This is a genomic window from Anaerobiospirillum sp. NML120511 (assembly GCF_023050955.1).
Lineage (GTDB): Bacteria > Pseudomonadota > Gammaproteobacteria > Enterobacterales > Succinivibrionaceae > Anaerobiospirillum.
Window position 1 is genome coordinate 1 of sequence record NZ_JALKIK010000031.1, and the last position, 57,671, is coordinate 57,671.

General features: G+C 52.5%; 16 protein-coding genes (1 of these 16 running past the window's edge). 8 read left to right on the forward strand and 8 right to left on the reverse strand.

Annotated elements, in window-relative coordinates; translation table 11 throughout:
- Positions 1-432: 432 nt before the first annotated feature.
- From MXE39_RS12985 to MXE39_RS09020, 3 genes are all read right to left on the reverse strand, one after another.
- Complete coding sequence (locus tag MXE39_RS12985; RefSeq protein ID WP_281503419.1) at positions 433-933, reverse strand: DapH/DapD/GlmU-related protein; 501 nt, start codon at positions 931-933, stop codon at positions 433-435.
- A gap of 475 nt (positions 934-1,408) precedes the next feature.
- Positions 1,409-2,209 (reverse strand): aldo/keto reductase, encoded by an 801-nt coding sequence (locus MXE39_RS09015; RefSeq protein WP_246978084.1) that lies wholly within the window; start codon positions 2,207-2,209, stop codon positions 1,409-1,411.
- Positions 2,210-3,488: 1,279 nt separating this feature from the next.
- Positions 3,489-4,325, reverse strand: a complete 837-nt coding sequence (locus MXE39_RS09020) for a DNA adenine methylase (protein ID WP_246978083.1) — start codon at positions 4,323-4,325, stop codon at positions 3,489-3,491.
- Between the two features lie 3,909 nt (positions 4,326-8,234).
- On the opposite strand from MXE39_RS09020, the gene ilvA reads away from it, so the two are divergent.
- A complete protein-coding gene (gene ilvA, locus MXE39_RS09025) occupies positions 8,235-9,767 on the forward strand; it encodes a threonine ammonia-lyase, biosynthetic (protein ID WP_246978082.1) in 1,533 nt (510 codons plus the stop codon).
- A 1,115-nt stretch (positions 9,768-10,882) separates the two neighbouring features.
- Positions 10,883-11,728: a DUF2262 domain-containing protein gene (locus tag MXE39_RS09030; RefSeq protein ID WP_246978081.1), complete on the forward strand. Its 846-nt coding sequence runs from the start codon at positions 10,883-10,885 to the stop codon at positions 11,726-11,728.
- 1,559 nt (positions 11,729-13,287) lie between these two features.
- On the opposite strand, the gene MXE39_RS09035 is transcribed toward MXE39_RS09030, so the two are convergent.
- On the reverse strand, positions 13,288-14,112 hold the full coding sequence (locus MXE39_RS09035; RefSeq protein WP_247074002.1) for a hypothetical protein: 825 nt from the start codon (positions 14,110-14,112) through the stop codon (positions 13,288-13,290).
- Positions 14,113-15,890: 1,778 nt separating this feature from the next.
- Between MXE39_RS09035 and MXE39_RS09040 the strand changes: the two genes are divergently transcribed.
- Positions 15,891-17,336, forward strand: a complete 1,446-nt coding sequence (locus tag MXE39_RS09040; RefSeq protein WP_246978079.1) for a hypothetical protein — start codon at positions 15,891-15,893, stop codon at positions 17,334-17,336.
- Positions 17,337-17,913: 577 nt separating this feature from the next.
- Here MXE39_RS09040 and MXE39_RS09045 read toward each other — a convergent pair.
- From MXE39_RS09045 to MXE39_RS09055, 3 genes are all read right to left on the reverse strand, one after another.
- The gene (locus MXE39_RS09045) at positions 17,914-21,120 is read right to left on the reverse strand and encodes a hypothetical protein (protein WP_246978078.1); all 3,207 of its coding nucleotides are present in this window, start codon (positions 21,118-21,120) and stop codon (positions 17,914-17,916) included.
- A gap of 832 nt (positions 21,121-21,952) precedes the next feature.
- Positions 21,953-26,662: a hypothetical protein gene (locus MXE39_RS09050; protein ID WP_246978077.1), complete on the reverse strand. Its 4,710-nt coding sequence runs from the start codon at positions 26,660-26,662 to the stop codon at positions 21,953-21,955.
- A gap of 83 nt (positions 26,663-26,745) precedes the next feature.
- Complete coding sequence (locus tag MXE39_RS09055; RefSeq protein WP_247074004.1) at positions 26,746-28,437, reverse strand: P-loop NTPase fold protein; 1,692 nt, start codon at positions 28,435-28,437, stop codon at positions 26,746-26,748.
- 1,755 nt (positions 28,438-30,192) lie between these two features.
- Here MXE39_RS09055 and MXE39_RS09060 point away from each other — a divergent pair.
- Complete coding sequence (locus MXE39_RS09060) at positions 30,193-36,102, forward strand: autotransporter domain-containing protein (RefSeq protein ID WP_246978075.1); 5,910 nt, start codon at positions 30,193-30,195, stop codon at positions 36,100-36,102.
- Positions 36,103-36,113: 11 nt separating this feature from the next.
- Here MXE39_RS09060 and MXE39_RS09065 read toward each other — a convergent pair whose 3' ends face one another.
- On the reverse strand, positions 36,114-36,512 hold the full coding sequence (locus MXE39_RS09065) for a hypothetical protein (RefSeq protein ID WP_246978074.1): 399 nt from the start codon (positions 36,510-36,512) through the stop codon (positions 36,114-36,116).
- Positions 36,513-38,534: 2,022 nt separating this feature from the next.
- Between MXE39_RS09065 and MXE39_RS09070 the strand changes: the two genes are divergently transcribed.
- The 4 genes from MXE39_RS09070 to MXE39_RS09085 form a co-directional block, all read left to right on the forward strand.
- On the forward strand, positions 38,535-39,248 hold the full coding sequence (locus tag MXE39_RS09070; protein WP_246978073.1) for a hypothetical protein: 714 nt from the start codon (positions 38,535-38,537) through the stop codon (positions 39,246-39,248).
- 669 nt (positions 39,249-39,917) lie between these two features.
- Positions 39,918-44,222 carry a hypothetical protein gene (locus tag MXE39_RS09075; RefSeq protein WP_246978072.1) on the forward strand — a complete coding sequence of 1,435 codons (4,305 nt, stop codon included), beginning with the start codon at positions 39,918-39,920 and terminating at the stop codon, positions 44,220-44,222.
- 4,398 nt (positions 44,223-48,620) lie between these two features.
- Positions 48,621-54,515 carry an autotransporter outer membrane beta-barrel domain-containing protein gene (locus tag MXE39_RS09080; RefSeq protein ID WP_246978071.1) on the forward strand — a complete coding sequence of 1,965 codons (5,895 nt, stop codon included), beginning with the start codon at positions 48,621-48,623 and terminating at the stop codon, positions 54,513-54,515.
- Between the two features lie 2,839 nt (positions 54,516-57,354).
- Positions 57,355-57,671 carry the 5' end (the start) of an autotransporter outer membrane beta-barrel domain-containing protein gene (locus MXE39_RS09085; protein ID WP_246978070.1) on the forward strand. The gene runs 5,695 nt beyond the window's last position, so only the first 317 of its 6,012 coding nucleotides appear in the window; its start codon is at positions 57,355-57,357; its stop codon lies off the right edge, out of view.

Consider the following 57,671-nt stretch of genomic DNA (forward strand, 5'->3'; position numbering starts at 1 on the left):
TTAATATGGTATATGACTTTTAAAGTCATGTACCAGAATGACAGAGCGCAGCTGATTGCAGGTGGAAATGTCCGGGTCAGTAAGTTGCAGGGCTGAACATGACGGTCAGTGTTAGTGGCACAGGAAAAGCCATGGTAGGACAGGTCATAAGCAGCATAAATTGACTTCTTACATGTGTCTGTCATTAACAACATCATCATGATGAAATGTGCGTGTGCTGCAAAACAAAGGTTTTATAGAGTATCTTTATTTGCTGCTGCTGTTGTTGCCTGATTTGCTGCATTAGCATTCATGAGGTGAGCTATGAAAACATGTCCGCCCCAGTCGCAGTAGGTGTGCGCTCTCTGGCAGCATGACTCAAAGACGATCAGCAGTCGACTTCAGGGGGATACCGCCTGGGGTCGTGAGAGTGTTGAGAGTGATGCTGCTGTCTTATTCTTCAGGTGGAATTTGCTTGATGATACGTGCCGGAACGCCACCAACTATGGTCATTGCCGGGACGTCTTTGGTGACTACAGCTCCTGCGGCCACGATTGCGCCATCTCCTATGGTTACACCTGAGGTTATGGTTGCATTAGCTCCAATCCATACGTTTTTGCCAATCACAACAGGGGCTGGAATGAGCTCCTGACGATGAGAAGGTCGCTGATCGTGGTCAAGTGTGGCGATTACTACTTTATGACCAATTAAGGTGCCCTCGCCAATGGTAATTCCGCCCTGATCCTGAAAATGGCAGCCACCGTTGATAAAGACGTTACGTTCAACAGTGATGTTCTGGCCATAGTCGGTGTAAAAAGGAGGGAAGAGACAAAAGCCTTCTCCCACCTCGCGGCCTGTCAATTCTGAAAACAGACGGACAACCTCCTCTGGCTCATGCCATGTAGCATTGAGCTCAGCGGTAAGCTTAAGTGCACGCTGAGCTGACTGGCGCATGTAGATATGCAGCGGTAATCCAAGCTCGGCTGCCCTTTTTCCAGTTCTTCAAATCCCATATTCTTTCCTCACTGATTATTGCTGTAATTTTGAACTCAAAAAGATGCGTATGCGGTTGGCCGTGTTCAGCTGCCATTTGTGACAGAGCCATTGCCTCACAGGAAACGGCCATATGCATGCCCTTATGCTGATGTCCTTACAAAAGTTCAGACGGTGACAGGCATACGACAATTCCTACAGGTAGGAGTATACGTAAATGCCCACAGAAAAGGGCATACGTATATGCCGACAGGTATGGGCATACGCAAGTGCTGACAGGCATGGGTATACGTATATGCCACAGGTACGAGCATGCGGAAATGCCGACAGGTATTGGCTTATGCTAATGCCCACGGGTATGGGCAAACGTATGTGCCCATATTAGGGACGAGCTTGTCGCGGCTGCATGTGGGCTTGTCAGATTCAGTGGAGCTTATCAGTACCAGCCGAACAGCGACCTGCCTTCATCAAGCGATTTTATAGTCTCGATATCATCAGGGCTGAGCTTCAGCTCAAGACTGAGCATGTTCTTGATCATATGTTCAGGATTGAGCGTTCTGGGGATGACGGCTATACCCTGAGAAATCAGAAAAGCGAGTACTATCTGAGCCGGAGTGCTGTCATAACGCTGAGCAATTTGCTTTAGCAAAGGCTCATCAAAGACTTTCCTTTCTCCGCTGGTAAAAGGACTCCATGACTGGAACACGGTTCCATGGCGGGCAAGCAGCTGCTTATAGCCCAGCTGCGCGTGGTAGATATGCGATTCCATCTGGTTTACGGCTGGAATTATGCCGCAGTTTTCAATGAATGAAAGATAAGCATCCTCTCTGAAGTTGGAGATGCCTATGCTTTTTACCATGCCATTGTTCAGTGCTTCCCTGAGCGCCTTATACATCTGATCAGAGTTACTGTAATTCTCATGAATGAGCATGAGGTCAATGTAATCACACTGCAGGTTGCGCAGCGAGAGCTCTATGCCTCGACAGGCCTTGTCATAGCTGTTGGATCGGTTGTCGAGCTTGCTGGTAATAAAAAACTCGCTGCGGCTAAGACCACTTTGCTGCACTGCCTCTCCGACAATATCTTCATTTTCATACATGTGGGCCGTGTCAATCAGTCGATAGCCAGCTTCAATGGCATAGTGCAGAGCTCTCAGTCCGGCTTTGCCCCTGACCTCCCAGGTGCCATAGCCAAGAACGGGCATCTCAATGCCGTTATTCAGAGTCAGATACTTCATAGAGCTCTCCGTGCCGGTAAATTCTGTTTAGTATCATAAGCTTTCCTGGTACTGCAGTTAAGTTTTGAACCAATACTGTTAAAGTTGACATCACAAACTCACTGCCCATGGGGCAGAACGGCATAACCATGGTGCAAGCCTTGTCAGGCATTGTGGCTCTATCAGAATTCCAGCAGCTACCGGTTTTACTGAAATGACCGACAGTGCCTGATATAGGCCCCCGCAGTCACTAATGGTGAAGCGCTGCAGCCGGCCACACACCACATCTGTCACAAGGTTGCCGTGCATCCCTGGCAGCACATGACTTACAGACTCTCCAGCCCCCTCATGGAGTACAGCTGGAGCTGACCAAAATGACATACACACTGAATCGGCATTACAGACAGCATGGCAGTATGGCCGTATGGAGTTCCTGCATATCATATGAGGGGCCCTGCAGCTTAAAGCATCAAGCCATCAGCTGTCCTGCACGCAGCTGCAGTACAGCAGCACCTTTTCTTATGAGATGGCAGAGCCAGCGGTCTGGCTGCAGCATGCAGCCTGCGAGCTGAGAGGCTCAGGACGTATCTGAGTTGAGTTGATTTACTCTGGGGTACCTTGGTATAGCTCTCCGGGGCAGGTCTTTATCCAGGCAAATATCGTGAACCAGTAAACTGAGATGAAGTAATTAGCCTGTTTAATCTACAATATATTTTACAAAGCAATCTGTATCAGTATTGCTTTGATGACATATGCATAGTACATATGGTTTTACAGAGCAGGTTAAGCGAATTTCCAAATATACGGCGGCGTTGAACTTCATCATCATCATCATCATCGAACCACTCGTATTGGCAAATTCGTCTACATTGCATGGCCGCTTTTCATACCAGTGTAATGGCTGACATTATTATCTCTACACAAAATACTTTATAAAGAAAAATGAACATTAAACCATGAAGTATTTACGCACAGATTGATTGCTGAGTAATCCGTCTGCATGGCAGTGTGTCTGGCTTTAGCCATGGGGTAACAGCGAGGGTAAGATTTGGACGGGGTGACTGCAAAATCAGTTTTAGAATCTACAGAGAGTGATGAGGTCTGTAAGATGGACAGTAAGCTGCAGCAGTGCTGTCGCAGTTGCTGACTTTGCAGGCAGATATGGCTCTGCCTGAGGTGGGATGCTGGACAGGTATGGCTGGCATGGCCGGACCTGCTGTTCAGCTATGGCATGGGGTGTCCTGTCCTGCTGGACAGATAAAGCATGGCCATGGCCAGGCATTATGTGGTGTGGGCAGTATTATTTGTAGTTGCGGACAACGACCTCCTGTACCACGTTGCGCTTATCGCTGTTGGCGCTGATATTTCGTCTTACGTTGACCAGAGTGATGTTGTAGTCATTATAGAGATCAAGGATAAATTCGGTGGCGGAGTTGGAGAGCATGAACTTTACGCCACGGCTGGTGAGATGGTCGCAGCACTCCTTGAGCTTAACCTGATGCTCACGATTGAATCCGTCCTTGGCGTAGCTGGTGAAGCTTGAGGTTACAGTGAGCGGATCGTATGGAGGATCCAGGTAAACAAAAGCACCTTCAGGGGCTCTTGTCATGGTGTCCTCAAAGCTTTCATTGCAGATAGTGATGTCACGGCTGTTGAAGAACTCACTGGCAGCACGCAGGGTTTGTTCATTTACAAAGTTTGGGTTCTTGTATTTGCCGTAGGGAGTGTTGTACTGATTGCGCTTGTTCACACGGTACAGGCCATTGAAGCAGGTACGGTTGAGGTACAGGGTACGGGCAGCCAGCTGCAGAGGGCTAAGCCTTGAAAAGGCCTCTGCATCACGGTCAAGATTGCGTATGTTGTAATAGAACTCTTCCGTGTTCTCGTAGGATTTCAGCTCAGCAATAAGACTTTCAACATCATCCCTGATTATTTTGTAGGTATTGATGAGCTCTGAGTTGATGTCATTGACAATGGCCGTCTGCGGAGCAATGGCAAAGAGCACTGCGGCGCCACCCATGAAAGGCTCGACATAAGTAGTCCACTGAGCAGGAATTAGAGGCATGAGCTCCGGTAACAGCGTGCGTTTACCTCCAGCCCACTTTACAACTGGGGCAGCTTCATTCTGGATTGGCATGACATCTCCTGCAGATAATAAAAACACCAGCTTTCAGTAGGGCATCTATTATACGGAAAATGTCACCAATTTGTGCCTAAGGTCGATAATTACGCCCATTGTCAGGCAAAGAGCCATGCCTGACCTCATCTTGTGAACTCATTAACATCCCTGGATACGGACTTCACCAGTACCGATCCTGGGCCATCATGCTGATGCTCTCCTTGCACCTTACGCACTGACAGCAAGGTTTAATCTGAGCGGCATTGAGCAGCATTGATCGGCAGTGCTGTCAGCTTGGGATGTTGTGCATTTTCCCAGAGCAGATCTGCACTTCCTGCCTGACACTACCCTGCTCTGCCATGCCCTGTCTGAACGGTGCCCAGAGCTCTTTTGTCTCAGACTGTAAGCTGGCCTGGCAGTCAGGGGGTATTTATCCTTTCAAGTCACGAATCTCGATGCTCAAATCTCAGAACTTACTGCCATAGATGACTGCCAGAGAGGACTGCCCTGAGCTGATTGCACAGAACTGAGTGCCACCAGCTGCGGCAGCAGCCGCCCTCCAGATATCAATTACCCGAGCTTGTTTACCTGACCTTCATTTTGCTGGTGAGCAGTCATCAGGCATTGTTCGCATCAGGCTAATGGCTGGTCAGAGCCCTGTGTTCAAAGCACAGCCTTTAGAGCAGGGCGCAGCCTCCCCAGGCAGCTGTGAGCTTATGGGCTCAGCTGAGCAGTCCACATTAAGGCATACTCATATGCCCCTTTCCGATGAAATCATGGCCTGCGCTGAGTGCAGGTCAAGAAGTTCTACAAGGCTTTCCATCAAACCTGCAGTGGTATGGGCGTACATGACCATTGCATCAAACTGCACAGACAACTTTAGCTGCTGCAGAATCAGCGGAAGCTGCAGCTGCCACGTCTGCTGCCACTGCTACAGCCGCAGCTGCCACTGCGACTGATGCTGTCGCTGTGGCTGCCGCTTCATGCATAGGGTTCGGGACAGGAGCTTATTGCCAAACGTACAGGCCGTAGCCCATGGCCCTGTCATAAGAAAGGGGCATGAGCCATCTCAGATACGAATATCTGCCTGAGATGCGTCCATGATATTGCGGTTGGGCAGGTGGACGCATAGCTGGTCAGATCATCGTCAGCGTCAGGATCTGCCTGTCATGGGTGGGAGTTCGTTCCATAATTGGGCAAAAATATTTTCCTGAGGTCCTGAATCTGGCCTGCTGATGCCTGTTGGAGCATTGATCTGTGGCATTCGTGGAAACTGGTACTTTTGGGCGTGATGTGTGAGTCTTTGGCTTATTTAAGCCAAAAGGCAATAATCTGTGGACAGGCCATCGGCGGGATGGCTGTATCGGGACTCAGGGAGTTGCACTACAATGGTGCCTGGCTGGCGGGCTGATACTGTCATGGGGCAAAGGTCAGACAGATAAAGGGCTCATGATACGATTCCATAAAGTTTTAATTTTGTGTGACTGAATAAATCGGGCTGCCATGAGTATTTGCTCAGGCGGCTTTGCTTTTTCAGGTGGTTCACAAAAGCTGACCATAATGTGGTCACACCACCTGCAGTCACTGGGCGTGTCAGTCTGACAGCTGCAGGCAGTACCGCAGGTGCTGCCCGGCTGTCCGACCGTAGTTTGCCAGGCCACCCATCACGAACACCACTGATGAGGAAACTTTGTCTGACTATAGTCTTCAGTATGCCGCGCCCCACAAAATCTCTTTTACTTCCCAAAGCCTGTCTGGACAGACCTCTGTCCTGTTAAGGCCCTCTCAAACAACATAAGGGATAACAGTCAAAGACTAAAAGCCATGCCCACAGCCCTGACATATGACAGTGCCAGTGCGGCATAGCCATAACAGCATAAGCCCGTGCCGGCGCAGCATAGCCTGAGACAGCATAAGCTGTGGCTGCAATGCATGCCGCAAGCTGAACGCAGCTCCTGTAAATGAAATGACGAGCCTGCTGACATGTCGCCCTGCCGAACTGACTGTGCTGACCATGCTCCCAGCATGGTCGGCAGTCTCAGGGCGGAGATCAGTCACATGCAGGCAAGGCTTGAGCCATTGCGCTGCCTGCAGCTGCCTGTTGGCAGTTGTAGCAGCGTCAGTAAGACCATTACTTGTCTATGAGTGCATGCTGAGCTTGCTGAGGCTTCTGCACACATGGGCCTCATGGTTGATGTGTCCCAGTTCCGTGCCAGGCTCAGCGGCCAGCTGTTTTGCAGCATGTGCAGGCGCCAGTAAGATGCCAGCCTGCGTGCCTGCCGGGCCGTAAGGCTCACAGGGCCAATGGACACAGTCCTGACCTGGCGAACTTTACAGTAAGCGAGCCGGGGCCGCAGTTATGACATTGCGTCAGCACTGCAAACAGCATCAGCTTGTTGCTTGCGGCTCACAGATTTTTGGCTGTGACTCATGATCAGTTGGACTTCAGATTTCATCATGAACTTGCCCGGTTCCTGCTGTCTGCCGGTCTTTATCAGTTTGTCAGGCGAGTGAAAGGAACTGTCGAGGCTGATAGGTTTTGCCTGAAGCTTGAAACTTGAAGATGGCAAAGCACCAGGCCTTGAGCTCAATGCCCCAGCGCTGATGCAGCTGTTAAGACAGCTGTAATAACAGCTCCTGTCCTTTGCTTGCTATGCGGCCTACTGGTCGGACATCCTGCACAGGCAGGCATTTTCAGCAGCATTGTCGTTTGCTGGCTGCTGATAAAAGCAGCATATGCTCAGCTAAACCGTGTGCTGAATATGCTTTGCAAAAGTAAGGTATAAGCATCTGCCTTATTGCTGCACAGCCCCATGGTCAACTGTTCAGAGCTTCAGATTTTGCTTTTGCAGCAGCGACTGAACTCAGTGAGCTTGCATTGCATGGGACTGACGTCATGCGTTGCATTTAACTTCAGCATGGTGAGTGCTCCAGCCTGATATAAGATGGGGATGCACTGCGCAGGGAACAGCTGCGTCGTTATGCTGTAATACTGTACTGCAGATGATGCTTTACAAATCATATTGCATAGCAGCATTTGATTCTGAGCCAATATGAGCCAGAAGCAGTCTTACCAGCTTGCTCAAAGGCGAAAACAAAGGCAAAGGCATAATCCAAACTGCAGTGCAGCACAGTGCAGTGCAGCGCAGTGTTGTCATGCTGGCTGGCTAAGGCATAAAGTCTTAAGTCACAAGCTTAAGGCCTGCATTCAGGCAACTGAAGCTGTCTTATGCATTCCTGGCAGCCATGAGCAGCCAGCAACAGTCTGACGTGGTCTGTTGCCTTTAAGCGGAAGTCTTTCGCTGTCAGGGCAGCAACAGCTGTCAGGCACACTGTCCTGCCATAACAACTGGCTCTGCGGTCAGCTTTTGGCAACGGACTAAAAGCGGTATGACTGCAGATGCTGAGCCTGCTCTTTACGGGCAATAGCTGGCCTTTGAAGGGCATACCAGTGATGTGAGCTGCTGCAGATTGTTTTACTGTTGGGCTGAACAGGCCATTACGGCGAATTGCACTGGCTTAGTGACAGTGCAGCATCCGACTGTGATGCAGACTCAGAGCATTGCTAAAGCCAATGCGATGGTTCTGAGGCTGGTATACGACTGACTCAGGTTACGGATCAGGCCCTGGTGCTGGTGCTGATACCATGGCTGTGAGTGCTCAGTAAGCCGCCTGCATGCTGGCAGGATGGCGGGGTGTCAGGTCCAGATGCGGATGCGGCGGCAAGTGCGGAAGCTGAGGCAGGCGCGGACGCTGTTGCGGAGGTGACTGCAGTCGCAGCTGCAGTGCGCCTGCAGGTGCAGGAATGGGGCTGCCGGTTTGATGGTGGGAAGAAAAGAGAGATTTTGTGGGGCAGGCGCTGCGGCGGCAGGCCAGGTTTGAGGGGTGAGGCGACTGCGTAATCTTTTAATTATTCAGGAGTGAAAAATGAGCCAAGACAATGCATTAAGCGGACAGGAATATTTACGTAAGATCCTGTTGGCCCGCATTTATCCAACAGCTCGTTTAACCCCGCTGCACAAGCTGGAGAAGCTCAGTGACAAGCTGGGAGTGGGCAAGGTCTTATTAAAGAGAGAGGATTACCAGACCATTCACTCCTTTAAGATTAGAGGCGCCTACAATAAGATTCGTCAGCTCTCTCAGGATCAGCTCGACTGCGGTATCGTGGCTGCATCTGCAGGTAACCATGCTCAGGGCTGTGCTCTGTCAGCCAAGAACCTGGGGTGTCGTGCCGTGATCGTCATGCCAACTACCACCCCTGATCTCAAGGTGGATGCCGTACGCCGCTACGGTGCTGAGGTTGTGCTCAAGGGTGAGTCTTTTTCCGAGTCCTATGAGCATGCCAAGGAGCTGGCCCGTGCTCAGGGTCTGACTCTGATCCCTCCATATGATGATCCTGATGTAATTGCCGGTCAGGGCACTATTGCTCATGAAATCATGGGCCAGTGCAACAATATCGATACCATCTTCGTTCAGATTGGTGGTGGTGGCCTTGCTGCCGGTATTGCCGTTTACATCAAGAACCTTATCCCAAATGTCAAAGTAATAGGTGTTGAGGCTGAGGGCTCTGCCTGTATGAAGGCCGCCATCGAAAACGGCTCTCCTTGCAATATCGGCTTTGTCTCCCACTTTGCTGATGGTGTGGCTGTAAGCCAGGCCGGTGATGAGACTTTCCGTCTGTGCAATGAGTACCTGGACGAAATCATCACCTGCTCCAATGATGAAATCTGTGCCGCAATGAAGGATATCTTTGATGATACCCGAGCCATTGCTGAGCCAAGCGGTGCTCTTTCTCTTGCCGGTCTTAAGAAGTATGCCCGTACTCATGGCCTCAATGAGGGCAATCACATTGCCATCATGTCCGGTGCCAACGTCAAGTTCCATACCCTGCGTATGGTGGCCGAGCGCTGTGATGTAGGTGAAATGACCGAGGGTATCTTCTCGGTAGAAATCCCTGAGGTTAAGGGCTCATTCCTGACCTTCTGTAACACTATTGGCAATCGTCATGTGACCGAGTTCAGCTATCGTGTGCACCGTCAGGACCGAGCCCGTATCTTCGCCTCCATTGAGCTTACCAATGGCGAAAAGGAGCTTACTGAAATCTCAGCCTCTCTGTCATCAGGGGGCTACAAGGTAACAGATCTGACCCGTGATGCCCTTGCCAAGGATCATATCCGTTACATGATTGGTGGTCACCTTGCGGCTGACGAAAAGGAGCGTCTGTTCCTCTTTGAGTTCCCTGAGACCAAGGGTGCCCTGAACGACTTCCTTACCAAACTGGCCGGTACTTTCTCCATTTCCCTGTTCCACTTCCGTATTTCCGGTCTGGAGTACTGCTCAGTACTGTGCGGCTTTGATGTAACGAAGGGTGATGAAGAGCTCGAGCAGTTCCTTGCCAACATCAGATACCCATACCTTGAGGTAACTGACAACACCGCCTACAACCAGTTCCTCTGCTAACCCGGAGCTGACAAAGGGTAGACCCTCCAGCCGCCACGGCGGCACGGGCCGCAGCTCTGCCGGACGGCAAGGGCTGCACCCCTTAACAATGAGGCCATGGCCGCTGATGCTGCCATGGCCTCATTGCATTGAAAGCGGCGGTGATATCTGCAGAGGGCTTTAAGCTCGGCCCCCGAATGGCACTTTTCTCAAGGTACGCCCGGTCTTTACAATGCGGGCCGACTACCCCATGACTGACAGCCTTGCAAACCATGCACACCATGCCCGGCATTCCAAGCATGGCCAGTCTGTAACCTGCGCAGCAGGCTCCAAAAGAACAGCGAGGCAGCATGCCCTAAGGACACAATACGGCCCAACCATGGCAGGTCAAAAGCCCATTTCTCCATCGACAGGCCAACCATGCACTCTAAAGCCCGGCAGCTGCACAAGAGCAAGCCATTCAAACGGTCATTATGAGCGACAGGTGACAGCCTCATACCTTTATGGTTTTCCTTTAGACCTCAAGTCAGGCCAGCGTGCATGCAGGAGCAATTAACAGTACGCCAATCTGTTCATCCATGACTCTAACCAACCATCCATCCACTCACTCTGTCATTCATGCAGTCGAGGCCAAGTGCGTTTAACCATGCCGGTATGACCTGCCAATCGATTCAAAAACCAGTCAGTCCAGCTGTCCATTCATCCTTTCCTCCCTCCAATTTATTCGCTTTTCAGTCATGACCACTCGACTCAACCGGCCAGCTCGTAAGTCAGTGCGGTTGTCTGGATTCCTGCAATGACCAGGTGCCCAGTGGCAGGAGCTGCTCTATGGCGTGGCAGGCGAAGCCTTGACAGTCGAGTATGACGAGGTCCGTAGTTTTAAGTACAGTCTGAGCTTGTCAGGGGCACGGTCGAGTGCATGCCTGTGGTCGCAGCTATGCCGTGGTTTCCCTGGCCTGAATGCCCTTTCCGGCAGCACGGTGGGGTGTCCTTGCTGCGGGTCTGGCTTTTCTATGCAAGGCCAGAACTTTAAGCTACAATGCCTTTGAGCGCCTTTGCCAGCACCTGGTGGCATGATCAGGCGTGCCGTAAGTGGTGATGCCTGTGGCATGGTCCTAATCAACGGAGGAGATCAGATGTTCGAGAAGTTTTACAAGATTTATGATGAAGAGACCTTCGAGGCCGTAGTTTTGATCCAGAAAACTCTTGGCATGGGTCATTGCGGTGATTACGGCGACATGAATGGTTACATGCTCGGTCTGGTCAAAGAGGACGGCACTGTTATTACCGGCAAGTTAAGACTGAGCTGGCCTATTCCTGTAGATGCCAGTTCCGGCCCTGAGGGCTTCAGCCGCTTTAAAGACGTTACCTGCTATCGTCTCAGACTGTCTGCCATGACAGTTGATCCTGAGGCTGACGAGCATCGCAAAGAGTATCAGTCCAACTGCTTCTGCTTAAGAGAGGTGCTGGGTGAGGCAGAATTGCCTGAGCAGCTGCGAGCCATCAGAGACGACTATCTTGAGGATGTGGTAATCGACGATGACGTCCTTGGCAAGCTCACTCTTGATAAGGATATGGAGAGTTTTGCCGGTGAGTACACTTTTGGTGATGACGAGTTCCTGTTCTATCTGGACAGTGATGAGGGCAATGTCAAAAGCTGCACAGAATCCCTTGCTCATGGCCACGCATTTGTCAGCAGGCTCCAAGAGCTTGATAAGCGCATGCGTGAGTATGCATGTCAGGAGCTTTACGATGATGCCGTATCATGGCAGGAAGATGCTGATGAGGATGAACAGCAGTATCCTGACGGCCTGAAGAAAGAGGACTTTATCAAGGTCATCAGCCTGTCTGAAGTGTCCTTTGCTCTTGATGGTGCTGTCACTGTTTATTACAACGACGGCGATCTCTTCTATGGCCATGTCATTGTGGTTGAGTACAATATCGCAACCGATACCTTCGAAAGCGCCTACATTGCCGGCTGATGCCCCGGCTGCTCAATGGAGCACAGCCCCATCGAGCAGCTGACAGCCAATCCCCACAAGCCCCACCACGCAAACCGCCATCCCTCAGCCTCCACTAAGTAGCCATTAGCTATGTAAAGCTGCCTGAGGCTCTGAGGCCTGCACCAGCAAGGCCAACAGTACAAACGTGAGCACCTGTACCAGCACCAGACAGGCCTGGCCATTTCACGGAACCGGCCTGAGCTCGGGCTAATGAGACTGCATGGCCTGAAGTTTCTTCTGCTGCCAAGTTTTGCTCTAAGCTGCATGAGCTGCCTGCCTGAAAGTGCCCAGCCCAGGGTGACCCAGTGGTGCCCTGATAAAGTGACAGCCTGTACTTGAAGTTAACCAGGCTGCAGTATGGTACAGAACTGAGCTGTGCCGTGCAGCGCAGTTCATGACCTTTGAAGTTCCTATGTGCGTATTCTCATTTAGCTGTGCGCCTCAGCGTGCACTGCACCTTCAAGGCCTATCCCTTACCGGCAGGCCGTTATGAGTGGTGCCTTAAACTGGCTGGGAGTTTATTGACTGTGCAGCTGCCCTGTGCTTCAGCTGCAGCCTTATGCTGCTGGAGTTGCAGCAATGGAACAGGTCAGTAATGCAGAAGTGCTGGATACCACTTACATAAGCTTTATAAATTAATTTAGAATGATTTTGTGCTGTGATTGCGAGCTGTTTAGTGTGCCGGTCAAGCTTTGAGCTCACGCGTGCAAGCGAAATATGCATCCATGCTGTGCGATGCAATATCGGGCTGGTCTATCTCATGTATGAGTTAATGGTGCATGAGTGTGTGAAAATCTGACCGGGCCGCTGCAAAGCAGAGCATAGCAATGCATGGCAACGAACTCGTGCAGCAATGCCATGGTAATGCAATGCTCGTCAAAGCATGTCAAGCAGGGCAAAGGCACTTGCCTTAGGTAAGCTGTCATCAGGTAATTCAGGCTTGTAAAATAAAAGGCAGCGTAATTAATTATTTTGTAAAGCAACAGTGTGGTAACACGGGATAATGTAATACCTTTTATTTTGTAAAGCATAATCTGTACATACGTGTTATACAAAATGTTATGTAAGAAACATATGGAAAGTCTTAAGCTGGCACCTTTTTGCACTTTTTTGATCTTGCTCATTCTTTGAAATAAAGGCCCTCTGCCAAAAGCAGCGGGCCTTTATTCTGTCAGTATCAAAAATAAGTGCTGTGTGCTGAAATCATGACAGTCACGCTCTGATAATTTAGCAATGAAGGTCCTGTCAGGCTGATTGTGCATCTGGCTGCATGACTGTGATTGTAAAGGTCTCAAGTAACGCAGCCTCAGCAGCGTTCTGTCAGAGGAATGGCCTGATTGCTGCGATTGTGACCATGTGGCGTATTATTTTGTGTTTTGTAAATTGTTATTAGAAGGGGAAAGGTCAGGTTTGAGTGGATGTGGCTTGGCTGGCCCGGAGCGGACCAGCATGGGCCCGGCTGAGTGGGGATTGACATCCTTGCCGGATGTCTGTGGTTGTGCCGGGCTGGTGGGGGAGACTTTGCTGTTTGGTCAGGATCAGCGGGTGCAGCGGCGCCAGGAGGAGGAAATGCGCCAGCTGCGGCCCTGCAGATCCTGCAGCACAATGGCAGCTGAGCTCAGGGAGCGGCGGTGCTTGAGCGGCAGGATAACATTGTCACGGTAGCTGTGGCTGAAGCCGTTGAAGACTACGTACAGGTTGTTGTAGTTGCGGTCAGGGCTGATACCCAGAGTCTCATAAAGACGCATGCCGTCAATAATGTCTACCTTGACCGGACGGTCAATTGACCAGGTGCCATCAGGCTGCTCAAAAGACAGACAGGCATTGATACTGCCGTTTAATGCCGGGTTGTTCGGACGATAGTAAGGACGTGGCGGACGTGGTGGTCGTGGCCTGTCATAGTCTGGACGGTAGTCCGGGCGTCCGTAATCTGGTCGGTAGTCAGGCCTTCCGTAGTCAGGATCTGACGGGTATGACGGCGAGCCATGAGGCGGACGGGGATGCTGCGGATGGTACGATGGTGGCGGATAAGGGCTGTGACCGTATGATGGAGGCGGATATGGGCGATCGCCATATGATGGCTGGTACGGGCGGTTGCCGGCTCCTGGGCGGTTGTACTCAGGGCAGCCCGGATGTGGGCGGTGGTGACCACGGCCATCATTTTCAGGGCAGCTTACTCCCTCCTGACCATAGTAGCGGTCACGGCCATACTCAAAGGACGAGCTGCCTCTGTTATCAGGTCTCTGGTAGCCATCTCCATACATGTTTGGCCAGTTGTTATTGCTCTCACCCTGACCCTGATCGTACATGTACTGCTCGTAATTGTAGCCATCATACTGAGGATACTTGTGGCTGTAATCCATTTCAGCAGCTGCCGGACCGGCAATCATACAGCCCAACACAGCAGCAGCCGCACCGGCTCCAGAGACCACAGAGCCGATTCGACTCAAAGCCCCAGCCAGCACTGACCTGTCCCCAGATCTGCCCCCGGCTCCCTGCTCGGCTTTTGGAGGTGTTGCCATACATGCGGCATCAGTACAGCAACGTTCAGGGCTGAGCATAACTGCGCTGCCGGCCACTTCCTGGCCAGCTCCCCGGGAGCATGGGCTGCTTTGAGCAATGCAGTGCTCAGTGCCCTGCATTGCTCGCTGTCCGGCAGCTGCGGCTGCAGCAGGTTCATCGTGCGTACATAGTACTGCTGTGCTGCAGGTTGAGCTGTCGTCCCATGAGGTGAAGCCAGGCATGCAACAGGCAGGCTCACTGCTGGCAGGTTTAGAGCTGGATGGGGCCGGATGTTCTCTATGAGGCTGTGAAAATGTCAGGGCCATACCGTATCCTCCTTGAAGCATAATGGCAGGCAGGCTGTTAACTGAATCTATGATAAGGCCAAAATCTTAGCTCTTATACAGGAGGCCATAAGCTCCCTCAATCCCAGGTCACCCGCTGCCCACGTTTATGGCCAACAGCCGCTTCCAATAGCGCGATATCTGTCCCTGTCCCTGGTTAAAGGTACTGCATGCATGCCATTCTGCATGCATCCATGTCTGCACTCATGTCATCCTGACTGCATCCATGTCTGCACTCATATCATCCTGACTGCATTAATGACTGCCTGTCCATATATCAGTCTGCCACGCAGGCAGTAATGTTGTCTGTCAGGCGAGCGGAATTCCTGTCAGGGGACCTGACTTTATTTTTATCAGGTGGTGATTGGGTTGACCTGCAGTGTGGCCTGAGGTGGATGCGGCTGTCATGATCTCTCAAAGGGTGATTTGAGCATCTGCGTCAGGTCAGTACAGCTCAGCCCAATGGCCGCAAGTCAGGGGATGTAAGCTGCAGTGCAGAACTGCATGCAATCCGAAGCGTACGACGTCCTGACAGCCAGAATCATATTAAATGGTGGGTCTTTGGGAGCTGAGGAGTTGTTTGTCTGGGAGACCGAGCGTTGCTGCTCAGCTCAGGGCTCATATGCCTGTTTGATACTTCCTGTGAGCCTGCTGCCATGGCGGCTGCAGCTAATAGTCCACCGTACTTTGAGTGGGACGGTCAGCCTGCAGTTGCAATGAGCTGCCTGTTACTCTGGTCTGCGCCTGTGGCGAGTCAGTGCTGGGGCGAGCTGCTGACAGTGCAGGCAGGGCGCGCAGGGCCTGCCGTATCAGCTTTGGTAGTTTTGCACTACAATATGCCTGCATTTGGGCACCGTGGTGCCTTTGCGGCAGGCAGGCCGGCAGGCAGGCCGAACGGCTTGCTTTTGCATTTTGCCAATGAGCTGTTTATCATGTTTCGCGCACACTGATATCAGGCCGTACCTGTGTCCATGTGTATGGGCTTTTGCCCGATGGCAGGCTGAACCTGGGGACGGCACATGCCGGGGACTTATGCCATGGCAGTTGCCTTTTAACAGGCCCCATTGTGTGGCCATGGGGTCGACTGGCACATGGGGCCCTGTTCTGACTGGCTTATGGCATGCTTCGGCTGCTGCCAGTACTGGCTGTCAGGCTTCAATCTGGCCGGGCCGAGTGCAGGCCGTGCCTGGGCACCTTAAGGTGCCCGGCACGGCAGGCGTGACGGCGCAGCCCCTGGGGCTGTGGCGGCATGGGGCCGTTAAGTAACTTTGTATGGTTTTTTGCAGAGGAAATTTATGTCAAACATTTCATTATTCAGGGCAGAGGATTGGAACTGCTCATTAAGTGGCGTTGAGCTCAGCAGCACCGGTCATCAGCTCAGCTGGTGTGAATATGTTGCCTCTGCCCTGCAGGGTATGATGGACAATGAGGAGCTCATCAAAAAGTGTGTTCCTTATCTTATTGCCCGCTGCACCAGCCTCATGCCGGCCATTACCATTACCCCGCTGACTGCCATCATTGAAAATGGCGCTGCTGACGCTGCAGCAGCCTGCAAGGCTGCAGCCGGTTCCATGGTAGCTGATGCTGCCCGTGATCTTGAGGCTTTTATCTTCCCTCGTGGCGATGAGATGCTCAAAAAGGCTGCCGCTGATGCCGGTGTCAGCACCGATGATCTCTATCTGGCCCTGCAGGCTCTGGCCCCACTGGGCGCTCTGCTTTATGGTGATGATTCCCTGGTGGTGCTGCCATCACGTGCTGCCGGTCAGTTTGAGCTGGTCTTTACCTCTGACAATCCGCTCAAGTGCATTGAGTTGCAGAAGGTTGTGAACATGGCTGCCAAAATCAAGTTCTGCCGTGTTCAGCTCAGCCGCAAGGCAGACCAGTCGGCTCAGATTAACTGCCATGGTCAGATCTTCAATGCTGACATGATTCGTATCTTTGCCAGTGCGATTAATGAAGAGCGCAGCAAAATCACCATGCTTTTTGAAGGAGCAAGCCCTGATATCAGCAATGATGAGATGATTACTGCCGGTGTAACCATGCTGCGTGCAGTATTTGGTGACATTCATGGCCGTATTATTCTGCAGTGCTCTGAAATCCATGTTTACCGTGAGATAACTGAAGAGATTCAGGCCATGGTTGATGAAGCCAGCCGCCGCAACGTGGAGCTCAACGGCCAGGAACTGCGTCCGGTCAATCTGCGTGAGTTCTACAAAAACTGCATGAAGTCATCCATGCGCAAGCTCAGCAAGGAAAATGACCTCATGTACATTGCCTCTGAGATTGAGACCCGCAATAACTGGACTGGCCCTGAGGGAAGTACTGCTCTGCGTGATGACATTTTTGAGTACAGCACCCAGCGCTCTTTCTCCCCAGGCTCCCGCGAAGGTGAGCTTACTTCAAAATACCTCAGGGGTATTGTCGCCAGCGGAGCCCTGCCTGTCTCCATTGCTGTAAGCATCAGGAATGACAAGGATAATGTCGTTACCCTCAAGCGCAGTGAAAACACTCAGATTATCCGTGATCTTGAGCGTGCCCTGCGCCGTGCCCAGTGCGACGAATGGCTCTATATCACCGGCAATGCCAGTGGCCACAGCCATGCCTATGTTGATGTCATTGTCTTTGACGAGCAGCGTCTGCACAATGCCTTAAAGGACTGGCGTGCCAGCACCCGTCTGAACGTAGACTCTATTGAGCTCATCAGCCCATGTGCCGGTGCCGCACCATTTGACCTGGTCTGATACCACGCCACAGGCTGACCCGACCATATCAGAGCAGGCTTGACCCGAAGATACCATACCGGGCCAGTCTTGCTCCGAGCAGAGCTGCTATACCAGGCCAGAGCGGCTCAGCCAGCGCAGCCGACCCTTTGCTGAGCGCAAATGGTCGGCTGGCTGCAGAGCACTGCAACCGGGCCTGGGGCAATGGATTTGGGCCATGGAGCCTGCAGGATGGAGCATGGTCCACGCCGTGGCGCAGCCCATGGCTCTGGCCTGAATACAGGCTGACAGGTCATTCTGACCCCAGGCATGAACAGCACTGTCCATTAAAGCGCAGGGCCGCCCCGGATTTCCGGAGCGGCCCTGCGGCTTTATGGGTTTTCAATTTTGACCTGGGCCCGTCCGGTGCTTATGACCTGAAGCTGGTCGCAAGCCTTCATGCGGCAGACCTTAGCTGCATGAGAGGACGGAGCTGATGAGCGTGGCAGGTCCAGGCCGGGGCAGGTTCAGGGCCCTCAGGCCTGACGGCGGCGCTGGCGGCCAGGGGGCCGCAAGGACGAACCTGGTCGCCAGGTGAGCCGCCTTGCTGACCGTCAGGTCAGCTTTGGCTGTTGCGGCTGGAGCGCTCGGGGATGTATACCGGGATCTTTGAGAGCAGGGTGGTGGTCAGGTCTGCAAGGTCCATAGGGCGGCTGCGCCAGTTCATCAGGGCCTCATCGTTGGCCGGGAAGTCAAAGCGGCGGTGATGGGAGTTGTAGAAGTAACGTGGCAGGCCCGGCTCACTTATCATGCGGGAGATAAAGCCATAGAGATTGACTCTGTGGGTATGCAGGGCAATGTTGACGTACAGATCCTGATTGCGGGCCAGGTGCTCGTTGATCTGGCGTACTGAGGCTCCCAGCGGGTCGCTGACAAAGGAGCACAGCTCCTCAAACTGCTCGCGGTCCGGAGTACGGTGTCTGAATACTGGAAGCAGCTGGCCTGCCAGCTGCGGGTCAATACCACACAGTACCTCAGGGGCAGTGGCGGCACGGGCATGATCAGCCATTACAGCTGGCATGGTGGCGATGCTTTCCATATTGCCCACAGCATCAAGGCAGGCCAGCTGCATGGTCTTAAGGCCGGAAATCAGATCGGCTGCCTCTGGAAATGCAGACTGGTACTGCTCTATATCCTGGCTCAGGCATTCGTCCATCCACTGGTGAGCGCTGGAGCGCTTGTGCGGTTCAAGGCGGCCAGGCATATGGTCACGGGCCAGCGCTATCAAGGCTGTAAGAGGTCTTACAGCCTCAGAGCATAAGGCATCAGTATCTGCAATCAGGCTCTCATCAGGGTGAGGGATGATTACCTTGCGACGGCCACGTGTGCTGTTGTCATCAGGCAGATGACGACCAGCTGCGCGGGCAGCCACACGGGCGGATTCCTCAAGGCGTTCAAGCTCACGTTCCTGAGCAGTGGTCAGGTCAGCACGTGATGCCTTTGAGCGGCTCTTGCGGGCTGGAACCGGGGATTGCTCTTCAAGGAAGAGATCATCACGCAGGGCATTCATGCTTGACAGGGCTGCAGCAGTGGTAAACCACATGCTTGAGGCCAGACGCAGGTTGACGGCACTTAAGATATCCTGGAAAGGGAAGATAAATTTGGCCGGATATGGAGACCAGTCACGACGGCTGCGGTTTAGCAGAGCGGTATTACGCATGCGCTCAAACTGGTTGAAAATCAGGGTACCAAGCTGCAGAACATCTCTTACTATCTGGTGGATATCACTGCCCCATTCACCCATATGGGCCTTGAGCTGCTCACGGTACTGAGCAGCAGCGGCATCGCGGGCCATGTACAGGGTGTACATATAGCTCACAGAGAGCTGGTAGTCCTCAACCGGGTCGCTGTCTTCACTGCCGGCATGAGGATATAGATAAGGGGCACCATTGACCATACCGTCGCTGAGCACTGACTCAATCAGACGGCCATCAACTACGGCCTTGTTAAGACGGTACTGGGCACGGGCATCAGCACCTGTAGCTTCTACGTCGACACTCTCACCCTCAGTGTGGTTGTCCGGAACGCCTGCTGCCGCTGCAAAGGCAGCCACCATGGCAGCCAGAGCATGCTCAGGGCCACGGGAGTCAGGCAGGGCGCCATTGCCCGGCAAATTCTTTATAAGGCGCAGCTCGGCCATAAACTCGTGACCGGCAGGACTGCCATCGGCACCTTCAATGTCCAGAGTGACTGATGGTTTACAATTGACGGCCTGTAATGCTTCCTCAAGCTCACGTCCGGCAGTGCTGTGCTGAGCCTTAATATCCTCAAAGTCGCTCTGGGCTGCGTACAGGGCAGTTACAGTTTCATTGAGGGTATGGGCTGCAGTGCGTACGGCCTTATGGGATTTGGCGTAGGCGGCAATGCGTGGCTGCAGCTGACGGTACAGAGTAAGTACCGGGTTGTATTCCTTGTTTTCAAAGAGGTCGACCATACGGTTGACGCCTTCATTGCCCTTGCCCATCAGGTGCATGGAATTGAGCACCTCACTTTGCAGGGCAGAGAACAGGGCTGTGGTCATGACATCAAAGGATGCCGAGACCACATCATCGCTGTTTACAGGAACAGGACGGAACTGGGCAATGACATCACGAAGTGACTGGCTGACCATTGCAAGGGCATTCTGACCGTCGGTCATGCTCAGGGCAAAAGGGCGTGGCAGCTGCATGGCCAGGGCAAAGAGGCCTGACTCATTTTTCTTGAGCTTGCGTACCAGGGCAGCCATCTTCTTGCGGGACTCAGCACAGAGTTCATCATCGCCATTGACTGTTCCCTCAATAAAGGCAGCCTCTTCATCACAGTATCTGACCAGCATTTCGGCCTGACGCAGCGCAGCCATGACAGCTGCTGTGCAGTGACCGGCATAGCCGCCAAGCTTTACTTTGGCTGCACCGCTTTCAAGCTCAGTGAGCACCTGTTCAGCCATCTGCTTTATGGCCTCGGCCTCTGCAGCCTCAGCCGGGCTTAAAACAGCCTCGGCAGCTGCCCCGGCAGATCCCTTACCCTTGCCCTTTGCCCTGCCGGCCGCAGCTCCGCCAGCTGCGCCAGCGGCGGCAGAGCCGCCCTTGCTGCCGCGTGAGCGGCCTGAGGCGCCAGCGCCATCAGAGCTGCCACCTGAAAGTTTGTAAAGTGTCTTTGCAATTTCATTGCAGTTGTTCTTTACATAATCAAAGTAGTCATTGAGGGCATTGTTGCGCTGCACGCACAGGTTGAGGCTGCCAGTATCGTCGGTATAGTCGCGGTAGCCGGCCTCGGACAGCCAGCTGTTATAAGCATCCACTGTCTCGTGTGCTGCATTGCAGGTAGACAGCAGGGACTCACGCTGCTGGCGCACAAAGAAATACTGCAGTGAGCGTTCAACCGGGTGGGTTTTCAGAGCAGTAGCAGCCAGCTGCAGCATGGCACTGTTGGCCATGTTCAGGGCAATTAATGCGGCAGTGCCGTAAACATCACTGCGCTGCTCCAGCTTGCGGTGAGAGCCTGAGCCACTCATCAGCCATGCAGGGTTATTGAGGGCGGCCACACATAAAGGGGCATCCTGCAAGGAGGCGCAGTAATGTCTGTTGTCCTCATTAATCTGCAGGGACGGCTCCTGACTGGCAAGGCGTGACTGCAGCAGAGCCAGAGCACGGGCTACGGCTTCGCTCAGGCGGGAAGGAGAGATGGCGGCCTTACGGTGCAGCAAAGAGCTCCGGTACTGTTCTGGACGCCCGGCACCGACAACTGCCTCGAGGGGACAGGCCTCAAACTCAAGATGGTATGGCACAGCTAATCTCCTAACCTGAAACAACAAAAACAAAACTCACCAGTAATCCGGCACGGCCAGCTTCACAGACAGCTGCCCGCCACATAAAACGCTCAACGACTTTCACTACCCATGCCCGCTCCGGCCACATCCCTCGAGGTTGCAGCCATCGTCCGCCAGCTACCAGCGTCCGACAGCTGCCCCGGTCAAGAGGCTGCAGCCAAGGTCCGCCAGTCATCACAGCACCGAGGCTGCAGCCAGCGTCCTCCAGCTGCCCCAGCCTCTAGGCTCAGAAACCATGTCACGGCCCGACGGCTGACATAGCCACCTGGGCCGCAGCGCCCAGGTCACTGTAAGGTGGCCGCCTTGCTCATGCTGCCACTTGGCAGACACCTTACATCTGCGGAAGCTTAGCGCAGCCATGCTTTCATGGACCCAGGGGGCTGCCAGATGCAGGATCGTGGCATTACAGTGAATGACTTTTTATGATTGGCATGCAGCGGACAGCCCAATGGTCAGGCTGTAACAGCAGCAGGATCATGAGATCACTGCCGGATTTGCCTGCAGTGATTGACTGCCTGGCAGGGAATTTTGACCGAACAGGCCGGATAATGAAAACCGGGCCACATTATCGCACAGATAACCCATTGCCGATAAGTAAAGACCGGGCATGAGCTGCTTTGACAGCATGGCCCACCGGTTGCCCAGCAGCCGCCTTGCCCCAAAGACGCATCTGAGCAGCTCCGGGTGGGATCAGGTCCCAGTACTGGCTGCCCGTCACAGCATGGCCAGGAAAGGACAAGCTGCCGGCAGCTGCAAGCTGCACTGCGGCAAGTGAGCAGAGCGATGGAGGTCAGGATTGAGTTTTGAGGTCCCTGAGCAGGATGAGAGCAAGGTCTCTTTCATGCTCAAGGAGCTCAAAAGTACCGATACGACGTAGACGGTAGCGCACAATCTTATCCTGAGCAGCCGCAAGCTCACCAGCTGTTATGCTGCCAACTGTGCCGCGTGTGCCGTTGCAGCTGTCATCAGGGGCAGAGCTGCCCCGCATACTGAATTCATTACCTGCAATACTGCCGTGGCAGGCCAATCTGCAATGACAGGCGGGACTGCCCTTGCGGGCATGGCTGCCATAGCTGACAGCTTTATCATCAGAGCATGGTTTATCATGGGTAAATCGCAGGTCGTCCACCATAGCGTGAGTAGCATGGCCAGCCTCAGTCTTATCCTCAGCCACAACATCCGGTGATGATTTGTCTGAAGCTGACATTGGAGCGTATGCTGATGCTGATGCAGGTGAGAATGCAGATGCTAAAGATGATGCTGCATCTGGTGCGGCCGTATCGGATGCATCAGATTTGTTGCCTGATGTCCGGCCGCTCCCTGCGGCTGACTGAGCAGCGCGTGCTGCTGAGGTGTCGGAGGCTCTGCGGCCATCAGCTCCAGCTGTAACTGTATCCACCAGATTACAGGCAGCCGTAGCTGTGAGGATACCTGAGGCGGCCGAGGTGGCAGTTGCGGATCGTGCATGCATGTGATCTGCTGATACAGTGCGCTTATTGCTGAAGAGAGCCGTATCCGTATTGGCATCGTAGCTGTGCTCATAAAGGGATGAGCTGCAGTATGGTAGGGGCTGGGCGCAGTACAGGTGGGCAGCAACTTCGTTTTTGAGCCTGTATTTGCTGGCATATTGAGCAAAGGATGACAGGCTTGAGGCCTTTGCGGTATCTGACTCACCAACCACAGCTGCACAGCCGGTATCACCACCACGGCCATCACTACGGGCCTGAGCACTCCTGCCTGCACCTGTACCAGTTCCATCATGGGCAGATGCCGCGCTGTCGCGACAGGTGCTTTGAGACTGGAGTCTGGCTCGGGAGCTGTCACTGTCAGTACTGTATTGGCTGTCAGCTGGTGCAGGCGCAGCCTCAGCTTCCGCTGTGGCGGCAGTGCTCTGCTCGCAGGAGACCTCATCTGGGCGATAGTCCATGATGCAATTGCTGTCAAAGCCACTGAGCTGGTTCTCTACCATCAGGAGCCATTCAATCACCTGAGCAGTCTGAATTTCAGCTGAGCGGCTGTCTGATTCAGTTGCTGTGTCTGATGGCTGTTCAGTTGTGCAGGTCGGTGCAGCCGGTTCTGGCTGAATCGGGCCAGTGCTCTGGTCCTGACCTGAAAGACGCCTTAACAGGGACCGGAGGGCTCCCATGATGCCGCTGCTGCCTGCAGTAACAGAAGAGCTGCCCTGATTGCTGTCACTGCCAATGTCCATGCAACTGCCAGTACCTGAGCCACGTGCAGTACTGGCGCCATGGCTGCTGCCGCTGGTGCCAGCACCATGGCTGGTGCCGCTGGTACCGCTGGTGCCGGCACCCTGCACTGTGCCGTATTGCTGGCAGACAGTTCTGGCATCAGGGGCTACATTGCAGGACGAGGCAGAGCTGTCCGTGATCTGCCCTTTATGGCCATCACCGGCAACTGCAGATTCAGAGTTTTGTGAGGAATCGGCAGCAGCATCAGCACGGCAGTCAGCAACAGGGCTGTGGGCAGCTGCCCCGTATGAAGATACGGACTGCATGGAGCTGCATGGTACGGATGTTTCTGCTGATGCGGTAAGGCGATCCAGCACTTTTATCAGAGCCTGTTTAAACTGCCCTTTGCTCTTGAGTGCGGCAGCATCTTCAAGCCAGAAAACAGGGCTGAGCTCAGGGGGATATCTGTCCATCATCTCTATGAGAGGCATCATATGCAGGCCCAGCTCTATCTCATGGGCAGTAAAAGGATTAGTAGCGCAGCCGCCATTTGGGCCCGGTGCGCGGCCTGCTGCAGCTGCAGAGCCCAACTCAGCCCCGGACCCTGATGCAGTGGCCAGCGAGGCGGCCATTGACGCCGACGCTGTTGCGGCGGCTGCCGATGAGCCCGCAGCATAGCCCGCAGCACAGGATGCAGTGGTATTTGAGACATTGCTCTTTTGCCAGTAGTTCTTTACTTCCTGTACATAGGAATTGGCCATACCTGCTGGTTTCCAGTCCTGCATCCTGAAGATAATCAGACTTCTTGCCATATCCTCAAGGACAGAAGCATTGCCATAGGATGTACGCGATGCCGCTTCTTTGGCTGAAAGCTGGCCATTGCTGCAGCGATCGCTGTTTTCACAACGGGAATGAGCAAGGTCGGCAGCATCCACTGCGTCTCTTAGTGAACGTCTGAGCTCATCACGAAACAGCCAGTACAGAGTGCTGTTGAGCAGGCCGCCATTGCAGTTCATGCCATTGCCACCTGAGTCAGCATCATCGGGATAGTCATCTCCTGTGCCACTGCCACTGCCAGTGCCAGATCCAGTATGCTCGCCGCTGCCTGGTTCAGTGCTACAGTCAATCCCACAGTCAGATCCATAACCCTTGTCAAAGCCGGAGCCATCGCTTGAATCAGCATTCTGGTGGTCAGACTCAGCACCATGGTCTGCAGCAGCGCTTTCAAGAGTTGCAGCCGCGTCCATGTTGTGCTCAGCGCTGGCTGAGGAAGTTGCTGCAGATGCGGCGGCTGATTTGAAAGCGTACAGCATGGCCTGGCGGTTGCGGATCAGGTGGTCGCTAAGGGTGACAATCTCAATGGCCCGGTGGCATGACCAGAAGCTGCCCGCTCTGAGCATGCAGATAATGCGGCCAAGCAGCAGACGCTCGAGCATGTCGGTAAGTAGCTGATAGCTGGCTACATCGTTGCCATAGTGACTGTTAAGACGGTACAGGGAATTACTGCTGCCACCAGAGCTCCAGTGCATCTGAGCGTTTATCGCTGTCAGGTACAGGTCAAAGCACAGACCGGCTGACAGATAGGACATGTTATCGTCGCTGCGATAGAAGATATTGCTCTTAAGTCGAGACTGCAGCTTTTGGGAAAAGGCACACTCCTTCCACGGAAAGTTATCAGGACTGTCAGTACGCAATCCGCTGAACACAAAGCTCTTGTCAGCATGCTCACCGTCAGCGACACCAGCACCAGCAGCTGAACGCGCACCAGTGCCAGCACCATAAGCTCTAATCCCTGCACCATCAGGCTGAGGCAGCCCTGCATCTGTCAGGGGCATGTCACAGTTGCCTGCAGTCGTGCCGCTCAAGGCTGAAGCGTCAGCAGCACGGCTGTCTGAGCTATGTACGCATGAATCATATCTGTGTGAGTCATGAGGGTCTGAACCAAAGTCCTTATCATGGACATTAGCATGCCTGGCGGCTCTTCCATCAAATCCACCATACACAGCAGTTTGAGCGGAATCAGCTGTATTGATATCAGCATCAGCATCTGCATCAGAATGTGCAGCAAAGCCTGCATAAAAACCAGTGCCAGACTCGGCGTCTGCACATGTACCGGCCCCGGTATATGCACCTGGGGAAGTGGCTGAACTTTGGGGAGCAACTGATCCAGCGCAGGCAAGTGCTGCCTCAGTTGCCTCACTGGCATCGTCAGCTGCGCCTGCTTTGCCTGGCTTTACGGACCATGTGGAGCCTGCAGGGCCGCTGGAACCAGCCGCCTGACATAGGGTACAGTCTGTTTGCTCTTTAGATACTGCTTTGTAAAGCGTCCTGTTGTCAGAGAGTGGCTTGAGGTCCTCGAGCAACAGAGAGCCATTGCCTGATGTTTTGGTGGAGTCATTCGCCCCGGACAGTCTGCATGTCATGTCTGCAAGTCTGGTAAGCATCCATGGGCAGAGCAGGCCACGTGCTGTCATCTCAAATGAGTTAAGTCTTTTCTGCAGTTCAGTGCGGCTGCGTGCCGGGCGCATGCATTCCCATGAAGCAAGGGACAGAGTGTCGTAGGTAAGAGACAGGGTATTGCCGAGCAGATAATGGCTTTCGGCAGGACTGGCGGCATTCATTAATGAGCCCAGGGTGGCAAACAGACTGTGCGCATTGCCCCAAACATCAGAGTGCTTGCTCCGCTGAGCAAAGAAGTCCCTGAATGCAGTGTAAATCTGGGCCATTACAGCAGGCTGCATATGTCTGATGCGCAGTGATTTTGTAAAGTGACCTGATCTTTCATATGGGGTTGACAACTGGCTCCCGCCGTCTGCTATTGCCGACCAGCCAGCACCTGTACTTGAACTCTGGCCCACGCCATCTGAACCAGCTCCTGCACCAGCTGCTTGACATGCTCCTGCACCTGACCACGCAGTTGCTGGCTGGGCAGCATGCTTATCAAAGCTGGATGTGCTGGCTGTTGAGCCGTATGGGCGGAAAGGCTCATCGTTTACTGAATTTGCTCTGACCTTGTATTCGTAGTTTTCATACCAGTGAGATGGTGCAGCATGACTGTTGTCATTGAAGTATGACAGCTGTGCCATATCACCCTGTGCAGATGCGTTACTGTAAGATTTTGTAAACTGCCCATGCCTATCTTTACTCAGGTTAATGCTGTCACGGCTGTAAAGTGGCTTTTTGGCAATGTAGCGCATTGCCTTGAAGCTGCGAAGCAGCACAGTCTCCAGCTCAAACTCAGGTATGCTGGCCGAGCTTTTATCACCAAAACCAAAGGTAAAGTAACGTCGGGCACTGCCAATGAAGAGCATGTCATTGCTGGTGCAGTCATCAAAGAAATGAACCCAGCTGTCACCGCAACACTGACGGGATGAGCTTTTTTCAAAAAGTACGCTCAGACAGCTCCACAGCTCCTGACTGTCCAGTACTGCTGCACTGGACTGGTCCCTGTAAGGGAACAGCTGGGCTGTAAGGTCAGTAATATCCTTATTAGACAGGGCTGCAGCGTCATAGCTGTCTGGAGAGCGTCCTGCAGGACCACAAACAGTACAGCAGGATGCTTACCAGATGCGTCGTCCGCAGCCACAGCGCCGTCACACCATGAGCCTGTTAAGCCCCCATGAGTGACATCAGCCCAGGACTTAAGATCAGCATGACCGGATGGCTGCGGCATCTGCTCAAGCATTTGCCCTGGTCCATACCCTGGGTCCTGGTGCCGTACGCTGTTTGCACATAGCTGGTGAGGCTGGTGAAAACGGTCGCTCAAAGAGCGCCACGCTCTGCCTCCAGTCAGCACTGACATGAGCATCTGTGCGGCGGGCATGTTGCCCTCACCTTCAGCAGATCGATAGCTGAAGATGGCTGTAGCCAGCTGGCTGAACAGTTCAGGCCGGTGCAGACGCAGGAGTTCCATTACTATGACCTGCTCGAGCCTGACTGATCCTCCTGCTGCTTTCCATGCCAGTACTACTGAATCTGAAAGTCGGTAAGACTGACGTGGTGTGGTGATGAAGCTGGTAATCATGCTCCTGACAGACTGACCAACATGCATGGACTTTCTGCTGTCAAGAATGGCGTGGGATCGGCCCGGTGCAATTTCATCATAAATGTTTGAGATGGTCAGACTGGCAATGCTTGACTGGGGAGCAGGAATAATGTCGATTCTGTACCTGATGATTTTCTCAAGGTAGGCAGAGGCAGCTTCATTATCCTGAGTCAGCTGGGACCTGTTGTTTTCAGCCATAAGGCTTCTGTTGATGACCTGGTGCAGCCGGGTGCGATCATAGCCCATCACAAAGATAATGCCCGGCAGAGACCCCATGGTCATGATGATGCGCATCATGGCCATGACTGCAGCATCAGGCATACGGTCCAGATCATCAAGGATAATGACCAGACGATGCTCACGGCAGTGTTCAAACATGAGCTTGCGCAGCTCCTGGATTTGCTGCTCAATACTGCCATGCACCTTACCCTTATTAAGGTACATCTGGGCAATGTTTGTCGGGTCTATATGAGCATTCAGTTCTGCGATTGGGAATGTTACTTTTAACCTGACAGAGCTTATGATGGCCAGGAGCAGCGTCATAACTGAGTTAAATTTACCACTGCTTTGACAGTCGCTGTCATCAGTTATAAGGCTTATCTGATGGGCAAGATGGGATACAAAGGCCAGCAGGAGGGACTCTTCATCAGAAAACCACAGGCATTCAAAGGTTGATACACTGAAGACATGTGGGGCTCCAGTACCGTCCCTGTCAGCCCGGCTGTGCTTTCTAATCTCACAAACTCTTTCTCTTCTTTCCTTTCTGCGTGCAAGCTCAGCCTTCAGTCTCTCAACTGCAGTATTGATAATGGTAGTCTTGCCTGCTCCCCAGCTGCCGGTAAGCGCAATGGTATAAGCCTCAGGCAGCACCTCGCGGTCAACTGTGGCTGTAATGGCACGCACCAGTTCATGGACGTAGCGCTCATGGTCAAGGTCAAACTTGCAGTTGTCGAGCGTACTCAGAGCATACTCGTAAGCCCGGCCGCCTGTGCCCTCATCTCCATCACGTCTGGCAGCATTCATATCATCACCAGCAGCCACAGCAACCCCCCAAAAGAAAAACAAAACAACAACACAGCAGCCAGGCAGACCCAGCCTGCCAGCTGCATTCACCCCGGACGTCCCAATTCACAATGAGCAAAGGCCAGGTCTGGCTATTCCAGCCAGTACCCAGCCTGCATGGTATGATCTCACAACAGCCACGAGCAAAGACAGTGCAAGCAAGCGGACTGAACCTTAAATGCTGGCTGTCAGCAGATGTTCAAATGTTCCCATTACCCTTAGCCGAATGAAAGTCAGGAAGACAGTGATCTGCAGCATCCCCCGGCTACCCGGCCATCATGCTCAACCTTTGCAGGACCGGGCCGGCTACAAAGCCAATGTCTATGAGACCAGAACAACCGGCACAGTCATTAAGAAACTCATGCGCCACGGGGACAGGGACAGAATGCCAGGTCAATACCATGAGCAAAGGCCATAGTCTGGGCGTAGTTCCATGGGTAAAGGACATTCAAGGCACAGCAAGCCTCATTTTAAACAAGGAATGGCCATGGGCATAACGATAGAGTTCTCTTATGTGACCTGGCTATGCAATCAGGGCTTCTCCATGGAGTGAAGATGGCCGTAATGGGCGGACACCGGCAGTGTGCCACTTCCTGCTGCAGACTGACTGTCAGAGACCATATACCAAAAGGCAAAAGAGGGATGTGTGGCCAGACGCATATATATATCTAATTTAGTGATGCAAACAGGGTGGCAGGCAGGGTTGCGAATTGGGCCTTAAGCTCCAGGAAGTTCTGGCAGGTGGACGTTAACTGACAGAAATCGTTTGTATGTTAGTTTTTGGCCGAAAAACGTAAACAGGGTGTAAATACGTTTACATTGAATAGATGTAAAACTATATATCTATAATCTAGATATGCAGAAATAGCAGGACAGTAATATAAAGAATACGATATTTATCAGATTTTAGCGGAGGTCAAACAAGGTCAGGAACAGCGTGACTTAGGAAAGTTGAAAAAGTTCTGTAATTTCTTAAATTATTTATGGTTATAGCATTGTATAAATGGTAAAATTTACAGATTGTGTTACCTGAACGCCTGCCTGTTATCAGGGCGGCGCAAAAGTTTTGCACTCACGTAAGACCGGACTTCATAAGACCTGTTTATACGGGGGCATGCAACTTTTGGGTATGATGAAAAACGTTTCCTGAAATCGTGCTCCTTGTACTCTTCCGGATAAAGTTACCGGTCATTAAGACAGCACTGGGCTCAAAGCTCAAAAGTGATTCAGGAAGTCCGCACGAAAACTGCCCTCAGCATACAGATGAAAACGCTGACAACGGCAGACAGATCTCAGCAGACCGACAAGCCTGATAATGCAGGCCCGAAGGTCAGAAAGCTCACCATTCCACTGTTTGCATGTGGCGCAAGCTGCGCACAGGGCAAACAGCAGTCCAGCCTCTTCACCATGTACATCAGACAGCCCGCCAAGCACTGACCTGCAAATGGCCAGTGTAATCAGGTTATATGTACAGAAAAAGGTAATGACGTCAGGTGCAGCACAGTCTGAGCGGACAGGAAAATTCGCCTTTTCATCACATCTGGTGATAACGGTTTCATAAGGCTGCAACAGCAGCCCACAGCCTCCCAGGCCGCAGGCGACAGAGGGTCGCACAGCCGTAACAGTGAGGCATACTGGTCCCTGAGACACGGACCGGGCAGCAGGAAGCTGCAGCGGAAGTGGATTAGGTAGACTACACCTTTGTTAATCTCTTATTTATAGAAACTGATTTTTATGAAGCAGACCAATAATGCCATCAAGTTCCTGATGGCTCAGTACCGCGCCATTTTCAAGAGCGCCTACATCAAAGGCATTGCTACCGCCACTATCCTCACCACCGCTCTGGCCGTCGGCCAGGCCCAGGCTGCTCCCCCGGATCTTGCTACCTTAAACAAGGACACCACCATCGATAAGGCTGCTGATCAGTTAAACGTTTCTGGTGATGTCAGCAATACCAATACATTTACCCTCACTATTGCTTCAGGTGATAACGTAATTAAAGGACCTGCTGCTCAGGCTTCAAAGCCGGTTTCAGTTTCATTAAGCAACGCTACCTTTCTGGTAAACGGTGAAAACACCACTCTCCAAATTAAGACAAGCACCAACGAGGGAGCTACTTTAAGCCTGAAGAAACTTGATATTCAGAACGGTGCTGTGACCGTATCTGGTAATAACAGCAAAGAAGCAAAGATTGTTGCTGAAACCATAAGCATGTCCTCTGATAAGGCCAAGTTAACCGTATCTGGCGACCACACCTCAACACTCGGTGATGCAACCAAGACAGTCTACGACCTGAAGAACGGCGCAACCATTACCATCGGTAAGTCCGGTGCTATGGTAGGTAAGAGCATTCTGTCTGATGGCGGTAAGATTGTGTTTGCCGGTTCAGGCTCAGGTCTGCAGGCCCCAATGTACCTGGAAAAGGACACCAGCGGCTCTGCTCAGAAGCTGGATATCACTGTCAGTGGCAATGCTACTGATTCCATTTCTCTGGCTGGTAAGGCTGCCGACAACCGTGGTGTACTGCATTTCAAGTCCGGTTCTACCATTGACTTAAAGGCTGATGCAACCTCTGGCGGTATTCTTAACATCGCTTCAAACAACAAGTTCGGCTCTATCGTAAAGTTTGATAAGGGTGTGACCTTAACCAGCACTGGTTCAGGCAAGGGCGGTTTAATTAACGTTTCAGGTACTGCTGCTAATGGCGGTACCAGCACCCCACAGAGCCTTTCTGAGATTCACACTGATGCAACTGTATTAACTGATTTCCTCAGTGGAAAGGGTGGTGTTGCAGGCGCAATTGACTTAAAGGCTGACTCTGCACTCAAGATCATCGATGATGTTACTGTTGATGTAGCTGCTGGCAGCAACAACGTAAGTGGCACAACAGTAAGTCTTAATGTCGCTGGTGTGGCTTCTCAGGCAACTGCTGCTGCAGGAAAAGTCAATGTATCTGGAAAGTCAGAAATTCACGCTAAGAACATTGTGGTCTCCAAGAACATGGGCTCTGACCTCAACGACAAGCTCGTTCTTAAGGCTTCTGACACCCTGACTCTTGGTGGCAGCAACTACAGCGGTACAGCTACTTTTGGCTTCTCCGGTGCTGAGGCTGTAAACCTCAAGATGGAGGCCAGCGGCGGCACTCTGACTCTGGCTGACAACGTCACCCTGCGCAGCCTGACCACCAAGGAAGTGGAAGGCAAGACCAAGGTCGTAGCCGGTGAAGGCAAAATTGAGGGTAATGCACTTATCTCAGGTGGCTCTATCATTGTAGATGGTGGTAAGTACACTGCTGGCGGCACTCACACTGTAAAGGGCGGTACCATCAAGGTTCAGAACACCGGTCTTGGTGGTACTCTTGCTGACCAGTCCAGCCTGAAGCTGACCAATCTGACTATTGATCTTGGAACTGCAAACGGTGCAATAACTGTTTCCGGTTCTGGTTCTACTCTCGATCTGAGCGAAGCCACTATTACCGCAACTGATGCGGCTACAGCTCCAAATACCAATAACAAGAACTTCAACTTCAAGGCTAACGGCTTAGGCTCAGAGCTGAAGATCAAGGGCGAGAAGTTTGCTGAGCTCCTGAGTAACGAGAATTCAGGCTCTATCTTTACTGTTGATACTGGTGGTAAGGTTACCCTGACCGGCGAAGCCACTGTTAAATCTGACAAGCTATTAAAGACTGTAGGTACTGCAAAGACCGGTATGGTATTTACCAACGGTACTTTAAATGCAGTTGAAGGCCTTACCATTGAGAGTGTTAGCGCAGCTGATGGTCTCGATCTTGGCCAGAACGGTAAGATCCAGGCCGGTACTCTGACCATGAACCTGTCAGAGACTGATGCTGCTGATGAAACCAAGACCCTTATCGTAAAGTCTGGCGCTTACACCACCCTGGGTGACATGTCTACCAATGCCAAGAAGGGCTTTGTATTCTCCGGTGCCAACTCTGTTCTGAATCTGGGCACTTACGAGGTAGATACCTCTGTTACTGACAAGGTTGCCTACAAAGGTTTATCCTCAGGCGGTACTGTTGGCCAGGCCGTAACGCTGAGCGGTGCCTCTGCCATGAATGTTCAGTATGGCAACTGGAATGTTTCCGGTGAGTTAACAGTTTCCGGCGGTGCTCTGACTGTTGGTAATGCTGACACCATCAAGGACAAGAACGGTAACGTCCTGACTGCTTCCATGTCTGCCTCCAACCTCAATGTTGTAGATGGCACTGTCAGCATCAAGTCCGGCTCCTCTGTAAAGGCTACTCAGCTCACTGTTGCAGACACCAAGAAGATTGAGGTTGATGGCAGCCTGACTATTAAGGGCAGCTTCAAGGCTGGTGATACTGGTGCTAACCCACCAACCACTGATACTTATGGTATCAAGCTGAGCAATGACTCCATCAAGGTAAATCAGGGTGCTTCCTTAACCTTTGAGTCCGGTGATGCTATTACCAAGGCTCTGAATGCTACTGAGTCCAATGGCAAGATTACCTCCTTTGATGTTAAGACCGATGCCTTTGCCTCCGGTGGTGCTCTGGTTTCTCAGGCCGGTTCTACCGTAAACCTGAGCGTCTTCAAGGAAGGTACTGTCATTACCAAGGAAGCTATCAGCAAGCTGACCACCGGTCTGTTTGGTGAGAAGTCCTCCCTTAACGGTACTGTAAATCTGGGCAAGGTAGTCTTTGACGGCCTGGCTCCAACTGACAAGGGTACTGTTTCCTGGAATGATGCCAAGGATTTTGGCAACTACCTGCCAAACTATACCAATGACGGCCTGCTCAACGCCAAGCTGACTGATGTTAATGGCGAGACTATCTACGGTAACTGGGGCTCTGCTGAGGATCTGACCAAGACCAGCGGCAGCATCAAGTTTGCTGAGAATGCTTCCTTAAACAATGCCACTCAGGTCGGTGAAGAGAAGTACTTCGTAGTCGGTTCCGGCGGTGCTCTGCTGGGTATTGACGTTGCCAAGGTTGGTACCATGACCCTGGCAAACGGCGGTAAGGCCGGTGCAGTTAAGCTTGATGACCTGGCTACCCTGATTGTTGACGGCAAGGCTGGCAACACCACCGCTCTGAAGAACATTTCCGGTGGCGACACTGCCAAGGTAACCCTTAACAGCGGTATTACCGAGGTTGCCGATGGTGTTAAGGTTGGCTATCTGAGCATGAATGCCAAGGAGCCTACCAAGCTGACTGTTGGCAAGAACCTTCAGCTGACCAATGCTGACAAGGAATCTGTCCTGTCCGGTGAGGTTGAGGTTAAGGGCAATGTTGACCTGGCCGGTAAGACCACTTTCGGTGGCAAGACCGTAGTAGGCGGTACTTTCACCGCTGCCAAGGATGTAACCTTTGCCGGTGAGGCCAATATCACCAAGGGTCTGTTAAGCCTGAATGCTGACGGTTATGTTGCCGGCGGCTTCCTGACTGCTACTGAGGTCGACCTTAAGGGCGCAACCTCTACCTTATATGTTGGTAACGACTCTATTTCTGAGGGCGACAACAAGCGCAGCAGCGCTACCGGCTATGCCGAGATTGACAACCTCAACCTCAAGGGCGGTACCCTCTTTGTTGACCCTGATTACGGTCACAGAACCTCCGTTGCTGCCGTTTCTCACTTCGGTTCCAAGGTAACTGACGCCAAGAATGCCGGTACTGTTGAGGGTAAGGTAGTTGTTGGTAAGAACGCTGCTCTGGCTACTGGTGTTGACGTTGATGTCCTGGGTATGATGGACTTCATTGACCGTTACCAGATTGGTGGCTCCCTGACTCAGGGTGCCGGTTCCATCATGTACATGGGCAATGTTCTGACTGTTAAGGATGGCTCCCGTCTGGTACTGGATGCTGTTAACAAGCAGAGCGATGTTGAGGCCGAGCTGGGCAAGGCTGCTGCCGATTCCAAGTACTCTGCTGTATGGAGCGGCGGTTCTGAGAAGATTGCCTCCGATCTCTACATGAGTGCCGGTTCCATCATGGCCATTGATGAGAACATCCTCAAGGATGGCAAGGCTGTTCACTTCGACAAGGATGATGCCGCTATCTACAGTGAGGGTGGTAAGGTTGTTCTTGAGAGCTCCGCTTTCATCAACAGCCGTGACATCGTGCTCTTTACCGATAAGGGCATTGGCGAGAATGCCGGTGTTAAGGTGCTGGGTGTTGCCGGTAAGAATGACATCGAAGTTGAGTCTCTCAACGGTCTGATGCACTTCACCCTCAAGGCCGGTGAAGTAACCAAGGGCCAGACCCTGAAGTTAAACCGTTCACGAGTTGACACTGCCTTCTCCGAGGCCTCTGCCCCAATGCGTACCTTCTTAATCAGCTACGCATCTCTGACCAAGAACTGGGAAGATTTCTACCAGCAGGAAGAGGCCAAGCCTGAGGCCAAGCCAGAAGAGAAGCCTGACTCCAAGCCTGATGCAGGTACCAAGGCTGTAGCCGCAGCAGCACCTGCAGCTCCAGCTGTAGTTCAGGAGCACCTGATTGATCGTGAGGCCTATGACTTTGAAGCCAAGTTCGATAAGGATAACAACCTCGTAGTTCAGCAGGGCTTTAACAAGAATGACTTCGTTGTTGTTACCTATAAGGAAAACGACAAGGAAGTTAAGAAGATCTTCAAGGTAGCCAGAAATGAGTTCCTCGAGAAGGTTGTTCTTGATACCAACGGTCGTCCAGCTGACGTAGCTGCACGTATGGGTGTATTTGCCGGTTCTGCCGAGGCTGCTCTGATTGCCGGTACTGGCACCTACGAGGCTGTTGCAGGTCGCTTTGGCATGGGCCAGCAGGGCCAGCTGATGTCCTACGCCAACAATGGTCAGGGCACAGCCTTATGGCTCTCCCCAATCTACAAGGATCATGATTCCGACGGCTTCAATGCTGACGGCATCTCCTGGGGTTCTGACGCTTCCTTAACCGGTTTCGCTCTGGGTGCTGATTACACCCTGGATTCCGGTCTGCGTTATGGTGTAACCATCAATGCAGGTCAGGGCGACTCAAGCGGTCAGGGTGCTGCTACCGGTGTTGAGGGTGACTTCGACTACTTCAGCCTTGGCGCTTATGCCGGCTTCGTAAGTGGCCCATACTCTGTAGTAGGTGATCTGTCTTACAGCGTAGTTGATTCTGACGTTAAGGCTTCTACCGAAGTCGGTAAGCTCAACACCAGCTTTGACACCACCAACTTAAGCATGGGTGTTACCGGTCAGATCAACCTGAGCGTCAATGGTCTGGACATCGTTCCTCACCTTGGCTTACGTTACACCCGTCTGGATATGGACTCCTACGATGTAATGTCTGATTACGGCCGTGTTGGTTCCGTAACCACTTCATCTGCTTCCATGTTCACCATTCCAGCCGGTATCACCATCTCCAAGGAGTACTTCTCTGAGGAGTGGAGCTTCCAGCCTTCCATCGACTTCAATGTCACTGGCTCCTTTGGCGATGACAGCCTCGATGGTTCTATCCACTGGGATGGCGTAGGCAACTTCGACGTCAGCACCAAGACCGAGTTCACCGATAACGTAAGCTACGGTGTACTGGTAGGCTTCGGTGCTCAGTCCGAGCGTCTGTCCGTTGGTGCCGGCCTTGGCTACACCACCTCCAGCTCTGTTGACGAGTTCAGCTTAACTGGTAACCTGCGTTACGCTTTCTAAAATATTTTAGATTAGCGTAAGCTCAAAAGGCTCTCCGCCAGTGCCGTGCACCGGCGGAGCAGCTCCAAAATCAAAAGCCCCCTCAATCTCACGACCACTGCGGCCGTGTCATTTGAGGGGGCTTTTTCATTTATGCCGGACCAGATATCCAGCATCAGCATTTCATCGATTTTGACCACAGGACGGCTGCCAAACAGAAAACAGCTTTCAAAATCTGCGACCCACCAGCTCTCAACCGGCCTCCACATGCAATTGGCCGCCCTGGCGGCTTTCCTGCGTGAATTTGAGCCTGTCCGGCCAGCCTGCAGACAAAGGTAGCGCCATACCTGCTGGCATTCTGCAGGCGACACCTGCCATTGCGGCGGACGACCTGGCGTACCAGGAGCATTGAGGATGTCAGTGCTAGCCATGCCACAGTTGACCAGGCATCTGTGTCGATGCCAGCACCATGGGACTGCAGCTCATATTTGGCCATGTGGGCCATACGTACAGAAACGACAGTTGCTTTGGGATGCACAGTTGGGGCGGCAGTCACCTCTCATACTCCCTGGCAAATCAGTACTGGTAAGATCCCGAAGGCACACGGTCTTTGTAAACACCAGTCGAAGCATCTGTTTCTTACCCTTACCCTTACCCTTGCTCCTGTCCTGCAGCCACCTTAACCACACTCAGTCTCTGTGGCTCAATGCTCAGCCAGATTAGTGCTTCCCGCCTTCCACTTGTCCATAAAGCCATTCATCCATGCATCAAACCATCAAGCCAGCATTCCATCCATCCACCCATCCATCCATTCGTTCGTTAGTTTGTCCATTCACTGAGTCTGTCTCTCTTCTCAGCTGAACAGCTGAACAGCCAGACAGCTTGCCTGTCAATCAGTCAGTCAGTCCTTCATCCATCATCAATCGCTGCAGTTGTCCATTAATCGAACCATACATTCAGCCTTCGTTTCCGCCTTCAATCAGTTATTCAATCTTGGTGCAGACGTCCATCCGCTGGAAGCACCTGCTTCAGTTTATTCATCTTTCTGATGCAGAGCAGACTGGAAGTCAGGATGCCAGGCGGCATGTTGAGCCATCTGGGTCAGGCGGAGTTCAGGGGTGGAGCTCCTGTGCCCCAGGAAGGCCTGTATGGTGCTCCATTGTGGTTATAAATACCTTTTTCATAAAAGGAGCGCTGCGTTTTTGTTGCAGCTTATGCCCGGCAGCGTGATGCAGGTACAGTGCTGAAGATAATTTTGCTGACTGATATCAGTGGGGCCAATATAATCATTAACATGTATTCGATGGCACTCAGTCCAGACAGCTCTGCAGTTCAATGCCTGATCTGGTCCGAGCCGGTCCGGGGCTGTTCTGTGGCTGTAGCGGCCCTGCCATACATTGGCGTGCGAAGCATGCCCTTGCAGGCAATGCCATGCACGTCACGGCACGGCATACCATGCTACTGGCAGCTGTAGGTCATGGTCGCAGGGACTGTCCTGTGATGAGATCAGGCTAAAGTCTGCCCTTTATGCCTGCCCGGACATGTGATGGCTCTGGCAGTCTGCCACGTCTTGTGCTGGCCTGCTATGCCCATAGCCATGGCCATAGGCATAGCCATGGCTCTTGTTCTGACTCTGAGTATGTCTCTGGGGCTGGCTCATGACAGGTGGCCGCCCATTGCAAAGAACCATGACTGTGGCCCAGCCCTGTTGTCCCGGCATCTCACCAGAGCTTACCTGGTTCGGCCAGGTCAGATCCACGCCATTCCATGCCTTGCAAGGGTGGCTTGCTCTGGCATGGCGGGCTTTTCTGGGAGTCTGAGGGGTGCTGGTGGCTGCTGAGCCGGCTGTTTTGGCACACAGCTGCAGAGCTGGTCTGAGGCTCAGGGGCTGACCATGCAGATCTTGCAGCCGTAAGGCTGTAAGGACTTACTGCTTGCCGGGCAGGGCTGCGTTCTGAGCCTTTGCGGTCATTTTGCCTTGCTGATCTTGCCCTGCACTGGCTCTGGCTGTTTTTCGTTGCTGTCAGCATGCATGCAGACTCGACGCTCCAGCTGTTTGACAGGGCCGTATGCTTACATACAGTCACACCTCAAACAGGCCTGTGAGCGTGCAGCCGGGACTGAGTGCGGCCAGGCAATCACACGCTCATAAGAGCTCGCCTGTCTGCAAGCCGCAGCTGCGCGGTCACGCTTTTACAGGGACGTTGTGCAAGCTGGCATGCAGGCATGCAGGCAGGCATTCAGGCATGCATGCTGGCACTGTGATATGCCGTACTGCTGGCAGCGCGGCGTGCTGTGCTGCGGTGTTGCTGAGCTGTTGAGCTGCTGCGCTGCTGCAGTGTTGTGGCATTCTGGTTTTGTGGCATGGGGCTGGTGAGCAGGCGGCGGAGCTGCGAATACTGGGGCGGGAACCTGGTGTGCCTGCCTGCGATGATTGTTCTAACGGAGGGGATATGATTAATAAGAGAGTTGTGGCCGATCTGGTTGCCGCCTATAAGAAAGGTTTTAATGAGTGGTGGGGCTCGGAGAGCCACAAGCTGCAGGCTCTTAAGGAATTTACTGAGAACTGGGACCTGAGCAGTGATGATTTTGTGGGCATGTACGACAAGGCCACTGCCAGTGCCGATCGTCTGCTGCCGGCTGACAAGTCATTCCCAAGTGGCATGATTTCCTGTATGGCCCGCATGAACAGGGAGCGTACTGTTGAGGCTTTTACCGTGCTTTATGATGAAAGCCAGCCTCTTGCTGAGCGTATTGATAATTTCAAGAACTGCCTTGACCGGCTGCTCAGCCACTTTGCTGTAGATAACCCTAACTGGGTACTGCACTATAAGGAAAGCCAGAGCTTTACTGCATGGCTCTTCCTGCGCTATCCGTCAAAGTACTACCTCTACCAGCAGGAGCATGCCTCAGATTTTGCCGCATGGCTGGGCAGTAATTTGCGTATGACCTCCAGCTCCCGTGGTGCCGATCTGGCAGCTGTCTATGCTTTCTTTGATGAGCTCAATGCCATACTCAGGGAAGATGCAGAGCTTGTTGAGCTCAACAGACAGCTGCTTGCCAAATGGGGACTGCCTGATGACAATCTGCACACCATCACCTGGGATCTGAGCTGCTGGTTTGCCCGCAGCGGCTACCGCGCCTCCATGACCTGCTGCACCTGCTGACGCAGCCTAAAACCTGATGCTCCAGGTCGCCTGCCACAATGTCGCAGGCAGCAGCCTGACAAGCGGCCAGGACCCGACATCCTGCAGGCAGCAGACTGGACCGGCCGACTCCATAAGTTCAGGTCAATGGCTCGACCAGCTGGTCCATGACCCCGATGCCCGTGACAGCTCACTGTCACGGGCATCGTCATCAATGGCTGTCATGCAGAAAAACTGACCATGGCTCTGTCTCTGGCAAGCCTCCGGCACCGCCGCTGACATCTCTGCAACGAAGCTCAGCGGCCATCTTCTGAGCCTTTATCTGGCTGCTGTGCGGGCAGCCGGGTCTGGGTCACTGAACACAGCTCGCCTCTGTGCTGCGCAGTACTGCACAGTGGGACTGGCAGTCAGCATCACGTATGCCTGGACTTTTTACTGAACCTGCAGCTCTGCCTGCTTTGGTGATCTGGGCTCTAGGGTATGGTTGTGGTGGGTGGTGGCTGTGCCGTGACATTGGGGCGGTGCCTGGTTGTGGTGGGGCTGTGCCGGGACATTGGGACGGGGCATGGTTGTGGTGGGTGGTGGCTGTGCACGGACATTGGGACGGTGCCGGGACTTTAGGCCTGTGCCGCGACTTTGGGGCGGTGTGCTGGTATGATCTGTACAGTTCCATTAATGGAGAGTACAGGAATGATTGATGTCAAACTGCACGATGAGCTGATTGAGCTTTATGAGCAGCGCGATTATGTAAGTCTGGTGCAGAAAGCCCAGCTTATTGACCGTTATAACCTTGATGACAGTGAAATCATGCTGCTTGCAGCAGCATACTATCATCTGGGCTCAGTGCAGTCTCTGTATTTCAAGGCTGGAGCTGCCTTTTTGATTCCTCTGGAGCGCAGTTCTCTTAACACCTATCCTCAATGGCATTTCTACATGGGCATGTGTCTGCATGAAATCTGCAACTATGCCCGTGCTTTCCGTCATTTCAATGAATTCCTGGCCATGACTGCAAGCTTTAAAGATGAGCTTATCCGCAGTCAGCGCAAGGTGGTGGAAAACCGCCTTAACAACTGTCAGGCCTTTTTGACCCTGCCTCTGTTCAACAGAAGCTTTGTCCGTCGCGTCAAAGATTTCTGGACAGCCTTTGACAGCCTCATTCCTGTACTTTCCATTTACTCTGACCGTCTTTACCATGCCTGTCATGAGGGCAGCCGTGGTGCTTCCATTGCTCTGCACGATTATCAGAGCCGTTATCGTGAGGCTCTGGAGCAGATTAAGCTGCACCTTGGCAATGCCTTGCCCGGTCAGAAATTCTCCCTGCGCTTCCTGCCTTTTAAGGGCCCAGGTGAGCCCAGGTTTGAGCTTATCTTTCCGGCTGGGCCTCATCTGAGCCGCCTGCATGCCCTGCGTTATCTGGTCAGGGCCGCTCAGCATCTGCTGCGCCATGAAAATTATCTGGTATGTACTCTGGGCATTCCCTGTGATACTACCTGGGAGTGCTCCCTTGGTGGCCTGAGAGTCACTGCCGAGGATGTCATGGTCTACATTGACCTGAGGCATGAGGATAAGGCCCGTGCCACTGGCGGCACCGTAGTTAACTATCAGATCATGCTCTACAGCCCACGACTGAGTGGCTGTAACGATTTGCTGCGTGCCCGCGTGCTCGAGCAGCTGCTGTACCACAACTGTGGAGAGCTGGGCTGCAATATGTACTTTGATGAAATCTCAGTACTTGACGATGCAGACAGAGCCGGTCTGGACAAAATCATTGACCAGTATGAAAAGTTTGTCCGCCTTGAGCGTGCCGCCGCAGCTGCTGTCGCCTCAGGCGACAGCGATGCGGCAGCAGAGCTGCTGCGCAGCTGTCTTGCTGAAAATGCCCTGTCAGACTTAAGCAAACCAGACTCTAAGAGCACTCATACCGGCAAATCATACTGTCATGAGACCACCATTGTTGGTAATCCACTTCTAAATGCCCTGACCTCGGATTTTGCTCAGGAGCAGGTCAGAGCTCAGTCCCAGCCGCAATCTCTGGCCATGGTTATGGCACAGAGCCAGTCTCAGTCTACATCTCTGTCAAGAGCTCTGGCATCAGGCTACAGTAAGACCCATTCAATGAACAGGTCTATGGGCTATGGCCACTCCAGCTCCTATTCACTGTCAAGAACTCTGTCGCAGGGACGCTCTTCACCGTATTCACTGGCCAGTTCTCTGTCTAAGAGTCCTGTAAAGTCACACTCGCTGTCCCGTGCCGTGGCAAGAAACCAGTCGAACTCTTCTGGCAGAACCCGGACCGGATCGCTGAGCCTGAATCAGTCCAGCTCTATGGGAAGAGGCCTGTCCAGCGCCTTTATCAGCAGCCAGTCCAGTGCCTTTGCCAGCAGCCCGACCAATGCCTTTGCCAGCGGTCCATCCAGTGTCCTGAGCAGGGCCCAGTCCAGCTACAGTTCCACCAACAGGTTCAAGAACAGATCCACGTCCAAATCTGCATCCAAATCGAGAAATACGGACCGGCTGGGCTCAAATCCAATGTCTGCTCCTCCATCTTCACCTACAGATACTGCCCTGCCAATGACTCATGATCAGGCCAGAATTGCTGCCATGATGAAGGCCAATGCTGAGAGAGCCAAAAACAAAAATGGAGCTAATGCAAGTGCCGGCTCTGCTGCAACCGCAAAGTCACAGGCAAATGACAGGTCCCGTGAGCAACAGCTGCATAAGAGCCGCCCATGGTCCAGTCTCTATATCAATTCCCATAGAGCCTCTTTCTGGTCAGATGACAGCGATGATAAGAGCAGTGAGACAGGCTCACAGAGCAGCATCAGCATCTCTGGAGACCAGGGCACATCGGGCAGTAAGTCTGCAACCTCCTCCAGCTCCAGAACTGGTGCCAGCGCCATGGGTACAGGCATGGACCAGGTCTCCAGCGGATCAGGCAAGGGTACAGACAAGAGCAAAAGCACCGACAGGAACAAAAGCGGTAAGCGTCATGACAGGCATGGTAATGACCGCAGTTCAGATCATGGCCGCAATGCTTCGTTTCACGACTATGACAGTCTTATGGAAGAGCTTAGTGCCCAGCTCGATGCTGAGCTGCAGGCCAAGACTCAGAAAAACGAGGCCGCAGCTGCAGCTGCCGCTGCCCAGGCTGCTGCCCCAGCCCCTGACTTGGCTGGTCGCAGCCCGGCAGCGTCATCCGGCACCAGCTCCACAGCCGCGCTGCAGCCTAAGAGCAGCTCTGCAGCGGCTGCTTCAGTCTCTGGCTCAGTACCGCAGGCCGGTTCATTGCCTTTATCAGCAGCCTCTGCCCCATCATCCTCATCCGCAGGGTCAGCTGCCTCTGTCTCAGCCGCAGTGTCAGCACCTGGGGCAGGCACTGGCTCAGGGTCATGGAGCTCCACAGCCCATACCTCAGGCAGCGCTGCTGACAGTATGGAGGCTTTTATCAATGGTCTGATGTCTCCATCACAGGGGCTGCAAACTGCTGAGGATGATGCCGGACGTTCTAAAGCCGATGAGGGTCGTGACTCACCATTGCCGGTGGGCAGCTGTGAGATTGAAAGTGCAGGCAGCAGCGCATCAGACAGTGCCACTGCCAGCACTGACGTCAATGAGACTGACCGCAACCAGAGTGCCCTCCATCAAGGCTCTGCAGGCGCCTCAGACAGCTGCGATAAATCCGGCAACTCAGGTACTGCGGCTTCGTGTGGCAACGCCAGCACTGACGACACACATGCAGGACAGGATGCCACTGCCACGTCTGATGCCCATGCCTCAGCTGTTGCTGCAGCCGGCACCTCCGGTAGTAAGGACAAGTCAGCCGGGGTGGGCAAGTATACAGGTTCACAACCATCCAGTGCCGCTGTAGCAGCAGTAGAAGCACTGAACGATAACAAGGCCGCCCTGGAGGCTGCCGGTGTGGACGCCACTTTACTGGTCGCTGCAACAGCCATGATTGCAGGCACTTCTCTGGAGGCTATTTCCGGTTCACATGCCAGGGGCTCAGACGGTAAGACCGGCAAAGCCTCCGGCAACAGCAATGGTAATGGCAATAGCTCAGCTGCCGGAAAAGTCGCAGCTGGAGGTACAGATAAGAGTAAGGGCTCTGCCACCGACTCAGGTTCAGTGCCTGGTGGTGCTGCAGCCAATGCTGCCGATGCCTCAGCCGACGCCGCTGTCTCAGCAGCCGCAGCAGCCGATGCCGTCAAGGCTGCCATGGATTTATTCCAGGGAGTTCAGGACGGCACTGCTCCCAAGAACCCGTTACCGGCTGATGTTGCAGCCCAGCTCGCAGCTCTGGCATCGGCTGGCAACAATTCTGAAGGCTCTTTACCTCACTATGTATGTATTCCGCTTACCAGACTCAATGACTTCATGATGGAGCGTGGTCTGCCGGTACAGGGAGTTAATTTTGAGGAGTACTGGGCAAATAACAAGCTCGACTTCTTCTCTGACATACTTTATGAGCGTGAACCAGTCCCTCAAAGCGAAGAAGCCAATGCCATTGAAGAGAGCATTGCCCTGCGTCTGGAGGCCTTCTGGACTGTAACTACCTGTTACGAGCTCGAGGACTTCATGACCGAGTTTGACCAGAGTGCCACCATGTCATGCTATGAGTGGGGCATACTGCCATGCTATGCCACCATACCTATGTGCAATCTCGTTGGCCTCGATGAGCACTTCATAGGTGAGGACAACCGCATCAGGGAGGACAGGCTTGATGAGCTCAAGCAGCGTTGTCTGTGCTTCCGTGAGGAGTACATAGGCCGTCTCAAGACCGAATGTGGCCGCTCTTCATTTGCCAGCACCGGCATTGCCCTGAGCCATGAGTATCTCTTTATTGACTTCCTGCTCTGGGATCCTTTCCGTGTGATGGGAGCCGTGCACAAGGTCACCGAGGAAATGGAGCTGGTCGATGCCGGAATCCGCAGCTTCCACCCGTACAGCAACGAAATGGCCGCCGAGGACCTCAACTTCGAGTTCCCGTCAACCTGACCCCGGCACACAACCAGGCATCCCGGCAGCCAGGCAACCGCCAAATCCATAGCCAAAGCAAAAGCCAAAGGCCGGCACTGCCCAGCCAGGCCCAGCAAAGCCCACCCAGGGCAAGGCCACGGCATTACAAACCTTCAGCCCGGCTGCGCCATACCGGGGCCGCTGCTGCCGCAGCTGCCACGTCACCACTGCCAGCTTAAAGCTGCAAACCCGGAGGCACCCTGCCAATGCCCCGTCACGGCAACAGTAATGGACTGTCACCGCCACCGCCACCGCCACAGCTACAGACAGAGCCACAGGCATGGGTATGGGATCAGGCACTGACCTGAGCAGTGGCATGAGACGGGCTACACGTCAGAGGCTGGTATTGCCATGACCTGTGTCCTCCATGCTGACGCAGGGTGGTCTATGAGTTTCAATGGCTTCAAATGCTCCTGTGGCCATGGTAATGGCCATAGCCATTACCTGACATGACAAAATCACTGATCACCAGGGCCGGACCTGCCAGAAGCAGGCCCGGCCCTGTCATATCTGTTCCCAGCAAAAGGACTTGATCCCAGACAGAGCATCACCTTGGTAATGCGCCTTATGCTTTACAAAGTAATTTAGAATACTATTGATGGCGTAGCAAGGGATGGGCTGGCATGGCGTGACGTGAGAATGGGGTGAATTGAGCTCACTGAGTTGAGTGGGGTGAATGGTGGGAATTAGTTTGCCTGGTTGAAAAAGTTCAGGAGTTGATAGAGTGGAAAGAATCGCTGGTCGACCCGGGGAGTGATTGGGTTGAAAGCAGGCTTGAAATGGATTGGAATGGAATGAGATGGGGTGAATCAATGGGACAATGAGTCGTTGAGTCCTTTAATCGTTGAGTCGTAGAGCCAATTAAGCAATGAGCTGAGGAATCATTGAGGCCATAACGGTACTTACGGAATGACTGCGTGAGGGGTTGAAAGCACGAATAGTCACATGCATTGACTGAGTTTAAGAAATACACAACTGCAGAGAGGTATTAGCCTCTCTGGGGGGCTACGGACCGCAGTCAGGTGTTCAGGTGATGAATCTGGCTGCGATGTATAGAGGCATGGGGATCATAAGACGGACACCTTTGCCCCCACAGTCATCAGTAAGGCAAAACTCCTTTACTGCTGCACAGCTGCCCCTGCAGCGGACAGCTGGATCCTGGAGTTAAGTACCAGCTGTCATGGGGAAGCATGGGGGTAGTGCCACGGGACGGTCCAGTCCTGCTAAGTTTTAGCGGTAATGCTGGTGCGACAGCATGTATGGGACAGTTGCTCTCTGCGCGTCTGGGAAAGTCTGGAAGCTTCGGCTCTCGTCAGGTGTGCCTGACTGCTCCAGCTCTGGCTGGAACTGCACAGGCAGATACGGCACAGGCTGATACGGATCTGCGCTGGTACGGTACAGTACAGCTCGTTACGCTTCGCTTTGCACTCGTGGGGCTTTGCTTTACTGTGAGGAGATTTAGTCCAGGCAAAGCTGGTAAGCCGGAAAAGGCAGCCATGTGGCGATTTTAGACTGCTGCATGAACCGGGAGATTATAAGGACAGTAGGGAAGCCATTATCTGGCTTGCAGGTGCTTGAGCATGGGCAATAGCATCAACATTACCATGAAGAAGAGCATCATCATGACCATGAAGCTGCAGATTCTTAAGGCAGGGGCAGGATGAGAGCAGAGATAAGGAGCCGGACTTCAGGGAGTTCAGGTGCCGGGCAGCAGGATCAGTCAGGGACTGGATCAGAGAAAGCGGGAATAAAGACAGGATCTGAAGTGGGCGGCCTTGCAGGTGCAAGGGCCATTTGAGAGGGGCTTAGAAATGCGGGGCCCATAAATTAAAAAAGCAGGACCCGAAGTTGCCTTCAGACGCTGCTTTAGAATACTGGACAATTATTTCCTGTAATAGTAACAGATCCGGTAATGCGTAACCGTAACATGGCTCACAATATCGCAATAAAGAAAGGCAAAATCACCCAATGATCCCGACAGGCAGTGCCTTTTGAGCTCCAAAAGTCCTGGTTTACCGCCATAATTGAACAAAAGCTCGTTTTCAGGCTGTCCATTACCAGGAAGCTAAACCACCCATCCGCAGCATTGACCTCAAAAAGTCGCATTTAAAAGTACCGTTTCATTTCTCGCTCTGCCTCAAAAAGTACCCATGCCTCACCGTAGCATCATGACAGGCAGAGCTATGAGCCAGACTTTGTGCAGCCACGGAGCAACACAGCTGCGCCGCCGCCGCAGGCCTGTTTGGCTACAGCCCATAAAGCAGATGACCAGTGAATCAGGTCAGTCAGCACAGGTTGGGCGGCATCAGTCACAGAAACTGAGAGGTCATGGAGCCAGGGGTTGAACCATAGAGTAGTGATGGCAGTCAGCAAGCACATACCTCCAGCTCTAATCGATTTACATCATGGCTTCTGAGGGGATAGCCATCCCTGCCACGGCATTTATAGCCATGCTGGGGAGTCAACTGCCAATGTCATGATCTTGATGACAGCTGCCCCAGCTCCTGGTCAGGGCTGGTAATGGCTGTGCAATCACAGGAGCCGTTATGGGGTGCGGCTTTGTGTGCATTGCTCATGGACCAGTTTGACTTGTCATACAAGTTAAATCGAGCACGCATGCTCTGCTGAGTAGACAGAAATTTAGTCAAAAGGGATACCAATGGTATTGGTAAGAGGGTTTTGGGGGTTGTAAAGAGGGACAGGACGTTATTGGACATGGTGATGCTAGGGCGTGGTGATGAAAATTTCTGAAGAAAAAATGACCGTGGAACATAGTAACTAGGATGGGGCTGCTGATCTGAATTTTTTGAGGATTGTTCCACGTTGCTGACACCATGCATGCAAAACAGGTGTGTGATTTTATTTGTCCTCATATAGATTAACGTCTTGCATATGAATTTTCTTTGCACAATAATGCGGGGGAAAATAACGCACCAGGGGCTGTTTGTATCTTGACGCCCCGGTGCTGCGGCGCTGTGCTGTTGCCGGGTCTATTACCCGGTCAGATATTGCACAGCTGCATTAACCCTTAGCACTGAATGAACCTCCGGTTTATCAGAGCAGATGGGGGCAATGCTGTGCAGTAAGCAGGCTGTTCTCTGGTTTGCATTGAGGGCAGCTTACTGGCCGTAACGTATATGATCTGTGCACTTCTTTTCAGAAACAGCCTGCTCTCTTTAGCATGTGAGTATGCAGGCTGAAAACAGCCCTGTGCCGGGGCACTTTGTAAATCAGGAACACGGCACTTTCCGACAAATGTCATAAATGTTTATCCAGACCTTTTGACCTTGTGCCGTACAGTGGAGAGGACTGTGCTGCAACTTTCAGTACCTTATTCCACGGGCAAAAGCTGACACCATAGGCTTTTGCCTCAGGAAAGAAAGCAAAGAACTTCTTTCCTGTCAGGCTTAATCATTTCTTATCTCAGTCGAAGTCATCACTTTAATCAGACATAACAGTAAGATTCTACAGGACCATTGTGTCCTGCAGACAGAGCTATTATGGCCACTGGCCACAAGGGCACTGCCCTCTTGCTGTACCTGTCAGAACATGGTTGTTTTCTTATCAGAGACTCAGGGCAATCTCATTGTCGTGGGGCTCTGTGCAGCTCAGCAGTGCAGCCTAAGGCAAGCAGGTTGTAACACGCTGCCTGCAGAATGCAGCTGCATTAAGACTGATGTCCGAGCAGGGCTGTCAGAGGCTTATGTCTCTGACCGCCACTGTCAGACAACAGCTCAAGATGCACTGACGAAAATGTCAGAGCTCTGATACCAGAGGTATCAGAGCTCTAAAGGTGAAAGTAAAGCATCTGTCAGGCACATTGTGCCCTTTCACCTGCCAGACAGTAAAAACCGTGGCCTCAAAACCACATTCAGGACAGCCTGGTCATGCCAATACCAGTATTGTCCTGATGATACTGTCATTACCCGCCTCGATTTGAGATATCTGCCCTTTGCATCAGCAGCAACAGCTGCAGTGATTCATGAAAGCCATATCAGTCACCAGGGTGGCAGTATGACTGTCCATAGATCGATTGCGCAGCCTTAACCGGCTGAGTCACTCAACTAAAAGGCAAAGTAAAGCAGAAATCAGCCAGCAGCAGCCCCTCAGGCCGACCGGTCTCAAAAGTCGGTCCAGCCTGAAGCCTGACAAAACAGATGAAAAACGTGCTCCACTACAGGTGGGGCTGAACGAAAAACGCCTGCGGAACCTTTATCCTTGTGGTCCGCAGTGTCCAGACATCATCCCTGAGCAACAATCAGCCGCCATCACCTGCGCAGCACCGTCATCATATATGCCGGTGTCAAACGGGTGATGCAGCTGACCTTATCTGTTCTTAGCGAAACATGTCTGGTCAAGAGTATAAACACACACAAAATGAAGTTATCTAATAACGCCATCAAATTCCTGATGTCACATTACCGTGCCATCTACAAGAACGCCTGGGTCAAGGGCCTCGCCACCGCCGCCCTGTTAACAGCAGGCCTGACTGCCGGCCAGGCAGCTAATGCAGATGCTCTTACAGATCTTTCAAAGCCAGCTGGAAATGTTGTAATTACTGGAACAGGTGGTGATAAAGGTCCTGAAAACTGGGAGTCATTAACAGTTTCTGGCGATAACGCTCTTCCAGCTCCAAAGGGTGATATTACTATTACCGGCGGAAAGCCAGCAGCAAACTACATTAAGCCAGGTACTGGCAACAATGCCACTCTGACCAGCACTCATGATTTAAACATTGCTTCTGCATCAGATAATACTGTGGGTATTTCCATCGGTGCTGCAAATTCTAAGTCTATCTCTGCAACATTTAAAAACGTAAATGTTTTCAAAGGCGCCGTTGAACTCAATGCAAAGGGCTCTGGTGAGTCTGGCTCTCTGCTGGCTGACACCATTACTGTTGGAAGTGGTGCTGAACTGGCCGCTGGCGATGCTTCAATCACTGTAGGTGCAAAGTCTGCTTTAGGCAAAGACCTCAAAGAGGGAGCTCTTTCCGGTTTAACCTCCATTACGGTTAATAAGGGTGGTGTACTCCAGACTGCTAAGCTTGAAAGCAGCGATCAGAATGATGTTGAGAACATTACTGTTAAGGCTGGTACTTTCAACATTAATGGTGGCGCATTTACCCTTAACTCCAAGGATGATGGATCCAAGGGCGCAAAAGCTGCACTGAACCTGGTTAAGGGTCAGATGTCAGACGGCAGCATCACTGTTAACAAAGGCAGTGAGCTGACTGTAAGCTTCTTTGACGCTGGCAAGAGTGTAAAGGACGAGGCTGGTAAGGAAGTAGCCCGCAGCTTTGATATGACTTCTGGTAGCGTTACTGTTAAGGGTGCCTTAAAGGTATCTGGCCAGGGCGTTGTCTCAATGGCTGATGAGGTAGCATTTACAGGTGCTGATGATGCTACATTTACAGTTTCAGGTGCTGATACTGGTAAGAATCTTACCCTTAAGGTCTCAGGCAACCAGCTGACTGAAATTGTTGGTGCATTAAAGCTTGATACCAAGAACGCAGTTCTCTCCATTACTGGCTCAGATACCCTTGATCTCGGCACTTTAACCTTTGCTAAGAGTGCTGCTACAAAGGGTAGCATTTATGCTCAGGCAGGTACTTCTGTTGAAGCCGAAAACGTTGCTGTTACCAGCAAGGTTGAGAATGCTGACTCTGTTGCTGTAACCGCTACTGGAAAGCTGACCCTCGGTAAGGCTGGTGCTGATCTGGCAAATGGCGTTGGTTTTGCCGGCTTTACCGCTAAGAACGTAGAGTTCGTAGGCAAAGATGAGAATACTGCATTTACCTTAAAGAAGGGCCTTACCCTTAAGAGCACCAAGGAAGTTGCCCAGGCAGACGGTACCAGTAAGACTGTTGCCGACTCCGGTACCATCATTGGTGATGTAAATGTAGATGAGGCCATGACCATTGATGCAGGTATCTACAGCACCAGCTCAAGCTTCGCTGTAAATGCCAAAGAGCTCAAGGTAACCTCCAATGGTGACGTAGCCTCCGAACTGATCATCAGTGGCGGCAAGATTACCCTGTCAGATGCCGATGCATCCAAGTTAACTGCTTCTGGCTCAAAGGCTGTTATTGATCTTACCAATGCTACAGTTGAGAAGACTGACGGTAAGACAGGAGCTCCTGTTGTTACTGCAAATGGCGGTACTATCAAGATTACTGCTGATGGTTTAAAGGGCCTGATTATCCCTAAGACTTCCGGTAACAAGGGTGCTAAGGTAGACATCAAGAGCGGTGGTTCTGTTCTGGTTGATGGCGCGGTTGAACTGTCTAAGGACCAGATTGCAGCTGCTGCAGGTGCTAACGGCGGTATTGCTGTAGGTGACGGTGGCAAGCTGGTAACTTCTGAACTTCTGATCACTGGCGCTGATGCCGGTGTTGCCGTAAATGCTAACGGTAACGTTCAGGCTGACGTCCTTACCTTTAAGAGCGCCAATGCTGACACCTCCAAGCTCGGTGCTGGTAACTTCGTTGCTGTAAACAGCCTGTCCTCTACTAAGGGTGATGGTGCTGTTTCTGCCATTCTGGTTTCCGGCGGCAAGTTAACCCTCGGTTCTGCCGACGGTGCTGCTGATGCAACTGGCGAGCTTGGTTCATCCCTGAAGATTGGTGATGCTACCAGCAAGGGTAATCTGATTGTTGCTGGCGGTAACTGGGCAGCTTCCTCTCAGGACGTTACCCTGGACAGTGGCAGCATCGTAATTGGTGGTCAGCTGGCTTCTACTGCCAAGCAGGATGATCCATTCACTGGTGCTTCCCTGAGCGTTAAGACCCTGACTACCAACAAGGACACCTTAACTGTTTCCAAGGGGGCCAAGCTTACAGCTGATACCTTAGTTAACTCTGGTGCAGCTATCACCGTAGCTAACGGCGCATCTGCCTCCTTCAAGACCCTTGATATGTCCGCTGGTACCGGTACCCTCAAGGTTTCCGGTTCTGTAAGCGTACAGGGCAAGGCCGCTCAGGCTCAGACTGCCGCTGCTCCTTCACAGCCTCAGCCACAGCCACAGCAGCCAGCTACTGCTGACAGCGTAAAGCTGCACGCCGGCTCCATCACTGTTTCCAACAAGGGTGATCTGAGCTTTGGCAAGGACGCTGTTGCTGCTATCAAGGTAGGCGCAGCAGGCACTGCTCTGACTGTTGATTCCGGTAGCTTTGTTGATGGCTCCATCACCGTTGATAAGGGTGGTGTCGTTAACATGGCCTTTGGTAAGGACGATGTCTTTACCGCTGAGAAGCTCGTTGCCCTGCGTAAGGTATTTGGCAAGTCCGGTACTGAGCTTGTTGACGGTGTTATCAACCTTGGTGAGGCCCAGATCGCTGGTGTATCTGACAAGATTACCAACGTTTCCGGTACCTCCAGCATCAAGTGGGATGACATCTCCGGTGTATCTGACGTCTTTGCTGACACCACCAATGAGCAGCTCAAGAACGTTGTAGTAACCAACGTTGATGACAGCTCTGCTATTCGCGGTAACTTCGGTTCCATCAAGGCCAATGCCGGTACCAATAAGGTATGCATGGCTGGAAATGCTACATTCAGCAATGCCATGGCTAACGGTGGCAACTTCGTATCCGATGGCACCAAGGCTTTAGGTGTTGAGGTTCAGTTCGGTCAGCTCGGTCTGAACGGTGCCGGTAATATCGGTAAGGTTGACCTCAAGGGCGAGACTTCCCTGCAGATTGCTGCCGGTGAGGCTGGTACTGTAAATGTAGCCGGTGACGTAAAGGGCGCTTCTGGCACCATGATCGTTACCACCGGTAAGGCTGCTGTAAGTGGCAAGCTCGAGACCAAGACCCTGACCACTGAGTCCGGTACTGCTGTATCCGCAGGTGAGCTCAAGCTCGGCGCTGGTGAGTCCGTAATTGGCGGTGATCTGTCCGTAACCAAGAACGCCACTCTGGCTGGTAAGACCTCCGTAGCTGGTGCTCTTAAGGTTGACGGCACTCTGCAGGCTTCTGGCGACTTCGCTGCTGCCGGTGATGTCACCGTTTCCGGTGCTTCCACCTTTGGTTCCAAGGCTGAGCTGGCTGGTAACAACACCATGGGTGAGGTTACCTTCAACGGTTCAACTGACCTGACCAAGGGCAAGACCACTGCCGCTGCCGTAACCCTGGGCTCTGCCTCTGGTGATGCTCTTGAGATTACTCAGGGCGCTACCCTGACTGCTGCCGCTCTGACCGGTAAGTCCGGTGCTCAGATTACAGTTGGTACTGCCGGCACTCCAGCCGCTGATGGCGTTGCCGCTGTTCCTTCAACTGCCGGTTACCTCTTTGCCAAGACCGCTCAGTTAAAGGGTGCTTCCATCGTTGCTGATCCAGACTTCGGTACTGCCAGCACTCTGGTTGCCATTGATACCTTTGCTCCAAAGATTGACGAGACTGTAGCCGGTACTGCTGGTAAGGTTGACGGTAATCTGTATGCCCTGCGCAATTCCGTAATTGCTCTGGGTACTGACAGTGCTGAGGTTATCAAGAACGACCTGCAGAAGTACTTCGATGCTGACGGTTCTCTGGATAAGGACGGCATGGGCGCTGTTGCCTACGTAGTCAAGTCCGTAACCATCGGTTCTGGCAACAAGGTTGTTGTTGACAAGACTGCTACAGACAAGACTCTGTCTGCCAAGCAGGCTGGTTACGGCACCGCTGACCTGTACCTCGGTGATGGTTCAGTTCTGGCCGTTAAGGATCAGGCCCTGCTCAAGGCCGGCACTGCTGCCGTAACCTTTGAGAATGCAAATGCATCTGTTTCCGTAACTGACACTTCACGTGTTGTTATTGCCGGTAATGCTTTTGCCGCTCACAAGGGCATGAAGCTCTTTGGTTCTGCTGATGCAGCTGCCGGTAAGGTAAACCTGAACAAGGACCTGCTCGTTGAGAGCGTAAACGGTCTGTACAACGGCGTTCTTAAGGCTGGTGAGGTACAGGGTCAGGAGCTGGTGCTCAACTTTGACGCCCGTGCCGCTCAGGCTCAGTTTGGTGCCGTTTCCGGCCCTGTATACCAGACTCTGATCACCTATGGTCAGCGTGCTCACAACCCGGCCGCCACTGAGGAAGCTGAGAAGGGCGTTCTGGTTGGCGATCTGGCTGTAGGATTTGCTTTACAGAGTGGTAAGGTTGTCAAGGTTGACGGTGAGACCACTGTTGAGGCTACCGACAAGGATCTTGAGGACGCTGGTCTGAAGGTAAATGGTCTGACCAACTACACCGTAGTTGGTGAGAACCTCTACTACACCGCTGATAACGGTATCCTGAACTACGCTACCGGCAATATCGGTGCTGCCATTGACGCTGAAGTAACTGCCCGTCTGGGTGACTTTGGTGGCATGGCTCAGACCGCTATCAAGGCCGGTGCTTCCAGCTATGAGGCCATTGCCGCCCGTATGGGCGTTGGTGCCGGTGCTGCTGTAACTGCCGCTGCTACCGAGGGTAACACCCTGTGGGTAACTCCAGTTTACAAGCAGGCTGACTCCGATGGCTTTGATGCTGACAACAAGACCTATGGCGCTGACATCAGCCTCTACGGTGTAGCCCTTGGTGCTGACTTCACTGTTATGCCAGGTGTTACCGTTGGTGGTATGTTCAACGTAGGTTCCGGTGATGCTGACGGTCAGGGTCTTGGCTCAGGCGTAAGCAACGACTTCGACTACTACGGCTTTGGTGGCTATGCTGCTTACCAGGCTGGTCCTCTGGCCGTAATTGGCGATGTAACCTGGACTTCTGTTGACAATGACGTAACCGGCAATACCGGTCTGGGTCAGCTGTCTGCCTCCATGAAGAGTGCTGCTCTGTCTGTTGGCGTAACCGGTCAGTACCAGATGGTTCTGGGCGGCACCAATGTTACCCCACACGCAGGCTTACGCTTCACCAACATTGATATTGATGACTACAGCGTTGCCAGCGCTGACGGCGTACAGGCCGACTACGCTGCTGACAAGCTCAACATGTTCTCTGTACCTGTAGGTGTAACCCTCGACAAGACCTACACCTTTGATGCCTGGACCGTTAAGCCTGCCTTTGACTTAACCTTAACCGGCAACTTTGGTGATACCGAGAACAAGGGTACTGTTTCCTGGGCTGGTGTAAACAACCTGACCACCGAGCTTAACTCTCAGGTAATTGACAACTTCACCTACGGTGCTACCTTCGGCGTTTCCGCCACTAACGGCAGCCTCGGCATGGGTGTTGGTGTTGGTTACACCGGTTCTTCCAATACCGATGACTTTGGCGTAAATGCCAACGTTCGTTACACCTTCTAATTTACGGACTGTAAGCTGACCCTGTCAGCTCCAGAGGCTGGCAGCTGTGACTGCCACAGCGATAACATTCACATCTGTGACTGTGTTGCGTGACATAATCCTGCTGCCTGCCCTGTTCGTAACTTTCCTCCTGCCATCAGGCAGGAGGGTTGAGGTAATTCAGGCCGTCTCACTTATCCATAATGCATTAACTGCAGGATAAGGGAGACGGCCTTTTCATTTTCAGTTTATGATCGACCTGGGCTTTGATTTTGATCTTAATATATACCTATGAAAGCCTTTTATAACGTTATTCCAGCGTATTTGAGTTGTGCCGTATTATCGCTTTATATTCAATATTGGAAAGTATATCTGCAAAAGTTAAGAGGGCCTGTGATGCAGTTGGCAAAGGTCATGTCCGTGTCTCTCTGCAGCAAACACAAAACTACGGCACCGGACATAATATCGTCTTACCTGACGGCGCAAACTCAATTCAATCCAACCTGATCCGGGCTGACCCTGGCTGATGTGACCAGCAAGGGCAAGTTAATCAGCTCTGACACGACCGTCCAGCTCGCACCGTTACAGCCTGAATTTATCTCCATTCCATCTTAACTCCATCGTTATCTGCAGCCCATATCCATGTGCTGCCCAGTCTCTTTGTATTCCTGACTCTGTTACTGTCTGTGTTTGCGTCATTATCACTTTTGCTCTGTAGCTCCATTTGTCCTGTCTGTTTGATTGAGGGAATGTACCGGACTCCAGCTCCAATTGCGTTTCTGATCCTCGTTCAGTTCAGGCTCAAAGTCTTGTTATACTGATCCTGACCCCTGACCCCTGACCCCTGACTCATGGTCAGGCTGTAACCAGGATCTCCGTCCTCGTTTCTCAGTGAGTCTTAAGTGTCTTATGCACACTCACTCCTGGTTTTGAGATTCTGCGGAGGCTTATCGATTCCATGAGCTCGGCAGTAGAGCAAGTCCTGTCCTTGCCATCATCCTTAGCGCGCTTTGTCATACCATTCCTTTCCTTGTCATGTCATGCCCTGTCATGCTGCGAAATGCTTTCCTTTTCCATTTATATTTCATTGTTCTTTTCTATGTTCCTTTCTCTTTCCAATGACTTATCAAAATTCCGAGCTCGTGACTGATTATCCTGGCTGACCAGTCTTAAAGCCGATATTTACGGGCAGTACATATACATGTTGTCTAACGGTTCAGGTCACTGCAGTCTTACTGTATTTGCTCGGGCGGTCAGCCATGGGGAGGGCTGCTCTTGCAGGCAGGCAGTCATACTTCATGATGCGACGCAGTGATTTTTGAAACTGGTCCTTTCAGGTTCCTGCGGGTGGATTTTGCAGATACAGCGGGCTGGTGCTGTTTTGTTGATTCGTGCGTAGAGGCGTAGTTGGGGGCTGATTCGGGGGTGTTTGTGTGAGTGTGAGGCATTTTTGCTATGAGTATTATTTGTTTTGTCCATTAGGGATATGCAGCTTTTTACATGTATGAATTTACTGGTGAGGTGTAGCTGCAGGACTGATTTTGGAAAGTGGCTGGATACTGGCTCTTGTTGAAGTTGTGTGAGCATATCCATGTTTTTCATTGCTGATGCCGGGAGGGATATTTGTTATGCAGACAGTTTGCAACCTGGTGATTGCAAAGCAGGACAGCTAAGACTGTTTATCTCTTACTGTAGTTGCAAAAGCTGTGACCATGATCCCGGCTTGAAGATTGATCATAAGCTTTTGCCTGTAACCGTATTATCATGAGTCAATTTGCTGCAGCTGTTTCTAAATGACTGCAGTTTTCCAGCAGCAAGAGCAAAGACCTGCGGACGAAGTTTCACCTCAAGCGAAGTCTGATGCCTGTATTATCTCGACTATTGTCCAGGCAGGCTGCCTGCTTTGATGGTGCTTGAGCTGCATAGGCTTACGCTGTATTGCCGTGCCAGCACTGAGCGAGCGGCTCAGCTATGCAATGCACCTGACAGTGTTCATCGGCAGAGCCAGCTCTGTGCCTTGTCAGGCTGCCATTACAGACTTGTCTTTGTGTACGGTTACCGGAGAGGTAGCATCTGGCTGTGCTCTGACCTTGCAGTATGGATGGACATGCTGCACAGCTGCTTATGCTTCTGGAGCACTTCGTGATTTCTCAGGCCGCTGGATACAATGTGGCATCTGTGGCGGCTGGTCTGCCTGTCGGTTTACCGTGTCAGTTGAGTATGATCATAATTGTAGTTGTATGCCTGACTGGCCACAGATAATCACACGCTAAGGACCATAGTCTGGCTAACAGTGCTGTTAACAAGCATTTGCCTGCAATACCTGTCTTCACTGACAGCTGCATGCATTTCTGGCAGCAATGAAGCATGGCCAGTCAGGCCGGTCAGGTCAGGCAAGTCAGCTAAGGCAGGTCTGACAGTATGGCCTTTCCCGTATCGGGACTGCCTATGGCCTTAAGCATGGCTACGCCTGTAAGCAGATCCCTTATGAGTCCGCCATGGGAGCTGGTCAGCCTTGTTTTTCGTTGGAGTGCAGATACAGGGTACATGACTGTGGCTGAGTACGTGGCCGTTGCCTGGTCCGTATCCGTTGCCGAGTCCGTAGCTGTTGCTGGGTACGGGCCATTGCTGATGCAGGCCCCTGTTACTGTCCGGGCTTCTGCCCCTTGGTCTGCCCCTGTGCCTGTGACCATGCATGTGCCTGGTGCCGGGTGTGCAGATTGTCATGAGGCTGATTAAGCTAGGCGGCTCCCTGGATGGTCAGTGAGGCACGTTGGGCCGGTGCAGCGAAGACTTTAGAAAGTAGAAATAAGAAAGTACAAAAGTACGGAAAGTACAAAGATAGAGAGCAAGCGAGAATATGCGATTATCCAATAATGCCATCAGATTTCTGATAGCCCAGTATCGTGCCGTTTATCAGAGGGCATGGGTCAGCGGTCTGGCCAGTGCAGCCATGGTGACTGCAGGTCTTGCTGGAGGACAGTCTGTGGGCCATGCAGCTGCCCTTGATGATCTGTCCAAGGCCAAAGGTGATATCACCATTACTGGTGTGACATCTGACAGTGGTACCTCCAACAGATGGGAGTCGCTGTCTGTTTCAGGTACTGGTGCCTTGCCTGCTCCTGCTTTCAATCTAACTGTCACCGGTGGTGCATTTGGCAGCAATACTGTCAGTGC

What these genes read in the sequence shown, in the direction of transcription:
- MXE39_RS09015 (WP_246978084.1), bottom strand. Translation starts at nt 2,209, where the DNA reads ATGAAGTATCTGACTCTGAATAACGGCATTGAGATGCCCGTTCTTGGC.
- MXE39_RS09040 (WP_246978079.1), top strand. Translation starts at nt 15,891, where the DNA reads ATGTCAAACATTTCATTATTCAGGGCAGAGGATTGGAACTGCTCATTA.
- MXE39_RS09075 (WP_246978072.1), top strand. Translation starts at nt 39,918, where the DNA reads ATGATTGATGTCAAACTGCACGATGAGCTGATTGAGCTTTATGAGCAG.
- MXE39_RS09080 (WP_246978071.1), top strand. Translation starts at nt 48,621, where the DNA reads ATGAAGTTATCTAATAACGCCATCAAATTCCTGATGTCACATTACCGT.
- MXE39_RS09035 (WP_247074002.1), bottom strand. Translation starts at nt 14,112, where the DNA reads ATGGATTACAGCCACAAGTATCCTCAGTATGATGGCTACAATTACGAG.
- ilvA (WP_246978082.1), top strand. Translation starts at nt 8,235, where the DNA reads ATGAGCCAAGACAATGCATTAAGCGGACAGGAATATTTACGTAAGATC.
- MXE39_RS09050 (WP_246978077.1), bottom strand. Translation starts at nt 26,662, where the DNA reads ATGCTCTTCATTGGCAGTGCCCGACGTTACTTTACCTTTGGTTTTGGT.
- MXE39_RS09065 (WP_246978074.1), bottom strand. Translation starts at nt 36,512, where the DNA reads ATGGCTAGCACTGACATCCTCAATGCTCCTGGTACGCCAGGTCGTCCG.
- MXE39_RS09030 (WP_246978081.1), top strand. Translation starts at nt 10,883, where the DNA reads ATGTTCGAGAAGTTTTACAAGATTTATGATGAAGAGACCTTCGAGGCC.
- MXE39_RS12985 (WP_281503419.1), bottom strand. Translation starts at nt 933, where the DNA reads ATGCGCCAGTCAGCTCAGCGTGCACTTAAGCTTACCGCTGAGCTCAAT.
- MXE39_RS09060 (WP_246978075.1), top strand. Translation starts at nt 30,193, where the DNA reads ATGAAGCAGACCAATAATGCCATCAAGTTCCTGATGGCTCAGTACCGC.
- MXE39_RS09070 (WP_246978073.1), top strand. Translation starts at nt 38,535, where the DNA reads ATGATTAATAAGAGAGTTGTGGCCGATCTGGTTGCCGCCTATAAGAAA.
- MXE39_RS09020 (WP_246978083.1), bottom strand. Translation starts at nt 4,325, where the DNA reads ATGCCAATCCAGAATGAAGCTGCCCCAGTTGTAAAGTGGGCTGGAGGT.